General features: G+C 64.6%; 51 protein-coding genes, 1 tRNA gene and 1 pseudogene (1 of these 53 cut by a window edge). 28 read left to right on the plus strand and 25 right to left on the minus strand.

What is annotated here, in order from left to right; translation table 11 throughout:
- Window positions 1-1,861: the 3' portion of a PAS domain S-box protein gene (locus tag LB515_RS15955; RefSeq protein WP_224708292.1), read on the plus strand. It extends 38 nt beyond the left edge of the window; the window shows 1,861 of its 1,899 coding nt (coding positions 39-1,899); its start codon lies off the left edge, out of view; the stop codon is at window positions 1,859-1,861.
- Window positions 1,862-1,891: 30 nt separating this feature from the next.
- Here the strand turns inward: LB515_RS15955 and LB515_RS15960 are convergent, their stop codons facing one another.
- The 7 genes from LB515_RS15960 to LB515_RS15990 form a co-directional block, all read right to left on the minus strand.
- Window positions 1,892-2,770 (minus strand): 3-hydroxybutyryl-CoA dehydrogenase, encoded by an 879-nt coding sequence (locus LB515_RS15960; RefSeq protein WP_140632869.1) that lies wholly within the window; start codon window positions 2,768-2,770, stop codon window positions 1,892-1,894.
- A gap of 200 nt (window positions 2,771-2,970) precedes the next feature.
- A complete protein-coding gene (locus LB515_RS15965) occupies window positions 2,971-3,900 on the minus strand; it encodes an electron transfer flavoprotein subunit alpha/FixB family protein (RefSeq protein WP_224708293.1) in 930 nt (309 codons plus the stop codon).
- Window positions 3,901-3,924: 24 nt separating this feature from the next.
- The gene (locus LB515_RS15970; RefSeq protein ID WP_095767492.1) at window positions 3,925-4,674 is read right to left on the minus strand and encodes an electron transfer flavoprotein subunit beta/FixA family protein; all 750 of its coding nucleotides are present in this window, start codon (window positions 4,672-4,674) and stop codon (window positions 3,925-3,927) included.
- Window positions 4,675-4,836: 162 nt separating this feature from the next.
- Entirely contained in the window at window positions 4,837-5,640 is an 804-nt protein-coding gene (locus tag LB515_RS15975) for a rhomboid family intramembrane serine protease (protein WP_224708294.1), read from the minus strand.
- A 21-nt stretch (window positions 5,641-5,661) separates the two neighbouring features.
- Window positions 5,662-6,243, minus strand: coding sequence for a cob(I)yrinic acid a,c-diamide adenosyltransferase (locus LB515_RS15980; protein ID WP_224708295.1), 582 nt, complete (start codon window positions 6,241-6,243; stop codon window positions 5,662-5,664).
- 20 nt (window positions 6,244-6,263) lie between these two features.
- Entirely contained in the window at window positions 6,264-6,455 is a 192-nt protein-coding gene (locus LB515_RS15985) for a twin transmembrane helix small protein (protein ID WP_095767495.1), read from the minus strand.
- A gap of 25 nt (window positions 6,456-6,480) precedes the next feature.
- The gene (locus LB515_RS15990; RefSeq protein WP_224708296.1) at window positions 6,481-7,347 is read right to left on the minus strand and encodes an SDR family oxidoreductase; all 867 of its coding nucleotides are present in this window, start codon (window positions 7,345-7,347) and stop codon (window positions 6,481-6,483) included.
- Between the two features lie 58 nt (window positions 7,348-7,405).
- Between LB515_RS15990 and LB515_RS15995 the strand changes: the two genes are divergently transcribed.
- Window positions 7,406-8,257: a YihY/virulence factor BrkB family protein gene (locus tag LB515_RS15995; RefSeq protein ID WP_095767497.1), complete on the plus strand. Its 852-nt coding sequence runs from the start codon at window positions 7,406-7,408 to the stop codon at window positions 8,255-8,257.
- Between the two features lie 87 nt (window positions 8,258-8,344).
- Here the strand turns inward: LB515_RS15995 and LB515_RS16000 are convergent, their stop codons facing one another.
- A complete protein-coding gene (locus LB515_RS16000) occupies window positions 8,345-9,235 on the minus strand; it encodes a DMT family transporter (protein WP_224708297.1) in 891 nt (296 codons plus the stop codon).
- Window positions 9,236-9,388: 153 nt separating this feature from the next.
- Between LB515_RS16000 and LB515_RS16005 the strand changes: the two genes are divergently transcribed.
- Window positions 9,389-9,676, plus strand: coding sequence for a hypothetical protein (locus LB515_RS16005; RefSeq protein ID WP_140845915.1), 288 nt, complete (start codon window positions 9,389-9,391; stop codon window positions 9,674-9,676).
- A 4-nt stretch (window positions 9,677-9,680) separates the two neighbouring features.
- Here LB515_RS16005 and gluQRS read toward each other — a convergent pair whose 3' ends face one another.
- Window positions 9,681-10,550, minus strand: coding sequence for a tRNA glutamyl-Q(34) synthetase GluQRS (gene gluQRS, locus LB515_RS16010; RefSeq protein WP_224708298.1), 870 nt, complete (start codon window positions 10,548-10,550; stop codon window positions 9,681-9,683).
- A 91-nt stretch (window positions 10,551-10,641) separates the two neighbouring features.
- Between gluQRS and LB515_RS16015 the strand changes: the two genes are divergently transcribed.
- Window positions 10,642-11,301: a DNA-3-methyladenine glycosylase family protein gene (locus LB515_RS16015; protein WP_224708299.1), complete on the plus strand. Its 660-nt coding sequence runs from the start codon at window positions 10,642-10,644 to the stop codon at window positions 11,299-11,301.
- A gap of 111 nt (window positions 11,302-11,412) precedes the next feature.
- Window positions 11,413-11,970 (plus strand): HNH endonuclease, encoded by a 558-nt coding sequence (locus tag LB515_RS16020; RefSeq protein ID WP_027167440.1) that lies wholly within the window; start codon window positions 11,413-11,415, stop codon window positions 11,968-11,970.
- A 162-nt stretch (window positions 11,971-12,132) separates the two neighbouring features.
- Here the strand turns inward: LB515_RS16020 and LB515_RS16025 are convergent, their stop codons facing one another.
- Both LB515_RS16025 and LB515_RS16030 read right to left on the minus strand, forming a co-directional pair.
- Window positions 12,133-12,651, minus strand: coding sequence for a disulfide bond formation protein B (locus LB515_RS16025; protein WP_095767503.1), 519 nt, complete (start codon window positions 12,649-12,651; stop codon window positions 12,133-12,135).
- 23 nt (window positions 12,652-12,674) lie between these two features.
- A complete protein-coding gene (locus LB515_RS16030; RefSeq protein ID WP_224527497.1) occupies window positions 12,675-13,265 on the minus strand; it encodes a YqaA family protein in 591 nt (196 codons plus the stop codon).
- A 333-nt stretch (window positions 13,266-13,598) separates the two neighbouring features.
- On the opposite strand from LB515_RS16030, the gene LB515_RS16035 reads away from it, so the two are divergent.
- Window positions 13,599-13,683, plus strand: a tRNA-Leu gene (locus tag LB515_RS16035).
- Between the two features lie 46 nt (window positions 13,684-13,729).
- Here LB515_RS16035 and LB515_RS16040 read toward each other — a convergent pair.
- From LB515_RS16040 to LB515_RS16065, 6 genes are all read right to left on the minus strand, one after another.
- Window positions 13,730-14,890 (minus strand): YncE family protein, encoded by a 1,161-nt coding sequence (locus LB515_RS16040; protein ID WP_224708300.1) that lies wholly within the window; start codon window positions 14,888-14,890, stop codon window positions 13,730-13,732.
- Between the two features lie 71 nt (window positions 14,891-14,961).
- Window positions 14,962-16,242 (minus strand): GNAT family N-acetyltransferase, encoded by a 1,281-nt coding sequence (locus LB515_RS16045; RefSeq protein ID WP_224546059.1) that lies wholly within the window; start codon window positions 16,240-16,242, stop codon window positions 14,962-14,964.
- Entirely contained in the window at window positions 16,242-17,645 is a 1,404-nt protein-coding gene (locus LB515_RS16050; RefSeq protein WP_224708301.1) for a lipopolysaccharide biosynthesis protein, read from the minus strand. Before LB515_RS16050 ends, LB515_RS16045 begins: the two co-directional genes overlap by 1 nt.
- Window positions 17,646-17,889: 244 nt before the next feature.
- Window positions 17,890-18,342 carry a hypothetical protein gene (locus LB515_RS16055; RefSeq protein ID WP_224708316.1) on the minus strand — a complete coding sequence of 151 codons (453 nt, stop codon included), beginning with the start codon at window positions 18,340-18,342 and terminating at the stop codon, window positions 17,890-17,892.
- A 254-nt stretch (window positions 18,343-18,596) separates the two neighbouring features.
- Window positions 18,597-18,806 (minus strand): hypothetical protein, encoded by a 210-nt coding sequence (locus LB515_RS16060; RefSeq protein ID WP_140847420.1) that lies wholly within the window; start codon window positions 18,804-18,806, stop codon window positions 18,597-18,599.
- Between the two features lie 52 nt (window positions 18,807-18,858).
- Window positions 18,859-19,131, minus strand: coding sequence for a DUF4242 domain-containing protein (locus LB515_RS16065; protein WP_095767571.1), 273 nt, complete (start codon window positions 19,129-19,131; stop codon window positions 18,859-18,861).
- A 260-nt stretch (window positions 19,132-19,391) separates the two neighbouring features.
- Here LB515_RS16065 and LB515_RS16070 point away from each other — a divergent pair, with 260 nt between their 5' ends.
- The gene (locus tag LB515_RS16070) at window positions 19,392-21,959 is read left to right on the plus strand and encodes a helix-turn-helix transcriptional regulator (RefSeq protein ID WP_224708302.1); all 2,568 of its coding nucleotides are present in this window, start codon (window positions 19,392-19,394) and stop codon (window positions 21,957-21,959) included.
- 102 nt (window positions 21,960-22,061) lie between these two features.
- On the opposite strand, the gene secA is transcribed toward LB515_RS16070, so the two are convergent.
- Window positions 22,062-24,794, minus strand: coding sequence for a preprotein translocase subunit SecA (gene secA, locus LB515_RS16075; protein ID WP_224608089.1), 2,733 nt, complete (start codon window positions 24,792-24,794; stop codon window positions 22,062-22,064).
- A 263-nt stretch (window positions 24,795-25,057) separates the two neighbouring features.
- Here secA and LB515_RS16080 point away from each other — a divergent pair, with 263 nt between their 5' ends.
- Window positions 25,058-25,975 carry a peptidylprolyl isomerase gene (locus LB515_RS16080; RefSeq protein WP_095767510.1) on the plus strand — a complete coding sequence of 306 codons (918 nt, stop codon included), beginning with the start codon at window positions 25,058-25,060 and terminating at the stop codon, window positions 25,973-25,975.
- A gap of 60 nt (window positions 25,976-26,035) precedes the next feature.
- Here LB515_RS16080 and LB515_RS16085 read toward each other — a convergent pair whose 3' ends face one another.
- Complete coding sequence (locus LB515_RS16085; RefSeq protein ID WP_095767511.1) at window positions 26,036-26,629, minus strand: TetR/AcrR family transcriptional regulator; 594 nt, start codon at window positions 26,627-26,629, stop codon at window positions 26,036-26,038.
- 191 nt (window positions 26,630-26,820) lie between these two features.
- On the opposite strand from LB515_RS16085, the gene argJ reads away from it, so the two are divergent.
- From argJ to LB515_RS16110, 5 genes are all read left to right on the plus strand, one after another.
- The gene (gene argJ / locus LB515_RS16090) at window positions 26,821-28,062 is read left to right on the plus strand and encodes a bifunctional glutamate N-acetyltransferase/amino-acid acetyltransferase ArgJ (RefSeq protein ID WP_224608092.1); all 1,242 of its coding nucleotides are present in this window, start codon (window positions 26,821-26,823) and stop codon (window positions 28,060-28,062) included.
- Entirely contained in the window at window positions 28,062-28,841 is a 780-nt protein-coding gene (locus tag LB515_RS16095; RefSeq protein WP_181170685.1) for a GNAT family N-acetyltransferase, read from the plus strand. The genes argJ and LB515_RS16095 overlap by 1 nt, the downstream gene beginning before the upstream one ends.
- The gene (locus tag LB515_RS16100) at window positions 28,838-29,260 is read left to right on the plus strand and encodes a (deoxy)nucleoside triphosphate pyrophosphohydrolase (protein ID WP_140847406.1); all 423 of its coding nucleotides are present in this window, start codon (window positions 28,838-28,840) and stop codon (window positions 29,258-29,260) included. Before LB515_RS16095 ends, LB515_RS16100 begins: the two co-directional genes overlap by 4 nt.
- A gap of 165 nt (window positions 29,261-29,425) precedes the next feature.
- Window positions 29,426-29,746 (plus strand): hypothetical protein, encoded by a 321-nt coding sequence (locus LB515_RS16105; protein ID WP_224609545.1) that lies wholly within the window; start codon window positions 29,426-29,428, stop codon window positions 29,744-29,746.
- Between the two features lie 111 nt (window positions 29,747-29,857).
- On the plus strand, window positions 29,858-30,037 hold the full coding sequence (locus LB515_RS16110; RefSeq protein WP_140847402.1) for a Flp family type IVb pilin: 180 nt from the start codon (window positions 29,858-29,860) through the stop codon (window positions 30,035-30,037).
- Window positions 30,038-30,055: 18 nt separating this feature from the next.
- On the opposite strand, the gene LB515_RS16115 is transcribed toward LB515_RS16110, so the two are convergent.
- Window positions 30,056-30,928 carry a methyltransferase domain-containing protein gene (locus LB515_RS16115; RefSeq protein WP_224708303.1) on the minus strand — a complete coding sequence of 291 codons (873 nt, stop codon included), beginning with the start codon at window positions 30,926-30,928 and terminating at the stop codon, window positions 30,056-30,058.
- Window positions 30,929-30,993: 65 nt separating this feature from the next.
- Here LB515_RS16115 and LB515_RS16120 point away from each other — a divergent pair, with 65 nt between their 5' ends.
- The 4 genes from LB515_RS16120 to LB515_RS16135 all read left to right on the plus strand — a co-directional run bounded on the left by LB515_RS16120 (window position 30,994) and on the right by LB515_RS16135 (window position 33,429).
- Complete coding sequence (locus tag LB515_RS16120; RefSeq protein WP_224708304.1) at window positions 30,994-31,794, plus strand: ComF family protein; 801 nt, start codon at window positions 30,994-30,996, stop codon at window positions 31,792-31,794.
- Window positions 31,795-31,868: 74 nt separating this feature from the next.
- Window positions 31,869-32,138, plus strand: a complete 270-nt coding sequence (grxC, locus tag LB515_RS16125; protein ID WP_095767517.1) for a glutaredoxin 3 — start codon at window positions 31,869-31,871, stop codon at window positions 32,136-32,138.
- Window positions 32,139-32,140: 2 nt separating this feature from the next.
- A complete protein-coding gene (locus tag LB515_RS16130; protein WP_224634476.1) occupies window positions 32,141-33,007 on the plus strand; it encodes a carbon-nitrogen hydrolase family protein in 867 nt (288 codons plus the stop codon).
- Window positions 33,004-33,429, plus strand: coding sequence for a DUF1178 family protein (locus LB515_RS16135; RefSeq protein ID WP_224708305.1), 426 nt, complete (start codon window positions 33,004-33,006; stop codon window positions 33,427-33,429). Before LB515_RS16130 ends, LB515_RS16135 begins: the two co-directional genes overlap by 4 nt.
- 180 nt (window positions 33,430-33,609) lie before the next feature.
- Here the strand turns inward: LB515_RS16135 and LB515_RS16140 are convergent, their stop codons facing one another.
- A complete protein-coding gene (locus LB515_RS16140) occupies window positions 33,610-34,107 on the minus strand; it encodes a MarR family winged helix-turn-helix transcriptional regulator (RefSeq protein ID WP_224708306.1) in 498 nt (165 codons plus the stop codon).
- 99 nt (window positions 34,108-34,206) lie between these two features.
- On the opposite strand from LB515_RS16140, the gene LB515_RS16145 reads away from it, so the two are divergent.
- Window positions 34,207-35,139 carry a DMT family transporter gene (locus LB515_RS16145; protein WP_224708307.1) on the plus strand — a complete coding sequence of 311 codons (933 nt, stop codon included), beginning with the start codon at window positions 34,207-34,209 and terminating at the stop codon, window positions 35,137-35,139.
- Between the two features lie 157 nt (window positions 35,140-35,296).
- On the opposite strand, the gene ubiG is transcribed toward LB515_RS16145, so the two are convergent.
- Window positions 35,297-36,046 (minus strand): bifunctional 2-polyprenyl-6-hydroxyphenol methylase/3-demethylubiquinol 3-O-methyltransferase UbiG, encoded by a 750-nt coding sequence (gene ubiG / locus LB515_RS16150; RefSeq protein ID WP_095767522.1) that lies wholly within the window; start codon window positions 36,044-36,046, stop codon window positions 35,297-35,299.
- Window positions 36,047-36,291: 245 nt separating this feature from the next.
- Here ubiG and LB515_RS16155 point away from each other — a divergent pair.
- Window positions 36,292-36,848, plus strand: a pseudogene (locus LB515_RS16155) (putative glycolipid-binding domain-containing protein).
- A 30-nt stretch (window positions 36,849-36,878) separates the two neighbouring features.
- Here the strand turns inward: LB515_RS16155 and LB515_RS16160 are convergent.
- The gene (locus LB515_RS16160; protein ID WP_140847382.1) at window positions 36,879-37,175 is read right to left on the minus strand and encodes an antibiotic biosynthesis monooxygenase family protein; all 297 of its coding nucleotides are present in this window, start codon (window positions 37,173-37,175) and stop codon (window positions 36,879-36,881) included.
- Between the two features lie 212 nt (window positions 37,176-37,387).
- Here LB515_RS16160 and LB515_RS16165 point away from each other — a divergent pair, with 212 nt between their 5' ends.
- The 8 genes from LB515_RS16165 (at window position 37,388) to LB515_RS16200 (ending at window position 49,495) form a co-directional block, all read left to right on the plus strand.
- Window positions 37,388-38,641 carry an aspartate kinase gene (locus tag LB515_RS16165; RefSeq protein WP_140847379.1) on the plus strand — a complete coding sequence of 418 codons (1,254 nt, stop codon included), beginning with the start codon at window positions 37,388-37,390 and terminating at the stop codon, window positions 38,639-38,641.
- A gap of 83 nt (window positions 38,642-38,724) precedes the next feature.
- Window positions 38,725-40,995 (plus strand): phosphoenolpyruvate--protein phosphotransferase, encoded by a 2,271-nt coding sequence (gene ptsP / locus LB515_RS16170; protein ID WP_140632771.1) that lies wholly within the window; start codon window positions 38,725-38,727, stop codon window positions 40,993-40,995.
- 139 nt (window positions 40,996-41,134) lie between these two features.
- On the plus strand, window positions 41,135-42,214 hold the full coding sequence (prfA, locus tag LB515_RS16175) for a peptide chain release factor 1 (RefSeq protein ID WP_224640197.1): 1,080 nt from the start codon (window positions 41,135-41,137) through the stop codon (window positions 42,212-42,214).
- Window positions 42,207-43,076 carry a peptide chain release factor N(5)-glutamine methyltransferase gene (gene prmC, locus LB515_RS16180; RefSeq protein ID WP_224532528.1) on the plus strand — a complete coding sequence of 290 codons (870 nt, stop codon included), beginning with the start codon at window positions 42,207-42,209 and terminating at the stop codon, window positions 43,074-43,076. The genes prfA and prmC overlap by 8 nt, the downstream gene beginning before the upstream one ends.
- A 313-nt stretch (window positions 43,077-43,389) precedes the next feature.
- Window positions 43,390-44,418 carry a DUF4167 domain-containing protein gene (locus LB515_RS16185; protein ID WP_224708308.1) on the plus strand — a complete coding sequence of 343 codons (1,029 nt, stop codon included), beginning with the start codon at window positions 43,390-43,392 and terminating at the stop codon, window positions 44,416-44,418.
- Window positions 44,419-44,641: 223 nt separating this feature from the next.
- Window positions 44,642-47,248, plus strand: coding sequence for an ATP-dependent chaperone ClpB (gene clpB / locus LB515_RS16190; RefSeq protein WP_224708309.1), 2,607 nt, complete (start codon window positions 44,642-44,644; stop codon window positions 47,246-47,248).
- A gap of 116 nt (window positions 47,249-47,364) precedes the next feature.
- Window positions 47,365-47,730 carry an MmcQ/YjbR family DNA-binding protein gene (locus LB515_RS16195; protein WP_224708310.1) on the plus strand — a complete coding sequence of 122 codons (366 nt, stop codon included), beginning with the start codon at window positions 47,365-47,367 and terminating at the stop codon, window positions 47,728-47,730.
- Window positions 47,731-47,962: 232 nt separating this feature from the next.
- Complete coding sequence (locus LB515_RS16200; protein ID WP_224532524.1) at window positions 47,963-49,495, plus strand: L,D-transpeptidase family protein; 1,533 nt, start codon at window positions 47,963-47,965, stop codon at window positions 49,493-49,495.
- Here LB515_RS16200 and LB515_RS16205 read toward each other — a convergent pair.
- On the minus strand, window positions 49,469-50,101 hold the full coding sequence (locus LB515_RS16205) for a TMEM175 family protein (protein ID WP_224708311.1): 633 nt from the start codon (window positions 50,099-50,101) through the stop codon (window positions 49,469-49,471). The genes LB515_RS16200 and LB515_RS16205 overlap by 27 nt on opposite strands.
- 224 nt (window positions 50,102-50,325) lie before the next feature.
- Between LB515_RS16205 and LB515_RS16210 the strand changes: the two genes are divergently transcribed.
- Window positions 50,326-51,879, plus strand: a complete 1,554-nt coding sequence (locus LB515_RS16210) for an MFS transporter (RefSeq protein ID WP_224708312.1) — start codon at window positions 50,326-50,328, stop codon at window positions 51,877-51,879.
- Here LB515_RS16210 and LB515_RS16215 read toward each other — a convergent pair.
- Entirely contained in the window at window positions 51,876-53,855 is a 1,980-nt protein-coding gene (locus tag LB515_RS16215; RefSeq protein WP_224630111.1) for a M23 family metallopeptidase, read from the minus strand. The two genes, LB515_RS16210 and LB515_RS16215, sit on opposite strands and share 4 nt — an antisense overlap.
- Window positions 53,856-54,593 lie beyond the last annotated feature (738 nt).

Below are 54,593 nucleotides of genomic sequence, written 5' to 3' on the forward strand. Positions count from 1 at the left end.
CACGGACGCGTTGAAGGTCTGCCTGCAGATATCCGTCGCCGTCACGGCCGTCACGCTGTTTGTCTCGGCGCTGTCCATCCGCAAGATCATCGACGACCGCCGGCAGATTGCCGAGAGCGAGCAACGCTTCCGCCGGGCCATGGAGGATTCGGCGATCGGCGTCGCCATTGTCGGCCTCGACGGCCGCATCCTGCAGGCCAACCCTGCCTTCGCCGACATGCTCGGCTACACACGCTCGGAAATCGAGGCGCTGACCTTCTTCCAGATCACGCATCCCGACGATCTGCAGATCGGCGGCGAGACGATGACGAGCCTGAAGGAAGGCAAGATCCACTCCTTCCATTTCGAGAAGCGGTATCTGCGCAAGGACGGCACCCCGGTCTGGGCGCAGCTCGCCGGCTCGGTCATCCGTGAAGAGGAGACGGGTCGTCCGCTCTATCTGGTGTCGCAGATCGAGGACATCGATGCGCGCAAGCAGGCCGAGGCGCGCATCGCCGAGGCAGAAGGCCAGTGGAATTTCGCGCTAACCAGTGCCGGACAGGGTATCTGGAGCCTCGATATGCGCAGGGGCGGCACCACCTATTCCGAAACCTGGGTGAAGATGCTGGGCTATGCCGATGGCGAGCTCGACGGTGACCCCGATCGCTGGTTGACCATGATCCATCCCGACGACCAGGAACGCGTCGCCGAGGCGGATCGCGCGCATCTTGCCGGCGAGACGCCCTTTTTCGAGGCCGAGTTCCGCATGCGGCACAAGGACGGCCGCTGGGTCTGGATTCTCGACCGCGGCAAGGCGATCGAGCGCGATGGCGAGGGCCGGCTGATCCGGGCAATCGGTAGCCTGACCGATATCACGGAACGCAAGGAGGCCGAGGCGCGGCTGATGGTTTCGGCGGCCATGCTGGCCGACGAGAAAGAGCGTCTCAGGGTGACGTTGCAGTCGATCGGCGACGCGGTGATCTGCACCGATGCCGCCAACCGCATCACCTTCATGAACCCGGTCGCGGAAAAACTCACCGGCGTCGTGGCCGGCGAGGCCCTGGGCAAGCTGCTCGGCCATGTCTACTGGGCGGTCGACGAGGAAAGCGGGCAGAAAATCGGGCTCTCGCGCCCTTCCGCGAGCGAGCAGCCGCACTGCGACCAGAACACGCGCGCTGTGCTTGTCCGGCGCGACGACACGCGCTGCAGCATCCGCCAGGTGGTGTCGCCGATCATGAACGACCGCGACGAGTTCTGCGGCCTCGTCATCGTCTTCCAAGATTTCAGCGACGCGCGAGCCCTGCAGCGCCAGCTGGCCTACGCCGCCGCCCACGACGCGCTGACCGGGCTCGCCAATCGCTCGAGCTTCATCCGCATCATGGAGGACCTGGTCGACCAGTGCCGCCTCAATGGCGGCGAGCATCAGTTCATGTTTGTCGATCTCGATCACTTCAAGGCGGTCAACGACACCGGCGGCCATGCCGCGGGCGATGCGCTGCTCAAGCGCGTGGCCGACGCCCTGCGCAATGTGCTTGGCCCGGAAGACATCGTCGCGCGGCTTGGCGGCGACGAGTTCGCCGTCATCCTCAAATCGGGCGCCGCGGCGTGCGGGCCGATCGCGGCGCGCTCGATCATCGATGCCATCGGCAATCTCGACTTCAGCTGGGACGGGCGCCCGCATTCGATCGGCGCCAGCATCGGGCTTGCGCCGATCCGCGCCGGTTGCGGCGAAGTGGACGAGATCATCGCCCGCGCCGACGCCGCCTGCTATGCCGCCAAGGCGGCCGGGCGCGGCTGCGTTTCCGCCGCGCCCGACGGAGTTTCGACAGGCGAAATTTCGAACGGCGGCGTGCCACTTCCGCCGCTCGCCGCGGCGTCCTGAGCCGTTTCGAAAGGGTTCAGCCGGGGAAGATCAGCGCGTCGGCACCGGATGGTCGCCGCGATAGTCGTAGAAGCCGCGGCCGGTCTTGCGGCCGAGCCAGCCGGCCTCGACATATTTCACCAGCAGCGGGCAGGGGCGGTATTTCGAATCCGACAAGCCCTCATGCAGCACCTGCATGATCGACAGGCAGGTGTCGAGGCCGATGAAGTCGGCAAGCTGCAGCGGTCCCATCGGGTGGTTGGCGCCGAGCCGCATGGCGGTATCAATGGCGTCGACCGTGCCGACGCCCTCATAGAGCGTGTAGATCGCCTCGTTGATCATCGGCAAAAGGATGCGGTTGACGATGAAGGCCGGGAAATCCTCGGAAACGGTGATCGTCTTGTCGAGGTGCTTCACATAGCTCTTGGCGGCCTCGAAGGTCTGGTCCTCGGTGGCGATGCCGCGCACCAGCTCGACCAGCTTCATCACCGGGACCGGGTTCATGAAATGAATGCCGATGAAGCGTTCCGGCCGGTCGGTCTGCGCGGCAAGCCGGGTGATCGAGATCGACGAGGTGTTTGTCGCCAGGATCGCTTCCGGGTTGAGCTGCGGGCAAAGCTGCGCGTAGATCTTGCGCTTGACCGTCTCATCCTCGGTCGCCGCTTCGATCACCAGATCGGCGGCCGCGAGATCGGCCATGGTCGGGGCGGCGGAAATACGCGCCATTGCTTCGTTGCGCGCCTTCTCCTCGAGCTTGCCGGAACCGACCTGGCGCGCCATGTTGCCGCTGATGGTGGCGATGCCCTTCTCGATACGGTCGGGCGACACGTCGTGGATCAGGACCTTGTAGCCGCCCAGCGCCGAGACATGGGCGATACCGCCACCCATCTGACCCGCGCCGACAATGCCGATCGTCTCGATCTTGCTCATGACCCCGATCCCGTCCGGAGCATCTTCCGCGTCTTGAAGCGCGGAAACGCTCCTATTGTTCATTTCCTGCAATCCGGACGCAAAACCGCCGGATTGGCTTCAGGCCTTGATGGCCCGCTTTTTGTGCAGTGCAAACTAAAAGGGCGGGGCGACTTCGTCTACCCCACCCTTCCGATTTTAATATGCCAGAACCGGTGGCGTCAAAGCGCCTTTTGCAGCTCCGGCAGGATGACGAAGAGATCGCCGACCAGGCCGTAATCGGCGACCTGGAAGATCGGGGCTTCCTCGTCCTTGTTGATGGCGACGATCACCTTCGAGTCCTTCATGCCGGCAAGGTGCTGGATGGCGCCGGAGATGCCGACGGCGATGTAGAGATCGGGCGCGACCACCTTGCCGGTCTGGCCGACCTGCCAGTCGTTCGGCGCGTAGCCGGCGTCGACCGCGGCACGCGAGGCGCCGACCGCGGCGCCAAGCTTGTCGGCGACCGGCAGGATGACTTCCTGGAACTTCTCCGAGGAGCCAAGCGCACGGCCGCCCGAGATGATGATCTTGGCCGAGGTCAGCTCCGGACGGTCGTTCTCGGAGAGCTTGTTCTCGATGAAGGAGGAGAGGCCTGGATTGGCGGCGGCGTTGACCATCTCGACCGCGGCCGAGCCGCCTTCGGGCGCCGCCGCGAAGGACGCGGTGCGCACCGTGATGACCTTCTTGGCGTCGGTCGACTGCACGGTCTGGATGGCGTTGCCGGCATAGATCGGCCGTTTGAAGGTGTCGGGCGAGACCACCTCGATGATCTCGGATACCTGGGCGACGTCGAGGAGTGCCGCCACGCGCGGCGCGACGTTCTTGCCCGACGAGGTCGCGGGCGCGACGATCGCGTCATAGGAGCCGGCGAGCGAGACGACCAGCGCCGCCGTCGGCTCGGCGAGACGCTCGGCAAGCTCGTCGGCCTCGGCGAGCAGCACCTTGCGCACACCCTTCAGCTTGGCGGCGGCATCAGCCGCGCCCTTGGCGCCCTTGCCGGCCACCAGCACGTCGACATCGGAGCCGATCTGGAGCGCCGCCGACAGCGCCTTGGCGGTCTGGTCGGAAAGGCTTGCATTGTCATGTTCGGCGATGAGGAGAATTGCCATTTTCTTTGTCCTTTCCCGATCGCTTTAAAGCACGCCGGCTTCGTTCTTGAGCTTTTCGACCAGTTCGGCCACGCTCTTGACCTTGACGCCCGCCTTGCGGCCGCCGGGCTCCTCGGTCTTGATCACCTTGAGGCGCGGCTTGACGTCGGCGCCGTAGTCGGCCGGGCTCTTCTCGTCGAGCGGCTTCTTCTTGGCCTTCATGATGTTGGGCAGCGAGGCATAGCGCGGCTGGTTGAGGCGAAGGTCGGCGGTGACGATCGCCGGCATCTTCAATTCCACCGTCTGCAGGCCGCCGTCGACCTCGCGCGTCACCTTGGCCTGATCGCCTTCGAGCACGATCTTGGACGCGAAGGTGCCCTGCGGCCAACCAAGCAGTGCCGCCAGCATCTGGCCGGTCTGGTTCGAATCGTCGTCGATCGCCTGCTTGCCGAGGATGACGAGGCCGGGCGCCTCGGCTTCGACCACACCCTTCAGCACCTTGGCGACGCCCAGCGGCTCGGTCTGCTCGTCGGTCTTGACCAGGATTGCGCGGTCGGCGCCCATGGCGAGCGCAGTGCGCAGCGTCTCCTGCGCCTGCTGCGGGCCGACCGAGACGACGATGATCTCTTCAGCCTTGCCGGCTTCCTTGATGCGGATCGCTTCCTCGACCGCGATCTCGTCGAACGGGTTCATCGCCATCTTGACGTTGGCAAGCTCGACGCCCAGTCCGTCGGCCTTCACCCGGACCTTGACGTTGGCGTCCACAACCCGCTTCACGGGCACAAGGATCTTCATTTTCCTGTCACCTCTCCTGAGATAGTCGGGGCGCTATAGCAGCGTGCGCCCGGTCAGAGTTGTCGAAAGCCGACATCACGGACGGAATATCCGCCCAACTGTGCCGTTTCCGTAGTGGCGACAAATCGGCGCGTCAATATCCCACGACGCACCCAAATCGGTTCAGTCCCGGGGCGCCGCTGCTCCACGGCCCCATTGCGCCGCCGGCTGCGCCGGATTGCTCGCGGCCGGCTCGACAGGAACAGGCGGCTGCTGGATGTTGGGCGTCGGGTCCGGCTCGCCGTCGGCGCCGGCCAGCAGCGGCACGCCGCGGCTGCGCAGCACCAGCACCAGGATCGATCCGGCGATGATGCCGCCGATATGGCAGGCCCAGGAGATCTGGTCCTCGCCTGCCGCGGCGAACATCACGACCTGGAACAGGATCCACAGGAGCAGCGGAATGAAGGCCGGGATGCGCAGCGGAATGCGGGCAAAGGCCAGCACCCAGACCTTCACCCGGGGGTAGAGGATCAGGTAGGCGGCGACGACCCCGGCGATGGCGCCCGAAGCGCCGATCAACGGCACCTGCGAATCCCAGGCCACCAACCCCTGGAAGAAGGCGCCAGCGATGGCGCAGGCGAGGTAAAAGATCAAATAGCGGATATGGCCGAGCGCATCCTCGACATTGTCGCCAAATACCCAGAGGAACAGCATGTTGCCGCCGAGATGGAAGATGTCGGCATGCAGGAAGGAATAGGTGAGGTAGCTGAGACTCTCGGGGATGACGACGAATTCGGGCGAGAGCTCGACCTTGTCATGAACCACCGACGGGATGAAGCCGAGGCCGAGAACCGCGGCATTGGTGAAGTTCTCACCGCCGAGCGTGGTCGCCAAGTAGACCAGCACGTTCGCCACGATCAGGCCGATCGTCACATATTGCAGCCGGATATGGCGCAGCCTGTTGGTGTCGTAAAGCGGGATGAACATCGGACCCTCCCGCCTGCGGATTCAGCGGTTCTTGCCGGGAACCCATAGCACGTCGGCCTTTCCATTGTCATTGACCGCGCGGGCGGCGACGAACAGGAAATCCGAGACGCGGTTGATATATTTCAGCGCCTCGCGGTTGACATGCTCGGCCGGATCCTGCGCCAGCGCCACCATCAGGCGCTCGGCGCGGCGCGCCACGGTGCGGGCAAGATGGAGCGCGGCCGCGGCGGGCGTGCCGCCGTTCAGCACGAAGGATTTCAGCGGCTGCAGCTCCTTGTTGAGCGCGTCGATGTCCTGCTCGACGCGGTCGGTCTGGGCCGCGACGATGCGCAGCGGCTCGTATTCCAGCGGCTTGCCCTCGTCCGGCACGGCAAGGTCGGCGCCCAGATCGAACAGATCGTTCTGGATACGCGACAGCATGGCGTCGATCGCCGGATGCTCGGCGCCGGTGTGGACGCGGGCCATGCCGATGCAGGCATTGGCCTCGTCGACGGTGCCATAGGCGTCGACGCGCAGGTCGGATTTCAGCCGCCGCTCGCCGGTGCCGAGCCCGGTGGTGCCGTCGTCGCCGGTGCGGGTGTAGATCTTGTTGAGCTTGACCACGCCGTGCCCTCTGAGATCCTCTATTTGCGCGTGAAATAGACAACCAGCAACAGCAGCGCCAGGGCCACGGCCTGCAACATGATGCGCGCCTGCATCAGCTTGTTCGAGGTGAAGCCGGAGCCGCCGCGCATCATGTTGATCAGGCCGCGAACCAGCACGATCACCACGGCGGCCATCGCGACGATGGCGAGGATTTTGAAGATGATGAGCATCTGGCTGGCTCCGGTTCAGGTTCGGTCAGGCGCGCCTGGCGAGCACGCGGTAGAGCAGGGAGGCCGGCAGGATGCGTTTCAGCGCCGCGCCGATCCTGGCCGGCAGCGTTACCACATAATGCGGGCGCGGGCGCTGTGACAGAAGCGCGTGGCGCAACGCCCTGTGCACGATCTCCGGCCCCGGCTTCAGCTTCGACACGCTGCCGCCCGCCTGAAGCCTTGCGAGCTGCGCCTGATAATCGGCGCGGTGGACGGAATTTTCGACGTCGATGTTTTTTAGGAACCAGGGCAGGCCATTGCTGGCGATCTTCGACGTCACAGGTCCCGGTTCGATGAGGGAAAGGTGAATGCCGCTGCCTTCGAGCTCCTGGCGCATGCACAGCATCAGGCCTTCGATGGCGTGCTTGGAGGCCGAATAGGCGCCGCGGAAGCGGACCGGAGCCAGTCCGAGGATAGAGGAGCAGTGGACAAGCCGGCCGTGCCCCTGGCGGCGCATGACCGGCACGACCCGCCGGGTGAGATCGTGCCAGCCGAAGAAATTGGCCTCGAACTGCTCGCGAAGTGCTGCGACCGGCAGGTCCTCGACGGCGCCGGGCTGGGCGTAGGCGCCGTTGTTGAAGAGCGCGTCAAGCGTGCCGCCGGTCCGCTCCAGCACCGCATCGACCAAGGCGGCGATGGATTCGGGCTCGCGATAGTCGAGATAGAAGGCCTCCAGGCCGTCGGCCTCGAGGGCTGCAATGTCGGCCGGCTTGCGCGCCGTGGCGAAGACCCGCCAGCCTTCCGCCTTCAACGCCCGCGCGCAATAGGCGCCGATGCCGGAGGAGGCGCCGGTGACGATGACGGTGCGCAACTCTTCTGCCGCGGGGCGCGTTGTGAGACCTGGGGTTGCCATTTACCGCAATCACTTCCCATATTCGCGGCGTTGACACAATCGAGCGGAGCGCGGGCCCTTGCTGCGGAATATCGTCGCCCTCAAGCGCGTGCTCTACGATGCGATAGGCCACTTCAACACTGATGACGGCTGGGCGATGGCCAGCCATCTGGCGATCACCTCGCTGATGGCACTGTTTCCGTTCCTGATCTTCGCCACCACGCTTGCCAGCTTCCTCGGCGCGCGCGCCTTCGCCGACACGGCCGTGCATCTGGTCTTCGACACATGGCCGGAGCAGATCGCCAAGCCGATCGCGCATGAGGTGCTCAACGTGCTCACGGTGCGCCGCACCGACCTTCTGACCTATGGCGTGCTGCTTGCGGCCTATTTCGCTTCCAACGGTATCGAAGCCCTGCGCACTTCGCTCAACCGCGCCTATCGGGTCACCGAGACGCGCGGCATCATCCACCGCCGGGTGCAAAGCATCATCTTCGTCTTGATCGCCACCGCCTGCTTTCTCGCCATCAGCGTGCTTTTGGTGTTCGCGCCGCTGCTGGCGCGGCTGGCGGAAGCGCATCTGGAATGGATCAAGCCCTATATGGGAACGATCACCATCTGGCGTTACGTGATCGCCTCGACGGTCATCGTCATCGGGCTGTTCTCCGTGCATATCTGGCTGCCGGCCGGCAAGCGGCGCTTCGTCTCGATCATACCGGGCATCGTCTTCACGCTGGTCGCCTGGCTGGTCGGGTCGACGATCTTCGCCACCTATCTCGACCATTTCTCGTCCTATGTGACGACCTATGCCGGGCTCGCCTCGATCATGATCGCGGTCGTCTTCCTCTACATCATCTCGGCGATCTTCATCCTCGGCGGCGAACTCAACGCCGCGATCAGCCGTTATCTCGAAGCCCGAGCGCGGGTTGGGTGAGTTGGCGCCGGTCAGAAGAGGAACTGGAGAATTGAAGAATTGAGGAACTGGGGAAAATGCGCCGACGCTTGGCTCCGCCCTTCTTCTTCAATTCCCCAGTTCCCCTTTCCTCGCCTGCCGCGCCGTCGCCAAGGCGACGCCGAGCGTGGCGATCGCCATGCCGGCGATCTGCAGCAGGTTGAGCTGCTCGTTGAAAAGCAGCCAGGCGATGACCGCGGTTACGGCCGGCACCAGGTAGAACAGCGAGGCTACCTTCGACATCTCACCGTCCCTGATCATCACCATCAGCAGGAATATGGCGCCGACCGACAGCACCAGGACCAGCCAGGCCATGGCGAAGATCAATTCGCCATTGACGGTGACGGCGCGCGTCTCGAAGGCGAGCGAGCCCAGGATCATCACGACGGAGCCGCCGACATATTGCCACATCGTCGCCGACACCAGATCGCCGCCTGAGGCATAGCGCTTCTGCCAGATGGTGCCGGCGCTCATGCCGAGCACGGAGACGAGCGAAGCCGTCAGCGTCGCCGGCGTGACGCCGCCGCCCAGCGCCCCCAGCTTCGGCCACAGCACGATGACGACGCCGAGAAGGCCGACGGCAAGACCGGCCCAATGGCGCGGCAGGATCGCTTCGCCGAGGAACTTTCCGGCGAGCACGGCGGTGATCAACGGCTGCAGGCCGACAATCAGCGCCGAAAACCCGGCCGGCATGCCCTTGTGAATCGCCCAGAAGACGGCGCCGAGATAGACACCATGCATGAGGACGCCGGCCACCGTTGCGTGCAGCGCCTCTTCGCGCGTCGCCTTGCGCGAGCCAAGCAGAACGGTCAGCCCCGCGAACAGGGCCGCCGCGATCACGAAGCGGATGGCAAGGAAGGTGAAGGGTTCCGCCCAGGGCATGGCATAGCGCGCGCCAATGAAGCCGGTCGCCCACAGAACGACGAAGGAGGCGGGAATGAACCGCTTGATGCTCTGCATGGGGGAGGCTGCCGGGATGAACGGTTGATGACGGCAATTGCTCTAATGCCGTTCAATCCCGCAAGCAAAACGAAACGGTTGATCCATAAGCTAAGTTGAATTCATCAAACCGTGCCAAGAGGGGCATGGCGCATCGCCGCGCCGTGGTGGGGCATGTTTTTGCATCTGGACACGACCTGGCTGTTGTTCGCCTTCGCGATCATCGCCGGCTTCGGCTTCTTCTTCGGCACGGCGCTCGACGCGATCATGGGGGAGAGCGGCTTCGGCCCGACCGGCAACACACTGCTGTTCATCTTCGGCTTTTTCGTCGCGGTGGGGGTCGCAAACAAGCATGGCATCAGCCTGAGCGATCTCAAGCTGGCGGTGGCCTGCGGGCTGGGCGGCGCCTTTGTCTTCATCAGCGTGCTGGCGCTGATCAAGGCCGGGATGGCGCGCCTCTAGCCAGCTAAAAACCGACCAATCGTCTGACGTCCTGCGGCGACATGCCCGCCTCCCGGAGGGAGGCCAGGCCGGTGTCCTTGAGGCTCTTTGACAGTTTCCTGCCGTCCGCACCGAGGATCAGGCGGTGGTGGAAATAACGCGGCTGCGGCAGGCCGAGCAGTTGCTGCAGCAGGCGCTGCACCCCGGTCGCCGAATAGAGGTCCTGGCCGCGCACGACATGGCTGACAGCCTGCAGCGCGTCGTCGACGACGACGGCGAGATGATAGCTGGTCGGGATGTCGCGGCGGGCGACGATGACGTCGCCCCAGGCCCGCGGTTGCGCTTCGATTGCTCGCGTCGCCGACATCGTCTCGTCGGTGAACTCCAGCCATGACAGGCCGGCCGTGACGCGCGCCGTCGCCGCCTCGACATCGAGGCGCCAGGCGAAGGGCATGTTGTCCGCGATCCGCCGCTTGCGTTCCTTCATCGGCAAGTGCTTGTCGAGCGGCGGATAGAGCGGCACGCCGTCCGGATCGCGCGGCCAGTCGCGGCCGCCGGTCTCGGCGATAAAGGCGCGGATCTCGCCGCGACTCATGAAGGCCGGATAGACGAGTTCCTCGGCGATCAACCGGTCCAGCACCTCCCGGTATTCGGCGAAATGCTCGGACTGGCGGCGCACCGGTTCTTCCCAGCGCAATCCCAGCCATTCGAGGTCGCGGAAAATGCCGGCTTCGAATTCGGGCGTGCAGCGCAGGACATCGATATCCTCGATGCGCAGCAATAGGCGCCCGCCGGCCTGCGCCGCCATGCGCTGGTTGAGCAGAGCCGAGTAGGCATGGCCGAGATGCAATTGGCCATTGGGGCTCGGCGCGAAGCGGAATGTCAGGAGCGTCATATCTCGGGCGGTATTCGGGTTGAAAGGCGCTTCCGCCGGTTGCTAGTTAGTCATCAATTGCCATTTCGCGGGCGCCCTGGGAACAAGCAACGTGCAACGCATCGCCTCGCTGGATGACATTGCGACAGGGCTCGACGCGCTCTGCCGGATCGATCCGCGGCTGGCGGCCGTGCGCGGCCGGGCGGGCGAAGTGCCGCTGCGGCTGTCGGAACCTGGCTTTCAGAGCCTCGCTTCCATTATCGTTTCACAGCAAGTTTCCCGCGCCAGCGCCGACGCCATTTTCGGGCGGCTGGTGAAGCTTGTCGATCCGCTGACGCCGCAGGCGATCCTTGCCGCCGGCGAGGGCGTGTTTCGCGAGGCCGGGCTGTCGCGGCCAAAACAGCGCGGGCTGCTCGCCGTCGCCGAAGCGGTGGCCGGCGGGCTCGATCTCGAGCACCTGTGCACGCTGGACGCCGGCGAGGCGATCGCAGCGATGACGGCCGTGCCCGGCATCGGCCCATGGACGGCCGAATGCTACCTTTTGTTTGCCGCCGGGCACCCGGATGTGTTTCCCTCGCGCGACGTCGCCTTGCAGACGGCGGTCGGCCATGCGCTCGGCATCGACCCGCGTCCGCCGGAGAAAATGCTTATCCGGCTGGCCGAATCATGGAGCCCATGGCGGGGTGTCGCGTCGCGGCTTTTTTGGGCTTATTACCGGGAATTGAAGGGCAGGGATGCGGCGCCGACTGTCGAAATGGCAAAAAAAGCCTGAAAATCATGCGGTTTTGGCGATTTCGACGCACGACAATCCGCTTCACATCCCTGTCATGTCGGGCTTACAGTATCCGCGCCGTTCGGTTCTAGAAGCAAGGAGGCGAAGGACGTGACGGTTGCCGTATCTCCGGATGGGCTTCCCGCGCTGGTGCTGAACGCGGACTACCGTCCGCTCAGCTACTATCCCCTGTCGCTCTGGTCGTGGCAGGACGCCATCAAGGCCGTCTTCCTCGACCGGGTCAACATTGTCGCCGAATATGAGCACGCCGTCTCTTCGCCGACCTTCTCGATGAAGCTGCCGAGCGTGGTCAGCCTCAAAGCCTATGTGAAGCCGTCCAGGCATCCCGCCTTCACGCGCTTCAACGTGTTCCTGCGCGACCGCTTCCAGTGCCAGTATTGCGGAACGCCCGAGGATCTGACGTTCGACCATGTCATCCCGCGCCATCGCGGCGGAGCGACGACCTGGGAGAATGTCGTCGCCGCCTGCTCGCCTTGCAACCTCCGCAAGGGCGGCATGATGCCGGCCCAGGCCAAGATGTGGCCGCTGCAAAAGCCTTATCAGCCGACCGTGCACGACCTGCACAACAACGGCCGCCTGTTCCCACCCAACCATCTGCATGAAAGCTGGATGGATTATCTCTACTGGGATGTCGAACTCGAACCTTGAGATCGTTCGAGAATTCGGGAGGCTGGCCGTCTGAAGCAAGCGTCTGCGCTTCCGGTGCTCACGCACTGTAAGTACGCTCCGCTCCGGTTCTCGACGCTCACTTCATACGACTCATCCTGCCGAATTCTGTGAACGATCTCGCGCCGCCGCTTTGGTGCCGGCTCAATCCCGCGCGAGCGCGCTGCGGAAGGCGACGGCGGCGAGGACGAGGCTGGCTATGGCGTTCCAGCCGGCGAGCGACAGGCCGAGGATGCGCAGTGCTGCCTTGTCGCAGGAGGGCGGCACGAACTTGTCGAGCGCGTCGAGCACGCCCTTGCCGCCAGTGTCGACCGGACCAGCGCCGGCGGTGCAGTCGGCCGGACCTTGCCACCATGCCCATTCGACACCCGAATGATAGACGCCGAGATAGAGGCCGTAGAGCATCAGCAAGCCGCCGATCGCGAGCAGCCCGCGCGTCACCCAGGCCGGCGCGCGCAGCATCGAGGCGATCGCCGCCAGCACCATCAGCGGCACGCCGATATAGTAGGGCGTGCGCTGCTCCAGGCAGAGATGGCAGGGGATGTAGCCGCCGATATATTGGAAGGCGAGCGCCGAGCCGACCGTCGCGGCCATGGCGACGGCGAGAAAGAGCGCCGCGCGCATGCGCTGGCGTCCGGTATCGGCATTCATGGTCGCGGTCATCTATCGGGTCCGTTGTTGCGTCGCTATCCGTGGGCGTATCTGACGAGGATATAGAGCAAAATCAGGGCAGCGGCGCCGGCGCCGACAATCAATCCCAAGCGCTTTTCGATGAACTCCCTGATCTCCTCGCCATAGCGGCGAAGCAGCCAGGCAAGCAGCAGGAAACGCGCGCCGCGCGCCACGATCGCGAGCCCGATGAAGAGCAACAGATTGACGCCGATGACGCCCGACAGGATCGTCACCACCTTGATCGGCGGCAGATGGGCCGCGCCCGAGGTGACCAGCATCAGGATGATGAAGCCGACGCCGGACGAGGTGCGCAACTGCTCGAACTCATCATATTTGCCGTAGAATTCAAGCACCGGCTTGGCGACTGCCTCATAGGCATAGTGGCCGATGAACCAGCCGGCGACGCCGCCCAGGACCGAAGCGACCGTGGCGATCAGCGCGTAGCGATAGGCGCGCTGGGGTTTGGACAGCGCCATCGGCAGGAAGAGCACGTCGGCCGGTACCAGGAAGACCGAGCTTTCGACGAAGGCGATGAAGGCCAGCCACCATTCGGCCGATTTGCGCGCCGCCAGCGACAGGGTCCAGTCGTAAAGTCCGCGAAGCATCGGCTCTCCTAATGCGATTGACACAATTCCGGACGGAAAACCGCTGCGCTTTTCCTGGAATCGCCTAATGCATGTCACCCCAAACGGCGCAGCGGTTTTCGGCCACCGGCATGCACGAAACAAGGACCCAAAGCGCCGCAGCCGCCATTATCGACCGGGCACCTTAAACAATCGCCTCTCTAGAAAGATTTCCTGCGGCGCACAATGTCTGCATCGCCACGAGGCCGAAGGGTGGGCAAATGCCACCGGTTGCGCGGGCAAATCCGCAACAGGCCAGTTGACGAACACCCATCCGCCCGTATAGTCCGCGCCCATCCAGGCCGCCCGGCCTGAGCCCCTATGGCGGAATTGGTAGACGCGCTCGACTCAAAATCGAGTTCCGCAAGGAGTGCTGGTTCGATCCCGGCTAGGGGCACCATCCTTCGCTCTGCGAGCTTCGGATGGCAGGCCTTCACAAAAGTGCCCTACCGCATATTCCCCGTATGCCCCTGCGAGTAGCGCCCCGGCTGCGGCCATACCGTCAGGCCATGCGGCTCGGCGCCGACGCGGATTTTCGTCACGGCGCCGCTGCTGGTGTCGATCATATAAGCCTCGCTGTCGAAGCGGCCCGACAGCCATAGCTGCCTGCCGTCGGCGCTGACATTGCCCATGTCGGGGCTGCCGCCGCCGGGGATCGGCCATTGCGCGATCACGGCGCGGGTGGCGAAGTCGATCACCGTGACGCTGCCCGGGCCCCTGGCCTTGCCCTGCTCCATCTTGTGCGAGCCGCGGTTCGAGACGTAGAGGCGCTTGCCGTCGCGGCTGACGACGAAGCCGTGCGCGCCGATGCCGGTTGGGATGAAGCCGATTTCCCGAAAACTGTCGCCGTCGACCAGGAACACGCCGTCATTCATCATGTCGGCCACGTAGAAGACCTTGCCGTCGGGCGACAGGCGGATGTCCTGCGGCATGCCCATCCTGGAGAAGTCGAGATGGCCGAGCAGCTTCTGGTTCTTCAGGTCGATCTTGGCCAGGCCGCCGTCGCCATATTCGCAGGTGAAGATCGCGTAGGAACCGTCGGCAGAAAAGTCGGCATGGTTGATGCCCGGGCAAGTCGGCGTCGGCAGGCTCGATTTCAACGCCATGGTCGTCGGATCGCGGAAATCGAGCTGCTCCATAGCCTCGTCGACGACGACTGCCGCGCTGCCGTCCGGCATGAAATAGAGATTATAGGGGTCGTCGACCGGGATCTGCTGGCCGGACTTGGCCGTCATCGGGTCGATCGGCGTCAGGCTGCCGTTCTTGCCGGTGCCGTTGTTAGCGACCCACAGCGTCTTCAAATCCCAGGACGGCACGACATGCTGCGGCTTGCTGCCGACCGGGAAGCGGCCGACCTCTTTCAAGGTGACGGTGTCGATCACCGAGACGCTGTTGGAGGAGCGGTTCGGCACATAGACGCGCGGCAGCGCGCCGGCGGTGGCGGGGCTCAGATGGCCGGCCGTGGTCTGGCTGTAAATGTTGACCGGGGGAGGGGGCGGATCGCTGCAATCCTCCGGGCAGGTGTCGGCCACGGCTCGAGCCGGAAGCATGGCGAGCAGGACAAGCGGCGCACAAAGGCGGGCGAAGCGCAGGACGGTATCGATCATTTGAAGTGCTTTGTGGTGAAGGCAGGCCGGGTCCGGCCGCCGCAAGCCATAGCCGGTGTCTCGCCGCCCATCTAGCGTCTTTTCAGCAGGCTCCGCATGCGGTTGCGCAGGATGCGCGCCATGTTGCGGGTCTCGCGGTAGAGATGCAGTTGCGAGGCGGCCTGACGGGCCAGCCGGTCGGCGTCCGGCGTCAGCCCGATGACCAGCGTGCCCATCGGCTTGCGCTCGCTCCACAGGCGGCTCATCACCGGATGGTCCGGAACCGCGCAGGAATCGGTCATGACGATGTTGGGATCGTCGAGATGCTGCCTGGTCACCTCGATCATCAAAAGCGTGCCCGGCGAATAGGCAGAGAGCGTCTCGTCATAGGCCGTCTTCCAGGTATAGGCGACGCCGGCCTCGACGAAGACGACCAGGCAGGCGATGGTGCGGCCGTCGAGCGTCAAGAGGTGGATGCGGCACATGTCCTGCTCGGCCAGCCTGTGCACGGCCTCGCGGGCGAAGGCGGCGCGGTAGCGGTCGATCGCCATCGCGGTGCGCTCGCGGCCTTTCCAGCCGGCCGCTTCCAGCGTCAGGAAGCTTTCGATGGCGTGGCGGATCTCGTCCGGCCCGCGCGCCACGGTGTGCTCCAGCTTGCCGAGGTCGGCGAGACGCCGCTTCAGGCGGCGGAATTCGCGATAGTGATGCGCGCGCAGCGATGCCTTGAGGTATTCCTCGCCGTCGGCGTCGCTATCGAGCACCGGACGCTCGACCTTGCCGGTGGTCACCATGGTCAAGCCGCGGCTGTCGGCAAAGGAGGTGAGCAGGCTCGCCACCGGACCGTCGAGGCGCATATCGGGCAGCACGAAGACCTTGGGCAGCTTGAGATGCGGCCGCGACAGCATCGAGAAGAAATCCTCGATGACGCCGACCGGATCGTCGCGATCGACCAGCGGCGTTCCGAGCGGGCCGAACGGGCTCGACCATGTGCGCATCACCGGGACGCCGAGCGGGATCGCCGGCCGCTCGACCGAGAACGGCGCCAGAAGCCGAAGCCGGTTGCGGTATTCGTCGCCGTCGCGGATGACGGCCAGCCGCACCTCGCGGTCTTCCAGCCGCGGCATCGCCGGCGCCAGGAAGCGCGGGTTGAAGAAGACGTTCGGCTCGATCGTGCGGGCGCTGAGATAGTCAAGCTCCTCGACGAGGTCGAAGCCGGCCGAGGCCGGATAGATGGCGAGCTTGCGCTCCGGCCTGTTGCTGGCGAAGAGCTCGATATGGGCGGGGTCGACCTCGCGCGCCAGGCCGGCAAGGTTGGAAACCATGGCGCCGGCGGTGCCGCCGCTGGTCTCTTCGAGCAACGGGACGGCGGCCATCAGGCGACTTCCTTGTTTGCGGGCACAAAGATCGCCATCACGATGCCGAGCTTGCGCCAGACGGTGAAGGAGAGCGCGCTGGCCTCGAAGACCATGGCCAGGCTGGTGGCGATTGCCGCGCCCCAGAGGCCGAACAGCGGAATGAGGATCACGTTGAGGCCGATGTTGAGCGCAAGCGTCATGGCATAGACGGCGGCGCAGATGTTCTGGTTGCCGCTCATGGTGAGCAGGCTTTCGCAGGGGCCGACGGCGGCGCGCGCCACGACGCCCAGCACCAGCAGGAAGAGCAGCGGGTAGCCGGCGGTGAATTCGGGACCGAACAGCACCAGCATCGGCTCGCCCAGCGCCAGCACCAAGAGCGCCATCAGCAGCGAGGGCCAGAAGGTCCAGGAGACGGTCTCGCGGGCGAAGGCGGCGAGCCGATGCGGCTCGCCATGCGTGAACTGTGCGTAGCGCTGTGCAACGCCGGCCTTGACCGCGAAATAGACGAAATGCACGAGCGCCAGCGTCTTCACCGTGGCGAAATAGACAGCGACGTCATTGGGGTCGAGATAGGCGCCCACCATCAGCACGTCGGCATTGGTGAGCAGGAAGAAGAAGCCCTCGACCAGGAAGATCGGCAGCGAGACGAGGATCCACTGGCCGAAATGCACCGCCATCGGCCCAGCCGGTATCTTTCTCTCCATGCGCGAGGTGACGGCCATCAGCTGGCCGAGCGTGGTGACATAGGTTGCGGCGATGGAGGCGAAGATCGCGGTCTTGGCGTCGGGCACATAGTGCAGGCCAAGCATCAGCGCCATGAAAGCCAGGATCAGCACCGGCCGCACCAGATAGGTGGGCGACAGCGCCAGCAGCGCCCAGGAATTGGCGCGCGCCAGCCCTTGCAGAAGGTCGCCGAGCGCGATCATCGGCAGACAGATGACACCGAGGATGAAGGGGATGACGTAGTAGTTCTCGATCCAATCCGAGGCGAGCCAGACGCCAAGGGCGCCGAGGCCTGCCACCAGCGTCGAGGCGACGAGCACGAACAGGCGGCTCGCCTGCACGATGCCGCGCAACTCGGCCAGCATGCCGCGCTCGCGATATTCGGGGATGAAGCGGATGACCGAGGTGTGAAAGCCGAGGCAGGCGAGGTTGCCGACGATGACCATCGTCACCCAGACCAGCACCGAGATACCGTATTCGAACGAGCCCATCCAGCGTGCCATCAGCACCTGGCTGACAAAGGCGATGAAGGCGCTGACGATGCGGATGGAGAAGGCGATCAGCGACATGCGCCCGGCTTCGCCGCGCTCGTCGGCGGTGGACAGCACGGCGTCGATGCGGCCAAGCAACGGCCGCATGCGCAGCGCCCAGCGCTGCGGCAGGAACCGCCCGGCAGTCGTTGCCGCGGAAAAGCGCACCCCGAATCCTCTCCGTTTTCCGCCTCTTTCCAAGGTTTCGGTCTATCCGAAACACCTTAAGAAAGGGTGGGTGGGGTGCGGGCTTTTCCTTCTCCCCTTGTGGGAGAAGGTGTCGCCGAAGGCGACGGATGAGGGGTGTTCCAGGGAACGCAGACCTCTCACTCCGCTGGAACACCCCTCATCCGTCTCGGCGCTATCGCGCCGATCCACCTTCTCCCACAAGGGGAGAAGGCTAGAGCGCTGCTCACATCCCCTGCATGGCGTCGCAGGACACGTTCGGGTTCATGTCGGCGAAGGCGCCGGTGGGGTTTTGCTTCCAGGCCCAGACATGCAGCTCGTAAAAGGGGCCGAGGCCGTAGCGGTTGGGCGCCGTGTTGAAGTTGAACAGATGGCCTTCGAGCGAGGCCGGGCCCTTCGCGGTGATGTATTCGACGGCGATCAGCTTCAGCGTGCCGTCGGCCATCGGCTCGTACATCACGGCTTCCGGCTTGGCGAAGTCGACGGCGTCGTCCTTCAGATAGGCGGCGTTGACGTAGTGGATGCCCATGGCGCCGCCGGTGAGGCCGCTGGCGCAGGGGATCGGCGCGTAGCCTTCGGCTTTCGCCACGGCGACGTCCTCGAAGCGGCTGTCCAGCGCCCGCACCTTTTCGGCAAGCGGATTGACGGTTTCGGCCGTGGCCGCGCCCGCCATCAGCATGATGATCGAGGCAGAAGCGCCGACAACGCATTTGATTAAGGTCTGAATGTTCATTTGTCTCTCCAATTGAGGCGCGCAAGCGGCGGCAGTCGGCCGGTAGGCCAACTCCGAACGCCGGCGGCGCCTGTTTGTTAAAGGGATGGTCGCTGATCCCGACCAGAGCGGTTCACCGAACGAACCGCTCCAAGTCTTTGTTTTGCGCAATTCCGGACGGAAAACCGCTGCGCAGTCTTCTTGGAATGCCCGGTGCGGGATCAGCTGTGATGCCACCAATATTCCCAGTATTCGCGCGGGTTTTCCCGCTCGTGCAGGCCGATGTCGCGTCTCAGGTAGTCGTCCTGCGGTGGCAGAAAGCGTCGCCGGTGTCGCAGGGGCGAAAGCAACGCCGACACAGCCCGTCGCATGAAGCCGCGCCGTGACGGGACGATGTCCGCCGCGGCGGATGCAGCCTCGTCTTCTGGCACGGCGTCAGGTCCGCCGGCGACGGGTATGGTCTGCCCAACATGGTCTGCCCGATCAGCGATAAAAGTAGGGGTCGAGGACCCGGACCTCCGTGATCTTGTCGACGGGAAGCGAATTCTTCTGCGCGGTGCTGCGGATCGCCTCCGGCGAGGGCGCATCGTAGATGCAGAAGCTCTTGCTCTTGTCGGGCGAGACGAAGGATTGCACCCAGGTTACGCCTTTCTCGGCATTGCGGGCGATGACGCCGCCCATCGCGGTTGCGCCGGCGTCGTTCATCGGCACGTGCAGCCCATCGGGGAAGGTACGTTCAATCAGGTAACGAGGCACGATCGGTTTCCTTTCATTGTGAATTGCGCTCGGTTCAAGCGCGACCCAGCAGAAATCACCTTCGCGGCAGGCGCGCATCGGAGCCATTCCCCATATTGGCCGGGACGAATCCCTATCTTTGCGACGTTTTTTGTGGAAGATGGCACCTCAGTGTGTGGAAAGTCACATTGTCGCGCCGTTTCCTAGGCTATCGCGGCGGCGGCCCGCCACGATGGAAATTCTGATTTGGCGAGAGAGTGACAATGCTTCTGGAACGGCAGATGCAGCTGCAGCAAATGGATGCTTTGCTGGCGGATGCAACAGGCGGCCGCGGCCGCGTCGTGGTCCTGTCGGGAGAAGCCGGCGCCGGCAAGACGGCGCTGGCCGAAGCGTTCGCAAGCCGCTTGGGCAAGGGTCTGATCGTGCTTCGCAGCGCCTGCGAGGATCTCTCCATTCCCGATCCCCTGGGGCCGCTTTACGATCTGGCGCGCGAGGCGCAGTGGGAGCCGCCGCGAGCGATCGACGACCGCCAGGTGCAGCGGCTGCCATTGTTTTCCGAGGCGCTCGACGTCTTCGAAGCGAAAGGTCCTTGCCTGCTCGTCATCGAGGACCTGCACTGGGCCGATGACGCGACGCTCGATTTCGTGCGTTTCCTCGGCCGGCGCATCGCAAACACGCACATCCTGCTTCTGATCACGGCGCGCACCGACCGCAGCGAAGGACAGATGCGCGTGCGCCGGGCGCTCGGCGAGATACCGGCCGGCAATATCCAACGCATAGAAGTGCCGCTGCTCAGCGAAAGCGCGGTGCTCTCGCTCGCCGCGGCGGCCGAGCGCGACGGCGACGCGATCTACCGCGCAACGGCGGGCAACGCCTTCTTCGTCACCGAGCTGCTCGCCGCCGCGGTCGATGGCGCGTTGCCGGCGAGCGTCCGCGACGCCGTGCTGGCGCGCGCCGAAAGATTGTCGCCCGGCGCCCGCTCGATGCTCGACGCGGTCTCGGTGTTTCCGCGCCGCGCCGATGCCTGGGCGCTGAGCGGCCTTTGCGGGATCGCCGCCGCCGGCCAGCTCGCCGAATGCGTGGCCAACGGCCTGCTCGAGGATTTCGGCGATGGTTATGCTTTCCGGCACGAGATCGCCCGCACGGCCATCGAGATGGCGCTGACGCCCAGCAAACGACGCGAGTACAATGAGCGCGCGCTGGCGGCATTACGGGAAAATCCGCAAGTCGCCACCGCAAGGCTGGTGCATCATGCCGTGGAAGCGCAAAGCCTCGACGTGGTGCGCGAGCTCGCGCCGCTTGCCGCGCGGGAGGCATCCCGCGTCGGCGCGCATCGCGATGCGGCGGGCTATTACGAGGTCGCCCTGCGCTACGCCGATACTCTGCCGATCGAGAAGCGGGCGGAGCTCTACGAGGGGCATGCCTTCGAGTGCCACCTGATCGGCCGCGTCGAGGCGGCGATGGAGGCGCAGGGCCGGGCGCGCCAGCTGCGCCAGGCGCTGGGCGACCGGCTCAAGGAAGGCGACAGCCTCAGATGCCTGTCGCGCTTTGCCTATCTGCTCGGCGATCGCGAGTCGGCGGATCGGTTCGGAGAGCAGGCCGTGGGGCTTCTGGAGACCGCGCCCGACAGCGCCGAGCTGGCGATGGCTTATTCGAACCTCTCGCAACTGGCGATGCTGGCCGAGCGGCTCGAGGACGCCCTTTCGCTCGGCGGCAAGGCGGTCGAGCTGGCGGAGCGGCTCAACCGGGCGGACATTCTATGTCATGCGCTGAACAATGTCGGCGCCGCCGGACAATGGCTGGATTTTGCCAAGGGCAGGCGCGATCTCGCCCGCAGCCTTGGGATTGCGCTGTCGGGCAACTACCAGGAGCATGCGGCGCGCGCCTTCACGAATTGCGCCTGCGTCGAGATGAACAGGCTCAACTTCAAGGAGGCGGCGTCGTTCCTGGATCGCGGCATCGGCTATTGCGTCGAGAACGATCTCGCGACATGGCGCGACTACATGCGCGGCGTGCAGGCGCAGCTTTTGCTTCGCCGCGGCTTGTGGAACGACGCCGCGACAATGGCGCATGAGGTTGTCGACGACGACGCAACGACGCCGCTGGTGCGCTATCCGTCGCTGGTGGCGCTGGCACGATTGCGCATCCGCCGCGGCGACCCGTCGGCCGAGCCGATCGTCGAAGAGATGAGGCGGTTCCTGGACAAGGGCATGGAGCTGCAGCGCCTGGTGGCGTTTGCCCAGGTGCTGGCCGAATCGGCCTGGCTTGGACAAGCCGACAGGCAGGAAGCCTTGCGCCTGATCGCGGTTGCCGAAAATCTCGCGCCGACGCCGGCCGTGTTCGGCGAACTTGCCACCTGGCGGGAACTGTTGTCGCCGGGATCCGAACCCGGCGACACGGACGGCATGGCGGAGCCGCACCGCCTGCAACTGACGGGCGACTGGCGCGCCGCCGCCAGGCTATGGGCCGAAATGGGGGCGCCTTTCGAACAGGCAATGGCCTTGCTGCTCGGCGACGAAGCGGCGCAGCGCGAGGCGCTCGCCATTTTCGAGGACCTTGGCGCGAGGGCGGTCGCGCAGCAGGCGCGCAGCCTCATGCGGGAAAGCGGCATCAGTCACATCGCGAGAGGGCCGCGACAGGCGACGCGCGCCAATCAGGCCGGCCTCACGCAGCGCCAGATGGAAGTCCTGGAACTTCTCGAGCGAGGCTTTTCCAACAAGAAGATCGCCGCGCATCTGACCATTTCGCCCAAGACGGTCGATCACCACGTTTCGGCCGTGCTGGAGAAGCTGGAGGTCATCTCGCGCGGCGAAGCGGCTGCCGCGGCGCGCGCGTCGGGTCTGGTGTGAGGCTTGTTTTCTGCGCCTGAAGGAAACCGCCGGCCCCGGCGCTGCCCCTCATCCGCCCTTCGGGCACCTTCTCCCCGTTGAACGGGGAGAAGGAAATAGGCGTCAGGCGAACGTGCCGTGGCAGTGCTTGTACTTCTTGCCGGAGCCGCAGGGGCAGAGCTCGTTGCGGCCGACCTTGCCCCAGCTCGCGGGGTTCTTCGGATCGCGGTTTTCCGGCGCGACGACGGCGTTGGTATCCTGACGTATCAGAAGCGCGGTCTCGCCGCCTTGGAAATCATCCTCGCCGGTGGAGCCGTCGATATGGCTGCCGAACATCTCGGGCGCTTCAGGCGGCGGCGCATCGGCCGCCTGGCGCACCAGCTCGACGCGCATCAGCTGTGCGGTGACGGCCTGCTCCAGATTGCCGAGCATGGCCTGGAACAGCTCGAAGGCCTCGCTCTTGTATTCCTGCAGCGGGTCGCGCTGGGCGTAGCCGCGGAAGCCGACGACCGAGCGCAGATGGTCGAGATTGACGATGTGCTCGCGCCACAGATGGTCGAGCGTCTGCAGCACCACCGAGCGTTCGACATAGTTCATCACATCGGGGCCGAAGCGGTCGGCGCGCTCCTTGGCGGCGGCGTTGGCGGCGGCCGTGATGCGCTCGCGAATGTCGTCCTCGGCGATGCCTTCTTCCTTGACCCATTCCTCGACCGGCAGGTCGAGGTTGAGGTACTGCGCCACTTCCTCCTTGAGACCGGCGACGTTCCACTGCTCGGCATAGGCGTTTTCGGGGATGTTCTTGGCGACGATCTCCTCGATGACGCCTTCGCGCATCTCGGCAATGGTTTCGGCGAGACCTTCTCCGTCCATCAGCTCGATGCGCCGCTGGAACACCGCCTTGCGTTGGTCGTTGGCAACGTCGTCATATTTCAGGAGGTTCTTGCGGATGTCGAAGTTGCGCGCCTCGACCTTCTTTTGCGCTTTTTCCAGTGCCTTGTTGATCCAGGGATGGATGATCGCCTCGTCTTCCTTGAGGCCGAGCTTCTGCAGCATGCCGTCCATGCGCTCGGAGCCGAAGATGCGCATCAGATCGTCCTGCAGCGACAGGAAGAATTTCGAGCGGCCGGGATCGCCTTGTCTTCCCGAACGACCTCTAAGCTGGTTGTCGATGCGGCGCGATTCGTGGCGTTCGGTGGCCAGAACATAGAGGCCGCCGGCGGCCAGCGCCTTTTCCCTCAGGCGCTCGACGTCGGCGTGGATTTCCCTTTCCCTGGCCTCGCGCTCGGGGCCCTCGGGCATGTCTCCAAGTTCCTCCGCGATGCGCATCTCGGCATTGCCGCCGAGCTTGATGTCGGTGCCGCGGCCGGCCATGTTGGTGGCGATGGTGATGGCGCCGGGCTTGCCGGCCTGGGCGACGATGGCCGCCTCGCGCTCGTGGTGACGGGCGTTCAGCACTTCGAAGTCCTTGAAGCCGTCCTTGCGCAGGCGCTCGGCCAGCTGCTCGGATTTCTCGATCGAGGTGGTGCCGACCAGCGTCGGCTGGCCTTTGGCGCTGGCTTCGCGGATTTCCCTGACGATCGCCTTGTACTTCTCCTCGACCGTCCGGTAGACCTCATCGTCCTCATCCTTGCGGATGACAGGCAGGTTGGTCGGGATTTCGGTGACCTCGAGGCCGTAGATGTTGCCGAATTCCTCCGCCTCGGTCAGTGCCGTGCCGGTCATGCCGGCGAGCTTCTTGTAGAGGCGGAAATAGTTCTGGAAGGTGACGGAGGCCAGCGTCTGGTTCTCGGGCTGGATCTGAACGTGCTCCTTGGCCTCGAGCGCCTGGTGCAGGCCTTCTGAATAGCGGCGGCCCGGCATCATGCGGCCGGTGAACTCGTCGATAATGACGATCTCGCCGTTGCGCACGATGTAGTCCCTGTCCTTCTGGAACAACAGGTGCGCCTTTAGCGCGTTGTTGACATGATGGACGATGGCGACATTCTCTACGTCGTAGAGCGACTCGCCTTTCAACAGGCCGGCGTCGCGCAGCATGTTTTCCAGCTTCTCGGTGCCGTCCTCGGTGAAGATCGTCGTCTTCTGCTTCTCGTCAACCTCATAGTCGGCGGGGCCGAGCTTCAGCATGAAGGCGTCGATGGTGTTGTACATTTCCGAGCGGTCCTCGAGCGGACCGGAAATGATCAGCGGCGTGCGCGCTTCGTCGACCAGGATGGAATCGACCTCGTCGACGATGGCGTACGAGTGTCCACGCTGCACCATCTGCGAGCGCTCATACTTCATGTTGTCGCGCAGATAGTCGAAGCCGAGCTCGTTGTTGGTGGCATAGGTGACGTCGCAGGCATAGGCCTCACGGCGTTCCTCGTCGGAAAGGCCGTGGACGATGACGCCGACGTTGAGGCCAAGGAACTTGTAGACGCGGCCCATCCATTCGGCGTCGCGCTTGGCGAGATAGTCGTTGACGGTGACAACATGCACGCCCTTGCCGGCGAGCGCATTGAGGTAAACCGGCAAGGTGGCGACCAGCGTCTTGCCCTCGCCGGTGCGCATCTCGGCGATGCCGCCATTGTGCAGCACCATGCCACCGATCAATTGCACGTCAAAGGGACGCATGCCAAGCACGCGGCGGGCGGCCTCGCGCACCGTGGCGAAGGCCGGAACCAAGAGATCGTCGAGCGCAGCGCCGTTGGCCAGATCCTGGCGGAACTTTTCCGTGCGCCCCGCAAGCTCGGCATCGGAAAGCGCCCGCATCTCGTTTTCCATGGCGTTGATGGCTTCGACCCTTGGCCGGGTCGACTTGACGCGGCGGTCGTTGGAAGAACCGAAAACCTTACGGGCGAGACCGCCGAGACTGACCATCCAATGGCCCTTTCGATAGCAATTTAGCCGTTTGCGACAGGCACCTGGCGGGCCCATCAAATCCGCGTGAGTGCGGACAAACGCAAAAAGCGCCCGGAAAACGGTTCTGGACGCCAAGTCGTTGGACAGATAAGAGGGGGCTCAATCGATGTCAACGCCGCGTTAGCCCTATCGGCAGCGCCAAATTCCGCCACAATTCGACTGATCTGGAACCCTTCCGCTCACGCGATCCTTATTGGCAATCCCCATTGGAGTTTATCTTGATGTCCCTGTCGATCCGCCGCGCCTCGCTCGCCAGCCTCGGTCTGGCCTTCGGGCTCTCGGCTCTTTGCCTGTCGCCGCTGATGGCGCAAGAGACCAAGCCCGCCCAGCCGGACGCCACGGCGCCCGCGGCTGCTCCGGTCGATCCCAATGCCGTGATCGCCACCGTCAACGGCGAGAAGCTGACCGAGGCCGATCTTCGGCTCGCCGAAGGCGAACTGTCGCAGCAGTTTGCGCAACTGCCGCCTGAACAGCGCCGCGCGGCGGCCCTCTCGGCGGCGATCGAAATCCGCGTCATGGCCAAGAAGGCCGTCGACAGCGGCCTCGACAAGGACGCCGACTTCCAGCGCCGCATGGCTTTCCTGCAGGCGCGAGCCCTGCATGGCGAGGTCGTCGAGAAGGAAGTGGTCGACAAGGTGACGGACGCCGAAGTGCGCGCTCGCTATGACCAGGAGATCGCCAACACGCCGCCGGTCAACGAAATCCATGCCCGTCACATCCTCGTGAAGACGAAGGAAGAGGCCGAGGCGATCATCAAGCAGCTCGACGGCGGCGCCGATTTCCAGAAGCTCGCCAACGAACACACCAGCGACCCGAGCGGCAAGACCAGCGGCGGCGATCTCGGCTGGTTCGGCCCGGGGCAGATGGTGCCGGAATTCGACAAGGCGGCGTTCGCGCTCGACGTCGGCAAATATTCGAAGGAGCCGGTGCAGTCGCAGTTCGGCTGGCACGTCATCAAGGTCGAGGACAAGCGCGCCAAGCAGCCGCCGGCCTTCGACGACGTCAAGGACCAGGCTAAGCAGGCGGTGATCCGCGACAAGTATTTCGCCATGGTCAAGGAGCTGCGTGCGGCCGCCAAGGTCGAGATCCCGGACGAGAAGCTCAAGAAGGACATCGACACGCTGGAAGCCGGCAAGTAATCCGCTTGCGGCTGGATAATTCTGAAAGGGCGCCTTCGGGCGCCCTTTCGCTTTCGGGGGTCAAGCGTTCATTATGCCCCGCGTGATGTAGCGAATGGCGGCGCGGATCGCCGCCTTGTCCTCGTCGAGCCGTTCGGTCAGCAGATGCCTCCAGGCGAAAGAAGCGACCAGGTCGGCCACGATCCCGGCATCGACATCGGCCGCCACCTCGCCGCGCGCCTTGGCGCGCTCGATCATCCGGCCGGTATGGCTGCGGCGTCCTTTTGAATATTCGGCAAGCGCGGCCGCGGCCGTCTCGTCCGACTGCGCCTCTGCGATCAGCGAGCGGAAGATGTTGCCCGACGGGGTGTCGCGCCAATGCGCGAACAGGTTCTCGAGGAAGCCGGCCAGATCGTCCTCGACGTTCCCGGTGTCGGGCGTCTCGACGCGCTTCTGCCGCTGGTAAACCTCGATCAGCAGGGCCGCCTTGCTCGGCCACCAGCGATAGATGGTCGGCTTTCCCGCCCGCGCCCGCCGGGCGACGGCCTCGATCGAGAAGCCGGCATAGCCCGCCTCGCGCAACACCGCCTCGGCGGCGTTGAGGATGGCATCGGCGCTCTCGGGACTGCGTTTTGCGCCGATCGACTTGCGCCCGCGAGCGGCGGCTTCGCCCATCGAGGTCTTCCTTGGTCGGTGAATCTGCGGCCGATCATATTGGCTTCGGTGACGAAACGAAACGACGTGTTTCCAATTGCAAGGCCGCCGGCCAAGCCGGCAAGGCGCGGCCAGAACGCCTCTTGCGCCGGCGCGCGCTATCGGGCAAACCGGCTTCCTTCCTTTCGTGTTCTTGCCGCTCCGGGATACCGATGTCTGCTACGATTTCGCCGCTCGCACCGAAGAAATATCCGAAGATGCCGGTCATCGAGGGTGTGCGCATCGCGACCGCCGAAGCCGGTATCAAGTACCGCAACAGAACCGACCTGCTGGCCATGGCCTTCGATCCGGGCACGGCTGTCGCCGGCGTGTTCACCAGGTCGAAATGTCCGTCGGCGCCCGTCGACTTCTGCCGTCAGAACCTGCCCGCCGGCAAGGCGCGTGTCCTGGTGGTCAATTCCGGCAATGCCAACGCCTTCACGGGCAAGAAGGGCCAGGCTTCGACCGCGCTGACCGGCGAGGCGGCGGCGAAGGCCGCCGGATGTTCGCAGAGCGAGGTGTTCCTGGCCTCGACCGGCGTCATCGGCGAGCCGCTCGACACGACCAGATTCAGCCATCTGCTCGCCGGCCTGATCAAGGACGGCAGGCCGGATCAGTGGACCGAGGCGGCCAAGGCGATCATGACCACGGACACCTATCCGAAGGTGGCGACGGCGACGGTCAAACTCGGCGACACCGACGTCACCATCAACGGCATCGCCAAGGGCGCCGGCATGATAGCGCCCGACATGGCGACGATGCTCTCCTTCATTGCCACCGACGCGCCGATCGCAGCTCCCGTGCTACAGGACCTGCTGTCGCGCGGCACGGCCAAGACCTTCAATGCGGTGACCGTCGACAGCGACACCTCGACCAGCGACACGCTGCTCTTCTTCGCCACCGGCAAGGCCGCGGCGCGCGGCGCGCCGGCGATCGGCGATCCCAAGGATGCGCGGCTCGGCGCCTTCCGCCGGGCGCTCGGCAAGGTGCTGAAGTCGCTGGCGCTGCAGGTGGTGCGCGACGGCGAGGGCGCGCGCAAGCAGGTCGAGGTCACCGTCACCGGCGCGAAGTCCGCCCGCTCGGCCAAGCGCATCGCGCTCTCGATCGCCAATTCGCCTCTGGTCAAGACGGCCGTCGCCGGCGAGGACGCCAATTGGGGCCGCGTGGTCATGGCCGTCGGCAAGGCCGGCGAGCCGGCCGACCGCGACCGGCTGTCGATCTGGTTCGGCGACAACCGCCTGGCGCATGAGGGCGAGCGCGATCCGGCCTATTCGGAGGAAGCGACCTCGGCCTATATGAAGCGCGACGATATCCGCATCCGCGCCGATCTCGGCATCGGCCGCGGCAAGGCGACGGTGTGGACCTGCGACCTCACCAAGGAATATGTCGCCATCAATGGCGATTACCGGAGCTGATGGCGCCGGTGTCGAGGCATCCGGCAAGCGTGCTCGCGGTTGTGCGTCGCTACGAGGCGGCGGGTTTTCGCGCCTGGCCGGCGGCCGCCGTCCATTATGACGGGACCTGGGTCGTGCGGCTGACCGCAGGTCTCCCCGCCAAGCGCCTCAACTCCGTCAATCCGCTCGATCCGGGCGACACTCACGCCATCGAAGAGCGCATCGGCCGCGCCGCAAGACGCTTCGACGCCTATGGCAGGCCGCTCACCTTTCGCATGTCGCCGCTGTCGGGACAGGTCTTGTCCACGCATCTCGACAAGGCCGGCTGGAACATGTTCGACGAATCCCTGGTGATGCGGTTGCCGCTGAAGGAGGTCGAGCTTGGCGCGGCCATGGACCAGATTCCGCTCAAGGACATCAGCCGTTTCATCGGCGCTTCGCTGAGGACGAGCGGCTCGGACGCCTCGCTGCGGCCCGGCCTGTCAGAGGTGATCGGCGCCATCCAGCCGGAAGCGGGGCTGTTCGCGCTCGAGGACGGCAACGAGCCGCTGGCGACGCTGATCTGCGTTCATGACGGCGATCTCGCGGGTCTGTTCGAGGTCGCCACCGAAAAGTCGGCGCGCAAGAAGGGCCATGGCCGCAATCTCATCCTGTCGGCGCTGAAATGGGCACGGCTGCGCGGCGCGCGCGAGGCCTGGCTACAGGTCGAGGCCGGCAATGCGCCGGCGCTCTCGCTCTACCGGTCGCTCGGCTTCGAGGAAGTCTATCGCTACCACTATCGTCGGCCGCCGGGCGCATGAGCGAGGTCAAGCCGGCCGGAAAGCGACTGCTGCTGGTCGCCGCCTGCGCGCTGGTCGATACCGACCGGCGCGTGCTTCTGGCGCAGCGCCCGGAAGGCAAGCAGCTTGCCGGCCTGTGGGAGTTTCCAGGCGGCAAGGTCGAGCCCGGCGAGACGCCGGAGGAGTGCCTGGTGCGCGAACTGCATGAGGAACTCGGCATCGAAACCGAGATTCCGTGCCTGGCGCCGCTCACCTTCGCCAGCTACTCCTATGACGATTTCCATCTCTTGATGCCGCTCTATGTCTGCCGCCGCTTTCGTGGTATCGCGCAGCCCAGGGAAGGCCAGGGGCTCAAATGGGTCAGGCCGCGGCAGATGCGCGACTATCCGATGCCGCCGGCCGACGCGCCGCTGATCCAGTTCCTCATCGATCTTTTGTAGTTTCGCGCCGACTTGGCGGCAGGTCGGCGTTTCCCGGGCGGCCGAGTGTTTCCGCACGTTTCCGGGAGCTGGTTTAGTCAGCATTAATGGAAGATTTATCCCGACGTGAAAAATTGCGCGAGGCCGCTTCGCGCGGCGATGTCGTCGATGACTGGGAAACACGGCATGAGCCTTGAAAGAGACTGGGATTCGATCCGACCCGACCGGGGATTTCGCGCGGTGGACGCCGGCATGGGCATCCTGCGGATCACGCTTCTCTTCGGCTCGGCAGCGGTGGCGCTGGCGCTGATCGCAACGCCTTTCCTGGACAACCAGGCCCGGCCGCAGAGCGTTCGCGACGGCTTCGCGGGCGGGCTCGACATGACCGCGACCGGATCGATCGGCCATCGCCCCAATACATATACGGTGCGCCGCAGCGTGCTGCAGCCCTTGCCCAGTTCAATCTGCGTCATCCGCAACGACGGCAGCCGCAGCGGCGAGTGCTGACTTGGTTAATGATTTTCCGGCGCGGCGGCGTTTCACTCGCTGTTAAGCTTTTGCCGTTAACCTTTCTTAACGGGTAGGACATTAGAGTTTCTGCATGAGGGATCGATGATCATGAAAAACCTGCTGCAGCAATTCATCCAAGACGAAACGGGCGCTACGGCCGTCGAATATGGTCTGATCGTCGCGGTGTTGTCGCTGGCCATCGTTGCCGGGGTCAAACAGGCGGCAGACGGGCTGGTGTGGCTGTTCACCGACAACAACAGCAAGCTTGCCAACGCCTTCGCTCACTGACGGCATCACGGGGGGCGCTCAGGTCCTGGACGGGTTCTCCAGGACCGCCTTGAGCGAGACCTTGCCGGATCCCGGCTTGAGCGGCTTTTGCTGCGAGGCGTCGGGCGCCCAGCCGGACATCCAGACAATCGAAAAACTCGCGCGGATACGGCCATCCGGATCCGCGAACCGTTCGGCGTAGAGCTCCGCGGCGCGGGCAAAAAGCCGTCTGCCGGCCGGCCTGCGGCTGCGATCGACGAGCGCGTTTGTTTCGCCCATGGCGCGCAGGTCGGCGGCGAGGTCGAACAGCGTGTCGTAGCGCACCGCGACCGTTTCGACATCGGCGACCGGCAAGGCCAGGCCGGCGCGCTGCAACAGCGCGCCGGCGTCGCGCACGTCGGTGAAGGGAAGGATGCGCGGGCTTGCGCCGCCGTAAAGCTCCGTCTCGGCCGCCAGCATGCTCTCGCGCAATTCCGCCAATGTGCCCGCGCCGGCGAAAGCGCCGAGGAAAAGCCCGTCCGGTCGCAACGCCCGGCGGATTTGCGCAAGCACGCCGGGAATGTCGTTCATCGCATGCATCGAGAGCAGGGAGACGACGAGATCGAGGCTAGCCTCCTCGAACGGCACGGTCTCAGGCGGCGCTACCAGGCCGGTGCCGCCGGCCAGAAGCGCTTCGTCCATCTCGACGCGCACGATCTCGCTGACCTTGCCGCTGCCGGCAAGCACGTCCACCGCCGCTGAAGTCTGACAGAACAGCGCGGCCGCCTTGCCGAAGCGGCGTTCGACGGCGCCCAGCCGGTCGACAAGGTCCTCCGCGGCGCGGCGCATCAGGAAATCGGCGCCTTCGACGGGGCGCGCGAGTGCCCGGCGCTTGCGAGCGAGCCAGAGCTCGGTGTCGATCAAGGGCTGCAATGAAAAGCTTCCTGTTGTCCGCGCGTGCTGGAGTGGTGTTAAGGTGGCGCGGGGTTTCCTTTCACGTGGCCGATCCGGTGCACAAGATCAAGACCACAGCGGTCCAGGATATGACGCGGCAGGCACTGGCCTGGCCGGCGCGGCTGTTGTTTCCGCCGGTTTGCGCCGGCTGCCGTCGTCATGTGTCGCAACCCGGCGTGCTGTGCGGCGCCTGCTGGCCGAAGCTTAGGCTGCTGGAAAAACCCTGGTGCCCGGTGATGGGCACGCCCTTCACGCATGACATGGGCGAGGGGTTTCTTTCCGCCGAGGCGATCGCCGATCCGCCGCCCTTCGAGCGGGCGCGGGCCGCCGTCCTCTATTCGGGTGTCGCGCGGCAGATGGTGCAGGGGCTGAAATATCAGGACCGAACCGACCTAGCGCCCTGGATGGCGAACTGGATGATGCGGGCCGGCGCCGAGCTGATTGCGGAGGCCGACCTGGTCGTGCCGGTGCCGTTGCACTGGCGGCGCTTCTTCCGGCGCCAGTTCAACCAGTCCGCGGAACTCGGTCGGGCCGTTGCAAAGCTCGGCGGGCTGCCCTTCTCGCCATCCGCGGTCAGGCGCGTGAAGTTGACGCGCCAGCAGGTCGGGCTCGAACGGCACGAGCGCGAGGAGAATGTGCGCGCCGCTTTTCGCGTGCCGCCGGACGCTGAAATCGAGATAGCGGGGCGCCGGGTGCTCGTGGTCGACGATGTCTATACCACCGGCGCAACGGTGCGGGCCGTCGCCAAGGCGCTGAAGAAAGGCGGCGCCGGAGCGGTCGACGTTCTGACCTTCGCGCGCGTTCTGCCGGGGGACTTCCGAGCCGATGAGTCTGCAACTATATAGTGCTTAAGTTGTTGTTTCGGTGCAGGTCGTTTACGCACAAGCGTTGGGCGACGTGCACAGGCAGGATTTTGCTGATGGTCGATGTGACGATCTATACGCGCATGATGTGCGGCTATTGCACGGCCGCCAAGCGGTTGCTCGAGCGCAAGGGTGTGACCTATACCGAGCACGACGCTTCATTCTCGCCGGCATTGCGTCAGGAAATGATTTCACGGGCACATGGGCGTACCACTTTTCCGCAGATATTCATCGGCGACACGCATGTCGGCGGCTGCGATGACCTCCATGAACTGGAGTCGCAGGGCCGGCTGGATGTGCTGCTTGCCAACGAAGCGAGGGCTTGATCATGGGCGTTTTCAAGGCGGCGGCGGTGCAGATGCGTTCGGGGACCAGCCCGGATCGCAATGCGGCCGACATGGAAAGGCTGGTCCGCGATGCCGCTCATCGGGGCGCCACCTACGTCCTGACGCCGGAAATGACCGGTGCGCTGATCCGCGACAAGCAGGCGGGGGCGGCCGCCTTCACCACCGAGGACAAGGACGTGGTCGTCGCGACCGCGCGCAGGCTGGCGAAGGAGCTCGGCATTCATCTGCATGTCGGCTCGACGGCGATTCTGCGCGCCGACGGCAAGCTCGCCAACCGCGCGTTCCTGTTCTCGCCCGACGGCGCCCTTATCGCCGGTTACGACAAGATCCATATGTTCGATGTCGACCTCGACAATGGCGAAAGCTGGCGTGAATCCGCCTCCTACGAGCCGGGAACGGAAGCGGTCGTGACCGATATCGAGGGGACGAGGCTGGGCTTTGCCGTGTGCTACGACCTGCGCTTTCCGCAGCTGTTTCGCGCCGAGGCGATGGCCGGGGCCGAGGTGCTGACGGTGCCGGCCGCTTTCACGCGCCAGACCGGCGAGGCGCATTGGCATGTGCTGTTGCGCGCCCGCGCCATCGAGAACGGCGCCTATGTCATCGCCGCCGCGCAGGGCGGCCTGCATGAGGACGGGCGCGAAACTTATGGCCATTCGCTGATCGTCGATCCGTGGGGGCGCATCGTCGCCGAGGCCGCGCATGACGAACCCGGGGTGATCGTCGCCGAGATCGATCCGGCGCAGTCGCTTGCCGCGCGCCGCAAGATCCCCAATCTGAAGAACGCGCGGGATTTCACCGTCAATGCCGGGACAAGCGAAGCGCCGCGTTTCAGGGGTGCCGCTTCTTGATCCGTTTTTCCCTGATCTGCGAACACGAGCACGAATTCGAAGCCTGGTTCCGCAGCAATGACGACTTCGACACCCAGAAGAAGCGCGGTTTCGTCGATTGCCCGCGCTGCGGCTCGCACAGGATAGAGAAGGCGCTGATGGCGCCCGCCGTCTCAACGTCCCGCAGCCGAGAGAAGGTCGCTTTGGCCATCGGCGAGGCGCAGAAGCAGGCGCTGGCGCAGCTCAAGGCACTGGCCGAGAAGGTACGCGAAAATGCCGACTATGTCGGCGACAAGTTCGCCGAGGAAGCGCGCAAGATCCATTTCGGCGAGACCGATCCGCGTGGCATCTATGGCGAAGCGACGCCGGCAGAGGTGCAAAGCCTCGTCGAGGACGGCGTCGAGTTCATGCCGATTCCGAGCTTTCCGGACGACCGGAACTGAGGTGTGTCGATATTCAGGTGATGCCGGCCTGCGAATGGCGGCTTCCTGCGCTTCCGGTGCTCACGTACTTTAAGTACGCTGCGCTCCGGTTCTCGTAAGCCACCATTCTCGGCTCGGCCTGACCTGAATCTCAATACACCTTGGCGCAAGTTCACGAAGGTGGAAAGCAGGAGGCATACGCTAGGCAGAGGTTTGGCCCAAGCTTCCGATCAGTTTTTCCAGCAGTTTCGCCAGCATGTCCCGGTCCTCGCGTGTCAGGTCGGCGAGGATTTCATGCTCGTTGGCGATGTGGGCGGCAAGCGCTTCGTTGATGAGCTCGAGCCCTTTCCCGGTCAATTGCACCACCACACCGCGCCGATCGTTGGGATGCGGCGCGCGCTGGATTAGACCGGCCTTCTCCAGCCGGTCGAGGCGCGCGGTCATGGCGCCCGACGTCACCATCATCGCCTCGTAAAGCTCGGTCGGCGTCAGCGCATAGGGCGCGCCGGAACGGCGCAATGTCGCCAGCACATCGAATTCGCCGGACTGCAGCCCGAAGCGGGCGAAGACCGGCGCCAGGCGGTCGCGCGCGATGAGCGCCGAGACCTCGTTCAGCCGCCCGATGACGCCCATCGGCGACACATCGAGGTCCGGTCGCTCCCGTCGCCACTGTTCCATGGCTTTGCCTGCTCGATCCATGTTGCTCACCATAAAGTATCTTGACATAAAGAATCTTGGTATTATCTTACTGCAACAAGAACTGGCCGCCAAGCGGTCTCGCAGCGACAGGACGAACCAATGAGATTTCTCTGGGATTCAGCGATTTGGCTTTTGGTCGTGACGGGCGGCCTGCTCGGCATGACGCTGCCGTTCGGCAAGCTCGCCACCGCGGCCGGAGTGCCGGCCATGGTCTGGGCCTTCGTCATCTCGCTGGGCGCAGGCGGCGTGCTGTTTCTGGCGCTTCTGCTGGGCGGCGAGCGCATCCGGCTGACCCCGCACAAGCTGCGCTATTTCTTCGTCACCGCAGCGATTTCCTACGCCATTCCCAATCTTCTGATGTTCTCGGCCATCCCGCATCTCGGCGCCGGCTACACCGGCATCATGTTCACCCTGTCGCCGGTGATCACGCTGGTGTTCTCGATCGTGCTCGGTGTCAGGCGCCCCAATCTGCTCGGGGTCATCGGCATCGCCGTCGGCTTTGTCGGCGCGGCGATGGTCGCGCTGACGCGCGGCGAGGCAGGGCAGCCGGCCGATTATTTCTGGGTGGCGATCGGGCTGCTCATCCCGGTCAGCCTGGCCGCCGGCAACATCTACCGCACCGTCGACTGGCCGCAAGGCACGGGCCCGATCGAGCTGGCGGTCGGCAGCCATCTGGCGTCGGCCACGCTGCTCCTCATCGGCATTTTGACGCTTTTGGGCGGGCAAGCCTTCATTCCGCTCGGCGGCGTGCCGCTCGTGGTCGTCGGCCAGGTAGCGTCGGCCTCGGCGATGTTCGCCTTCTTCTTCCGCCTGCAGGCGGTCGGCGGGCCGGTCTATCTCAGCCAGATCGGCTATGTGGCGGCGGCCGTCGGCCTGTTCGCCGGCACGATCTTCCTCGGCGAGCACTACCAGCTTCTGACCTGGCTGGGCGCCGCCATCATCACCGCCGGCGTCTTCATCACGACCAAGGCGCAAAGCCAGACCGGCGCGCCGGCGCCGGTCCGGGTCGAGCCGGCGGCGTCCCGCAGCTAGAGCAATTCCAGGAAAAGTGTGAGCGGTTTTCCGTCCGGAATTGCGTCAAAACAAAGAGATAGAGCGGTTCGCCGTTTCCGTGAAACGGTGAAACGCTCTAGTTCTCGTTGCCGCCGGCCACTGGAGGCGTGAGGCGGGCGGTCCGGCTTGCTGCCGATCAGACCGAAGCTTTCTCCGCCAACACCATGTAATTGACGTCCATGTCCCTGGACTTCTGCCAGCGGTCGGCCAGCGGATGATAGATGACGCCGGTGCGGTCGATCACCGTGAGCCCGGCGGCGCCCAGCGCCTTCGCAAGCTCCTCCGGGCGGACCAGCTTGCCGAACTGATGCGTGCCGCGCGGCAGCCAGCGCAGCAGATATTCGGCGCCGATGATGGCAAGGCCGAGCGCTTTCAGCGTGCGGTTGATGGTGGCGACGAACATGATGCCGCCGGGGCGGACCATCTGGCCGCATTTGGCGACGAACAGGTCGACATCGGCGACATGCTCGACCACTTCCATGTTCAGGATGACATCGAAGGTCTCGCCGGCATCGGCCAGCGCCTCGGCCGTGGTGGCGCGGTAGTCGACGCTGACGCCGGCCTCCGCCGCGTGCAGCTTCGCCACTTCGATGTTGGTTGCGGAAGCGTCGGCGCCGACCACTTCGGCGCCAAGCCTGGCCATCGGCTCGCACAGCAAACCGCCGCCGCAGCCGATATCGAGGAAGCGTAGGCCATCGAAGGGCCGCGCCGCGCGCGGATCGCGGCCGAAACGGGCCGCAACCTGATCGCGGATATAGGCAAGCCGCACCGGATTGAACTTGTGCAGCGGACGGAACTTGCCATTCGGGTTCCACCATTCGGCGGCAAGGGCGGAGAAGCGTTCCACTTCTCCGGCATCGATGGTCGATCGGCGGGGCTCTGGCATAGGCGGGTCTCCTCGAACGCCAAGAAGTCGGGGAACGCTAGGAAGTCGGGCGCGGGGGAGGGAATGTCAAGGCGGGTTTTTTGCTGCTGACGTCAGACCGCCGGCAGGTCCAACCATGTCGATGGATCAGGCCGCGTTCTGTCAGCACCTGACAGCTTGGTTGCCGCGCTGCCGAAACAAATCGGATGGGCGAACGAAAAGCTGTCATGAACAGGGAGCGAGACCGAGACGGGAGCTGTGCGAAAATGCGAATTCTGGCTTCGATCCTTTGGCAACGGCTCGACCTGGAGGGGCACGACGCTTGCCTGCTTGGCGAGACGGATGACAGCCGGACTCTCAAGGGCCATGCGCTTTTCGCCCACGACGCCGGTCCGTGCGGCCTTGCCTATGAGGTGGATTGCGACCTGAGCTGGCGTACCCGCAGGGCGCGGGTCGACGGCTTTTGCGGGATGCGGGAGATGCATTATCAGATTGAACGTCTTGCCGACGGCCAGTGGCTGCTGAACGGCGCAAGCCAGGCGGAGGTTGCCGGCCTCGTCGACGTCGATCTCGGCTTCACGCCCGCCACCAATCTTCTGGCGATCCGTCGGCTCGAGCTTGGCGACGGATGGCGGCGCCGGCGCCGGCCGCTTATCTGGCCTTTCCTGAACTCAGGCTCTCGCGTCTCGAACAGACCTACCGGCGGCTCGACGACAGCTGCTATGCTTATGCCGCACCCGTGTACGGCTACGATGCTGTCCTGACGGTCTCGCCGGCCGGTTTCGTTCTCGACTATCCCGGTCTGTGGCGAAGCGCTACCTGAGCCGCGAGCGCGCGACCGGCAATGTCGTGATCAACGCGACAGCGCGATCGTTGCGTGGTTCATGGCGACGCTGGTCGGCTCGATCGCCTGCACGGCTTCGCTGCCGCCGATCTCGGCCATGATGCGGTCGGCCGCCGCCTGGGCCTGTTCCATGCTCTGCCAGCGCACCACATCCACCCAGCTTCCGTCCTCGCGCCGGCCGAGATGCCGGCTGAGGAAGCCTGGCTGCCGGGCGAGCCAGTCAGTGATGACGCCGTTGCTGGCGACAAAGCCGGCTTCGGCGCCGGGCTTGAGGCGGAAGGTGACGATTTCCAGGGTTTCGGTCATGAGACTCTCCAGCGCGCCGTTTCGCCAGTCTTATGGCATGATCGGCGACAAGATTCTGTCAGGATAGACGGTGCCGGGCCGCTCTTGGCCGCGCTCGCTTGCGAAGCGTTGCTGTTTTGGCTAAGGAGGCCGCGCATTCCGGCGCCGGGCTTACCCGGCGTTTCCTCTCGTTCCGGGCTCGAGCCGGCTTCAGTCAAAGGCATTTCGCTTCCATGGCGCGTATCGTGATGAAATTCGGCGGAACCTCGGTCGCCGACATCGCCCGCATCCGCAACGTGGCGCGCCATGTCAAACGCGAGGTCGATGCCGGCCACGAGGTTGCCGTGGTGGTCTCGGCGATGGCCGGCAAGACCAACGAGCTGGTCGGCTGGACCCGCGAAGCCTCGCCCATGCACGACGCGCGCGAATATGACGCCGTTGTCGCGTCGGGCGAGCAGGTCACGGCCGGTCTCCTGGCGATCACGCTGCAGAACATGGGCATCCATGCACGGTCCTGGCAGGGCTGGCAGATCCCGATCAAGACCGACAACGCGCATGGCGCAGCACGCATCCTTGATATCGACGGCGCCTTCCTGATCAAGCGCTTCGGCGAGGGCCAGGTGGCGGTCATCGCTGGTTTCCAGGGCATCGGCCCGGACAACCGCATATCGACGCTCGGCCGCGGCGGCTCCGACACCAGCGCCGTGGCGATCGCGGCGGCGGTCAAGGCCGACCGTTGCGACATCTATACCGATGTCGACGGCGTCTACACGACCGACCCTCGTATCGAGCCGAAAGCCCGTCGGCTGGCCAAGATTTCGTTCGAGGAAATGCTCGAAATGGCTTCGCTCGGCGCCAAGGTGCTGCAAGTGCGCTCGGTCGAGCTTGCCATGGTACACAGGGTGCGTACCTTCGTGCGGTCGTCCTTCGACGATCCCGACGCGCCCGGAATGGGGGATTTGCTCAATCCGCCCGGAACGCTTATTTGCGACGAGGAAGAGATCGTGGAACAGCAGGTCGTCACCGGAATTGCCTACGCCAAGGACGAAGCGCAGATCTCGCTGCGCCGCGTCGGCGACCGTCCAGGCGTTGCCGCCGGCATCTTCGGCCCGCTGGCCGAGGCCAACATCAATGTCGACATGATCGTCCAGAACATCTCCGAGGACGGCAAGTTCACCGATATGACCTTCACCGTGCCGTCCGGCGACGTCGACAAGGCGCTTGCCGTGCTGGAGAGGCTGAAACCCGATGTCGGCTACGATGTCGTCCAGTCGGAAGCCGGCATGTCGAAGGTCTCGGTCATCGGCATCGGCATGCGCAGCCACGCCGGCGTCGCCGCCACCGCCTTCAAGGCGCTGGCCGACAAGGCGATCAACATCCGCGCCATCACCACTTCCGAGATCAAAATCTCGATACTGATCGACGGTCCCTATACGGAACTTGCAGTTCGTACTTTGCATTCCGTCTACGGGCTCGATAAGCAATAGCAAGAACTGAGTCAGTTGTTGCGTGAACGCCGGCCGCGGGAGAAACTGCGGCGGGCGAAATGCCCATTGGAGAACAAGCCGCGATGCGTGATACGGCCAGTGGCCCGCGCGTTCTGCTCAAACGGCTTCGCGAGCTCATGCAGGAGCCGCTGGAGCCGCAGGAGCGGCTCGACCGCATCGTGCGCGACATCGCCTCCAACATGGTCGCCGAAGTCTGCTCGCTCTATGTGCTGCGCGCGGATTCGGTGCTCGAGCTCTACGCCACCGAAGGTTTGAACCCCAACGCCGTCCACCTGGCGCAGCTGCGGCTCGGGCAGGGCCTAGTCGGCACGATCGCCGCCAGCGCGCGACCGCTCAATCTATCCAATGCGCAGGAGCATCCGGCTTTCGCCTACCTGCCGGAGACGGGCGAAGAGATATACAACTCCTTCCTCGGCGTGCCGGTGCTGCGGGCAGGGCGCACGCTGGGCGTGCTGGTGGTGCAGAACAAGACCATGCGCCATTACCGCGACGACGAGGTCGAGGCGCTGGAAACGACGGCGATGGTGATCGCCGAGATGATCGCCACCGGCGATCTCGCCCGCCTGACCAAGCCGGGGCTGGAGCTCGACCTGCGCCGCCCGGTGAGCTTCACCGGCCTTTCCTTCAATGAGGGCGTCGGGCTCGGCCATGTCGTGCTGCACGAGCCGCGTATCGTCGTCACCAACCTCTTCAACGAGGACAGCGAGGAGGAGGTGCGCCGGCTGCAGTCCTCACTCGGCTCGCTCCGGCTCTCCATCGACGACATGCTGGAGCGGCGCGAGGTCGCGTTCGAGGGCGAGCACCGCGAGGTGCTCGAGGCCTATCGCATGTTCGCCAACGACAGCGGTTGGGTGCGGCGGCTGGAAGAGGCGATCCGCAACGGCCTGACGGCGGAAGCCGCCGTCGAAAAGGTGCAGAGCGACATGCGCGCGCGCATGCTGCACATGACCGACCCTTATCTGCGCGAACGGATGAGCGATTTCGACGACCTCGCCAACCGGCTGCTGCGCCAGTTGATGGGACGCGGTCCGGAAGATGTCGCGGCCTCGCTGCCCAAGGACGCCATCATCGTCGCCCGCTCGATGGGCGCGGCCGAGCTGCTCGACTATCCGCGCGACAAGCTGCGCGGCCTGGTGCTGGAGGATGGGGCCGCCACCAGCCATGTCGTGATCGTCGCGCGCGCCATGGGCATTCCCGTCGCCGGACAAATGAAGGGCGCCGTTTCCATGGCGGAAAACGGCGACGCCATCATCGTCGACGGCGAGGAAGGCACAATCCATCTCAGGCCGCAATCCGATCTGGAAGCCGCCTATGCCGAAAAAGTCCGCTTCAGGGCGCGGCGGCAGGAGGTCTATCGCGAGCTGCGCAAGAAGCCGTCGCTGACCAAGGACGGGGTTCCGGTCGATCTCCTGATGAATGCGGGCCTGGCGGTCGACCTGCCGCAGCTGACCGAATCGGGCGCCGCCGGCATCGGCCTGTTCCGCACCGAATTGCAGTTCATGGTTGCCTCGACCTTCCCCCGCGCCGAGGCGCAGGAACGGCTTTACCGCGACGTGCTCGAGGCGGCGCGCGGCAAGCCGGTCACCTTCCGCACCATCGACATCGGCGGCGACAAGGTGCTGCCCTATTTCAAGGGCGCGGTGCAGGAAGAGAACCCGGCGCTGGGCTGGCGGGCGATCCGGCTCACCCTCGACCGTCCCGGCCTGCTCAGGACGCAGATACGGGCGCTGCTGAAGGCCAGCGGCGGCCGCGAGCTGAAGCTGATGCTGCCGATGGTGACCGAGCTGTCGGAAATCGCGCAGGCGCGCGAGATCATCGACCGCGAGGTCCGGCATTTGTCACGCTTTGCGCATCACCTGCCCACCAGCCTCAAGCTCGGCGCGATGCTGGAAGTGCCGTCGCTGCTGTTCCAGCTCGACGAATTGATGAAGGCGGTGGATTTCGTTTCGGTCGGCTCCAACGACCTCTTCCAGTTCGTCATGGCCGTCGATCGCGGCAACACCCAGCTCGCCGACCGCTTCGACAACCTGTCGACGCCGTTTCTGCGGGTGCTGAAGACGATTGCCGATGCCGGCGTGCGCAACGACACCCCGGTGACGCTCTGCGGCGAGCTGGCCGGCAAGCCGATCTCGGCCATGGCGCTGATCGGTCTCGGCTTCCGCTCGATCTCCATGTCGCCGGCATCCATCGGCCCGGTCAAGGCGATGCTCACCGAGCTGCCGCTGCAGGAACTGAAGGCCTTTTTCGATGACAATCTAATGGCGCCCAGCCAGAAATTGCCGATGCGAGCCTTGCTACAGGCCTTTGCAGACGATCGCTCGATTCCGCTCTAGATTCATGTGAGGGCGGTCTGCAAATGGCGATTTTCTGCGCTTCCGGTGCTCATGTACCTAAATGTACATTCCGCTCCGGTTCTCGAAATTCTCCATTTTCGGCTCGCCCTGACGTGAATTCCATCGAAGTTCGAAGATCATGATCAACCTGCCCCGCGACCGTATGGATCAAGTCGTCAAGCGTTTCGACATGCTCGAGGCGCAGATGTCGGCCGGACCCGCCGCCGACGCCTATGTGAAGATGGCTTCGGAATATGCCGACATCCAGGACATGGTGGGCAAGATCCGGGCGCTGCGCGCCGCCGAGCAGGAGCGGGCGGACCTCGAGGCGATGCTTGCCGACAAAGCGACCGATGCCGAGATGCGCGCGCTGGCCGAGGCCGACCTGCCGGAGGTCGAGAGCCGCATCGAGGCGCTGCAGAAGGACATCCAGATCCTGCTGCTGCCCAAGGATGCGGCCGACGAAAGGAACGCCATCCTCGAAATCCGCGCCGGCACAGGCGGCGACGAGGCGGCGTTGTTCGCCGGCGATCTCTTTCGCATGTATGAGCGCTATGCCGCCTCGCGCGGCTGGCGCTTCGAGGTGGTATCGGCGAGCGAGGGCGAGGTCGGCGGCTACAAGGAAATCATCGCCGCGGTATCGGGCAAGGGCGTGTTCGCGCATCTGAAGTTCGAATCCGGCGTGCACCGCGTACAGCGCGTGCCGGAAACCGAGGCCGGCGGGCGCATCCACACCTCGGCCGCGACCGTCGCCGTGCTGCCCGAGGCCGAGGAGGTCGATATCGAAATCCGGGCGGAGGACATCCGCATCGACACGATGCGGGCCTCCGGCTCGGGCGGCCAGCACGTCAACACCACCGATTCGGCGGTTCGCATCACCCATTTGCCGACCGGCATCATGGTGGTGCAGGCGGAAAAGTCGCAGCACCAGAACCGGGCGCGCGCCATGCAGATCCTGAGGGCCAGACTCTACGATCTCGAGCGCAGCCGCGCGGATGAGGAGCGCTCGTCGTCGCGAAAATCGCAGGTCGGCTCGGGCGACCGCTCGGAGCGCATCCGCACCTACAATTTCCCGCAAGGCCGTGTCACCGACCACCGTATCAACCTCACGCTCTACAAGCTCGACCGGGTGATGATGGGCGAGTTGGACGAGATCGTCGGCGCGCTGATCGCCGATCATCAGTCGAAGCTGCTTGCCGATATGAGCCTCGATGGCTGATCGACTGCCCGCCGCGCTCGGACCGCTGCTCAGGGCAGCGCGCGAGCGTCTGGCTATAGCCGGCATCGACGATCCGGCGCTCGATTCGCGGCTGATCGTCGAGCATTTCTCGGGCACGACCCGTACCCAGGCCATCGCCGAACCGGGACAAGAGGTTGGTTCGGCGGCGCTTTCGGCCATCGAAGCGGCCCTGAGGCGTCGCGTCGCAGGCGAGCCGGTGCACCGCATCCTCGGCTACCGCGAATTCTACGGTTTGCGCCTGTCGCTTTCGCCGGAGACGCTGGAGCCCCGGCCGGATACCGAGACGCTGGTCGACGCCGTCCTGCCCTTTGCGCGGGCAACGGCCGAAAGGCTTGGCAAATGCCGCATTCTCGATCTCGGCACGGGCACCGGCGCCATCGCGCTGGCGCTGCTCAGCGCCGTTCCGGCCGCCACCGCGACGGGCGTCGACATTTCGCTCGACGCATTGGCAGTTGCGGCTGGAAACGCCCGGGACCTGGGGCTCGGCGAACGCTTCAAAGCCTTGCATTCCAACTGGTTCGAAAAAGTTTCGGGCCACTACCATGTAATTGCCTCGAACCCTCCCTATATACCCAGTCGAGACATCGGAAATCTGCAGGACGAGGTCCGCGATTTCGACCCGCACCGGGCCTTGGACGGCGGTGCGGACGGTTTGGACCCCTATCGGGTCATTGCCGCTGAAGCGGCAGAATTTCTGCAAGCGCAAGGCAAGGTAGCGGTCGAGATCGGCCATACGCAGAAAAACGAGGTCACCGGGATATTCGCGGCAGCCGGCTATGTGTTAACCGGGTCACATCGCGATCTCGGCGGCAATGACAGAGTTCTGGTGTTCGAGCGTTGAAAGCCCTGATGCAGTGCGAAAAAACCGCTTGGCAATACCCGGGAATGCAGTTAGGGTCCGGCTCAACCGGATGAGACGAAGCAGGCAGTGCTCCCAGCGATTCGGTTTTCCTTGGAAATAGCTGCCTTCTTGCGCAAACGACGCCCAAGCTTCGTGCGGGAATCATCCGGCAAATGATGTAACCGGGACAGGATGGCACGTGGCGCCAACGCAATTGATGCGGGCGAACGCCGGTGAAGAGACGAAACGGCTGGCTGCATGAGCGCCACCGTTCGTGAAGAGTTTTTCGAAAATTCACTATGAAGAGAGTCTAATGAGGCCACAACAGCAGAACAGGCGCATGCGCGGTCGCAACAACAATGGCGGCGGTGGCAACAACAACAACCGCAAGGGGCCCAATCCCCTGACCCGCAACTATGAGAGCAACGGCCCGGACGTGAAGATCCGCGGATCGGCTCAGCAGATCGCCGAAAAATACGCCACACTCGCCCGTGACGCGCAAAGCTCCGGCGACCGGGTTATGGCGGAGAACTACCTCCAGCACGCCGAGCATTACAATCGCATCATTGCCGCCGCGCAGGCGCAGATGCCGATCCAGAACACTCAGCAGAACCGCGACGATTTCGACGACGATATGGACGAAGATCGCGAGGAGTTCGACAATATCGGCAACAACAGCGGCAACGGCGCCGATGCGCCGGGCACGGCGAGCGGCTCCGGCCCGCAGCCAGTGATCGAAGGCACGCCGGCGGAACTCGCCTACAACCAGGAAAACGGCCGCGACAACAACAGCCGTCGCGACAACAATCAGCGCGACAACAATGGCCGCGACCGGCATCGTGACCGCCGCAATGGCGGCTACGGCCAGAACGGTCAGCGTGGCGAAAACGCCCAGCGCGGCGAGCAGGGCGGCCAGCAGTTCGACCAGAACCGCCGCAATGAGGGACAGGCGCAGGCCGAGGCGACCGGCGAGGCTGGTTCACAGGCCGTGCAGGCGCCGCAGTTCGACAGTTTCTCGCCGGCCGCCCTTGCCGCACAGGCCGAGCTCAACGAAGCCGCCCAGGACAATGGCGGCCGCCGTCCGCGGCGTCCGCGGCGTCCCCGCGGCAGCTATGCCGACCAAGCCGGTGGCGGGCAGGGCGACCAGCCGGAGGGCTCGAGCCCCGAAGGTTCCGGTCCCGAAAGTTCAGGCGAAAAGCGCAACGCTGCGAACAATAGCGACGAGGTCGGCGCCAAGCCGGCCGAAGAGGCGAACCAGGCGAGGGAGCCTGCCGCCAGCGAGCCGGCACCTGTTGTCAACGAAGCCCCCGGCGAGCCTGTAGCTGCAGACGCAAACAACTGATCCAGACGCCATTTCAAGCATCGCTGACGGCGGAGAGAAATCTCCGCCGTTTTTGCATATGCGCGCCTGCGATATTCTGCATTGATCGACATCAAGGCGTCTTGAGGGACCGTGGCCCATACACCATATCTGCGCTGAACAGGACTCGGCTCTTTTGAGCGGGTCCGTCACCGCAATCTGATCCGGTGCCGCAAAGTGGGCCGGTGATGGAAGGAGACAGCGAATGAATCTTGAAAAATACTCGGAGCGCGTGCGCGGCTTCATCCAGTCCGCGCAGACCATGGCGCTCTCGCGGAACCACCAGCAATTTACGCCCGAACATATACTGAAGGTGCTCGTCGACGATGACGAGGGCCTCGCCGCATCCTTGATCGAGCGCGCCGGCGGCAATGTCCGCGACGTCAAGCTCGGCGTCGAGACGGCGCTCGAGGCGATGCCCAAGGTCGAAGGTGGCAACGGCCAGCTTTACCTCGCCCAGCCGCTCGCCAAGGTGTTCTCAACCGCCGAGGACCTGGCCAAGAAGGCCGGCGACAGCTTCGTCACCGTCGAGCGGCTGCTGCAGGCGCTTGTCATGGAGAAGTCGGCCAAGACCGCCGACATCCTGTCCAAGGCGGGCGTCACCGCGCAGGCGCTCAACCAGGCGATCAACGACATCCGCAAGGGCCGCACCGCGGATTCGGCCAGCGCCGAGCAAGGCTACGACGCGCTGAAGAAATACGCGCGCGACCTCACCGCCGACGCCCGCGCCGGCAAGCTCGATCCGGTCATCGGCCGCGACGACGAGATCCGCCGCACCATCCAGGTGCTGTCGCGGCGCACCAAGAACAATCCCGTGCTGATCGGCGAGCCGGGCGTCGGCAAGACAGCGATTGCCGAGGGCCTGGCGCTGCGCATCGTCAATGGCGACGTGCCGGAATCGCTGAAGGACAAGCAATTGATGGCGCTCGACATGGGCGCGCTGATTGCCGGCGCCAAATATCGCGGCGAGTTCGAGGAGCGGCTGAAGGCCGTGCTCAACGAGGTAACCTCGGCCAGCGGCAACATCATCCTGTTCATCGACGAGATGCACACGCTGGTCGGCGCCGGCAAGGCGGACGGCGCGATGGACGCCTCGAACCTGTTGAAGCCCGCGCTGGCGCGCGGCGAATTGCACTGCGTCGGCGCGACCACGCTCGACGAATACCGCAAGCATGTCGAAAAGGATGCCGCGCTTGCCCGCCGTTTCCAGCCCGTCTTCGTCGACGAGCCGACGGTGGAAGACACGGTTTCGATCCTGCGCGGCCTGAAGGAGAAATACGAACAGCACCACAAGGTGCGCATCTCCGATTCCGCGCTTGTGTCGGCGGCCGCACTTTCCAACCGCTACATCGCCGACCGGTTTCTGCCGGACAAGGCAATCGACCTGGTCGACGAGGCGGCGTCCAGGCTGCGCATGCAGGTCGATTCCAAGCCTGAGGCGCTGGACGAGATCGACCGCCGCATCATGCAGCTCAAGATCGAGCGCGAGGCGCTGAAGGTCGAGAAGGACGAGGCCTCGAAGGACCGGCTTGCCAGGCTGGAGAAGGAGCTCGCCGATCTCGAGGAGGAATCGAGCGAGCTGACCACCAAGTGGCAGGCCGAAAAGCAGAAGCTTGGCCTTGCCGCCGACCTGAAGAAACAGCTCGACGAGACGCGCAACGAACTGGCGATCGCGCAGCGCAAGGGCGAGTTCCAGCGCGCCGGCGAGCTTGCCTATGGCAAGATCCCAGAGCTCGAGAAGAAGCTCAAGGAAGCCGAGGCGCAGGACGGCAAGACCGGCATGGTGGAAGAGGTGGTCACGCCCGACCATGTTGCGCATGTCGTGTCGCGCTGGACCGGCATTCCGGTCGACAAGATGCTGGAGGGGCAACGCGAGAAACTCTTGCGCATGGAAGACGAGATCGGCAAGCGCGTCGTCGGCCAGGGCGAAGCCGTGCAGGCGGTATCCAAGGCCGTGCGCCGCGCCCGCGCCGGGCTGCAGGATCCGAACCGGCCGATCGGCTCGTTCATGTTCCTCGGACCGACCGGCGTCGGCAAGACCGAGCTCACCAAGGCGCTGGCCAGCTTCCTGTTCGACGACGAGACGGCGCTGGTGCGCATCGACATGTCGGAGTTCATGGAGAAGCACTCCGTCGCCCGGCTGATCGGCGCGCCTCCCGGCTATGTCGGTTATGAGGAGGGCGGCGCGCTGACCGAAGCGGTGCGGCGCCGGCCCTATCAGGTCGTGCTGTTCGACGAGATCGAGAAGGCGCATCCGGACGTGTTCAACGTGCTCCTGCAGGTGCTCGACGACGGAAGGCTGACCGATGGCCAGGGCCGCACGGTCGACTTCCGCAACACGCTGATCATCATGACGTCCAATCTTGGCGCCGAGTATCTGGTCAATCTCGGCGACGACCAGGATGTCGACGCCGTGCGCGACGAGGTGATGAGCGTGGTGAAGGCCTCGTTCCGGCCGGAGTTCCTCAACCGCGTCGACGAGGTGATCCTGTTCCACCGGCTGCGCCGGCTGGACATGGACCGCATCGTCGAGATCCAGCTCAAGCGGCTGGAGAACCTGCTTATCGACCGCAAGATCGCGCTGTCGCTGGATCACGACGCTATCGAGTGGCTGGCGTCGAAGGGCTACGATCCGGCCTATGGCGCCAGACCGCTGAAGCGGGTGATGCAGAAGGAGCTGCAGGATCCGCTGGCAGAGAAGATCCTGCTCGGCGAGATTCTCGACGGTTCGACTGTCAAGGTCACCGCCGGCTCCGACCGGTTGAACTTCCGCTCGAAGCCGACCGTGGTGGCGACGGAAGCCGCCGCCTGATTTCGGGCGAGCTTGAATGAACGCGAAGCGCGTCGCATCGTATGGTGCGGCGCGCTTTGTTATTCGCAGTGATTGCGCATAATCAGCTGCCGATTCGGATGACCGCGAAGGACTTGATGAAGCTCGACGATTACAACGGCTTCTGCGCTTCATTGCCCGCCACGACGCATGTCGTTCAGTGGGGCGGCGCCCATGTCTGGAAGGTCGGCGGCAAGGTGTTCGCCATCGGCGGCTGGAACGAGGGCGGCGAGCTCTTCGTCACCTTCAAATGTTCCGAGATGGCCTATGACGTGCTGAAGGATCAGCCGGGCTGCCGGCCGGCGCCCTATCTCGCCTCGCGCGGCATGAAATGGATCCAGCGTCAGACAAGCCAAAGCATGGATGATGCGGCGCTCGAGGACTATCTGCGCGAGAGCCATCGCCTGGTCGTCCTCAAGCTGACCAAGCAGGCACGTAAGGAATTGGGGCTTGCCGCAGGCTAAGGCGCGTCGCGCCGAAACGGATGTGGTCGATGCGCTTTAGGTGTTGTTTCGCATGTCGGCCCCCAGAACCGCTGCTTTTTTTGGGGCGACATGCATGAGCTCATATTCCTCAAGGTACCGGAAACCCGCCATCTTCATGCCCGGTTCATGTTGGAATCTTAATTTGGCTAGCTGGTTTGCTGATGAAGGTTCGCCCGCCAGAAGCCCGAGTCGACCGGAGAGCTTGACCCCCATGCTGCGCTTGATCTTTTCCCTTTCGGCACTCGCGGCCGGGCTGGTGTCTTCCAGTGCGTTCGCAATGCCGAGCGCGGATGGTGCGCGGCCTGCGCGCCCGGCTGAGCGCGGCGCGCTGATGCTGGCCCAGGACGGCAATATCGATATCTACTACGACGCCAGGGGCAACCGGGTGCTGGTCGATGCCGACACCGGCAAGGTCATCGCCATCCAGCCGCCGGGCAGCAGGCTCGATCGCCGCGCGCTTCGCCGGCAGATGCGCATGCAGGAACTCGGCCGCGCGCCGGCCGAAGACGACGACCGCTACTATCTGGACAATCCCGATGACATGGCTCGCTTCCGCCGTCGGCAATTGGAAGAGAACGGCCGTGTCATCCCGCCGCCGGTCGATGAGTACGACGACAATTCCGTCGATGCCTATCCGCCGGCGCCAAACAATGATGAAGGCTATGCCACCACTTATCCGGAGGCGCCGAAATCCGACACCATCAAGCGCCAGCCGCTGAACGAGGCGTCGATCGACCCGGAGCAGCCGGGCCAGGGCGAAGTGCTGCAGGTCAATCCGGATGCCCAGGCGGCACAGCCGCCGAACACTGGTGGCAAGGCCACGGTCGATCCGTCGCTGTCGCTCGGTGTGCGCCAGGACGTTGCCGCTTTGCAGGTGCTGCTCGATCGCGGAGGCGCTTCGCCGGGCGTGATCGACGGGCGCTTCGGCTCGAACGTCGACAAGGCGCTGGCCGCCTACAACGAAATAAACGGTACCAATCTGAAGTCGACCGATGCGGTCGGCATCCAGGCAGCGCTTGCACAGTCGGGCGGCGACGCCTTCGCCTCCTACACGATCACGCCGGAAGACGCGGCCGGCCCTTACGTCGCCTCGATCCCGGAGGACTACAGCCAGAAGGCCAAGCTCGACTGCATGTGCTACACTTCGGTCACCGAGGCGCTGGCCGAACGCTTCCATATGGACGAGACCTATCTGAAGTCGATCAACAAGGGCGTGGACTTCAATCGCCCGGGCACGATGATCAAGGTCGCCAATTTCGGCAAGCTGGTCTCGACGCCGGTAACGCGTATCATCGCCGACAAGACCAAGAAGGAAGTCTACGCCTATGATGGGAGCGGCAAGCTGGTCGCGGCCTATCCCGCGACCATCGGCTCGGCCGACACGCCGTCGCCGACCGGCATTCATGCCGTCTCGCGCATCGCTCTCGACCCGAACTACACCTACAATCCGAACATCAATTTCAAGCAGGGCCAGAACGACAAGATCTTGACCGTCCCCCCGGGACCGAACGGTCCGGTCGGTTCGGTCTGGATCGCACTCGACAAGCCGACCTACGGTATTCACGGCACGCCCGATCCCTCTAAGATTGGCAAAACCGAGAGCCATGGCTGCGTGCGCCTGACCAACTGGGATGCACGCGAGCTTGCCAAGCTGGTGTCGCCGGGCGTCACGGTGGAGTTCGTGGGCGGATCGACAATCGCGGATGTCGGCGGGACCTCAACCGATGAGTTTACGCAGCAGTAAGGCGCGCGGCGCCGCGGCATAGATGAGCTGCACCAGCAGGATGAAGCCTATGCTGAGCAGCGGCGTGATCAGGCAAAGCGCCGCGCCGACCGCCCACAGGATCTGCGCCTTGACGATCCGCTTGTAGACGGTGCGGCGCGTCTCCGCGTCGACATCCTCGGCGATCATGCCGCTCCTGTCGGCATACCACCAGCTCGCGAACAGCGTGCCGCCCAGCATCAGCAGGTTCAGCCAGTAGACCAGTACCGCGCCCCTGAATGCCAGGAAATCGGCGAGAAGATCGGTCGAGAAGGGCAGCAGCGCGATAAAGGCAAGGAAGCACAGGTTGAGCGTCGCGAGCCGCCGGTCCGATTTCGCGATCAGGCCATGCTGTGCCTGCTGTCCGAACCAGAAGATGGTGAGCGTGAGGAAGCTCAGCGCATAAGTCAGGAATCGCGGCGCCAGCGCCAGGATCGCGGCGAGCAATTCGCCTTCCGAATGCACCGCCTCATGCGACGGCACTCTGATTTCCAGCACGATCAACGTCAGCGCGATGGCGAAAACGCCGTCGGTCACGCCGACGATGCGTCCGCGTCCTTCCGCCGACGGTTCGAGCGGCCGCTTCATGGCTTCCCCCTCTCACGCATGATCGTGGAACCTAGCACGCCGGTGGCGGTTTGCATCAGGATTGAGCCCACCTCGTCATCCGGCCCTGAATCAAAAAGAGAGAGCATGATGTCGTCCGAAAACCGCTTCACACGTTTCGGCATCATGCTCTGCCATCTGGTTTCAAGAACAGCGATGCTCTGGCTTGTTGTTGCGCCCGCGCGAGGGCGCTAAGCAGGGATCCGATGTCATCAGCGAATGAAACCACTGCTGATTCGCATTCGCACGCGCGGGCGAACGGCACGTTTTGTCCTCAGACCCAGCGAAAATTCGTGCTGGTCGCTGCGATCCTCGCGTCTGCGCTCGGCTTCATCGACGGTTCGATCCTGGCGATCGCCATGCCGGCGCTGCGCGCGGATCTCGGCGCCAGCCTGGCGCAAGCGCAGTGGATTTCCAACGCCTATGCGTTGACGCTGTCGGCGCTCATCCTGGTGGGGGGCGCTGCCGGCGACCGGTTTGGACTGCGGCGCGCCTTCGTGGCCGGGATCGCGCTGTTCGTCGCGGCTTCGCTCGCCTGCGCGCTGGCGCCCGATCCGGCTATATTGATCGCCTTCCGCGCCATCCAGGGCATTGGTGCGGCGATCATGGTGCCGGGCAGCCTGGCCATCATCGCCAAAGCCTATCCGAAGAAGGAGCGCGGCCGGGCGATCGGCATCTGGGCCGCCGCTTCGGCGCTGACCACGGCGCTCGGTCCCGTGCTGGGCGGCTTCGTGCTGTCGACTTTCGGCAATGGCGTCTGGCGCGCGATCTTTGCCATCAACCTGCCGCTTGGGCTGATCTCGATCTATCTGCTTCTGGCCAAGGTGCCGGCCGACAAGCCGACCGAAAAACGCAGCCTCGACCTTGGCGGCGCGGCGCTGGCGACGCTTGCTTTCGGCCTGCTCGCCTACGGGTTGACGGCGATGAATGCCGAAGGCGCAGGGTTGATGTCGGGCCCGGCGATCGTTGCCGGCGTGGTCCTGCTTGTGGTCTTCATCTTTTACGAGCACAGGCGGCGCGACCCGATGATCGATCTCGGTCTGTTCCGGATCAGGGCCTTTGCCGGCGCCAATCTGGCGACGTTTTTCCTTTATTTCGCGCTGTCGGCCAATTTGTTCTACCTGCCGATGCTGTTGATCGCCGGCTGGCGGCTGAGCGAGGCCGAGGTCGGCTTCATCTTCGTGCCGCTGTCGGCGTCGATCGCGCTTTTGTCCGGACCGGTCGGCCAGTGGTCGGATCGCATCGGTCCGCGTTTCCCGATCGCCAGCGGCAGCATGGTCGTCGCCATCGCCTTCGCCGGGCTTGCCTTGCTTACCCATTTCGGCATCCACGATTTCTGGATCGGCACCTTTCCGCTGATGGCGCTGATGGGGCTTGGCATGGCGCAGGTCGTGTCGCCGCTGTCGACCGCGGTCATGACGTCCGTGGAGGACAAGGATACGGGGGCCGCATCCGGCATCAACAACGCGGTCTCGCGCGTCGGCGGCCTGATCGCGGTGGCGGCGATCGGCTCGCTGGCGGCCTGGGTTTACGCGCGGATGACCGGCAATGCCGCCGGGGTGCCCGGTTTCGGCGAGCCGCCGGCCTCCGGGCTGGCCGCCAATATCGAAGCGGCCAGGATTGCGGCAAGCGATTCGGCTTTCGCCGCGGTCGCGGCGGTCACGGCGCTGCTTTGCGTGCTGTCTTCACTCACCGCCTGGTTCACGGTTCCCGGACAGGCATCGCCCTGGCCGCAAAAGACAAACGATGAGCAAGATTAGTTCGGAAGCTGCGAATCAGTCTTGGCGCTGGCAACCTTCAGCGCGCTGCCGTCTTCCTGCTTCAGAAGATCGTCGATGCGCTCGCGCTCTTTCTTGAAGGCGACGAGATCGTCGCCCTTCAGAACCTTGCCGACCGGCAGGCGCACGCGCATCGAATCGACCTTGGTGCCGTTGACGATCAGTTCGTAGTGAAGGTGCGGGCCGGTAGAGAGGCCGGTCTGGCCGAGATAGCCGATGACCTGCCCCTGCCGGACATGAACGCCTTCCTCGATGCCTTTGGCGAAAGCGCTCTGGTGATTATAGGAGGTCTCGTAACCATTGGCGTGGCGGATGATGATCTGCTTGCCGTAGCCGCCGGCCCAGCCGGCCTTCTCCACCACGCCGTTGCCCGCGGCGATGATCGGCGTGCCGATCGGCGCTGCCCAGTCGGTGCCGGTATGCATCCGGACGTAGCCAAGGATCGGATGCCGGCGTGCGCCGAAGCCGGAGGTGAAGCGCCCATTGGGCAGCGGATTGCGCAGCAGGAACTGCTTGGCGCTGCTGCCGTTCTCGTCGAAATAGTCGACGCTGCCGTCCTGCATCTGGAAGCGATAGAAGTTGCGTGTTTGTCCGCCGAAGGTCGACGAGACGTAGAGAAGCTCGGAGCCGTCGGAGGCCTGGTCGTCGCCGTCAGGTTGGGAGAACAGCACTTCGAGGCGGTCGGAAGGCGAGAGCCGCGACTGGAAATCCACGTCGGAAGCGAGCAGTTTGATCAGCTTCTGCGTCATCGCTTTCGACATGCCGTAGGAATAGGCGGTGCGATAGATGCCGTCATAGACATTGGGTAGATTGCCACGCACCACGACGGGCTGCGAATCGTCGAACGCCGTCAAAAGCTCGGGATTGGGCTCCGGCTCCTGCGCCGGCACATACTGGCCACGGTCATCGAGCGCTATGGTGACGATGTGCGTGGTCTTGTCGTAGACGCTGGTGCGCACGACCTTGGCGATGTCGCCGCGCACCTCGAGGCCAACGCGCAGCACCGTTCCGGCCTTTAGCGCCGGGGCGTTCAAAAGCTTGGCGATCGCCTCCGCCATGCCGGTGGCGTCGTCGCCGGTATAGCCCGAATCGGCATAGGCCTCGGCGATATCGGTATCCTTGGTGAAGGGAATGATTTCCTCGGCGAAGGCAGGCGTCTGGTCATCCGGCGTGGCACGCGGCGCCACCGAGACGTTTTCCTGCGTGATCTTCACGTCATAGGAGCCGGCCATCGATTCGGCGAAGGCATCGCCGAACCGCTGCGGATCGATATAGTGCAGCGCCGCCACCTGGACGGCGCCGTCGCTCAAGCCGGTGCCGGCGTCCCGCACCACCTTTTCAACCTCGTCGGCGGAGAGATCGCTTTTTTCGTCGAAGGAGGCCGTCTCGATCGGGAAATCGACCGTCTTCAGGCTCATCTCGCTTTCGACCTTGGCGCCGTAAATCTGTCCGGCGACCGCGGTGGCCGTTGCGGGTTGCGCGTTGTCGTCGCCGTCGTCGCCGAACACCTGCATCGGGTCGAACGGCGGGTAGGGGCGGCTGGTGGTGTGGCCGGCGGCCAGGGCCATTTTGATCTGCACGAAGGGCATGGTGTGGATAACGTCACGGTCGCCGACCTTGGTGACCATCGACACTTCCATGCGCCGCCGGTCCTTCGCCCGGGCGATCTGTCGGGGTGCCACCAGCCTTGTGGTCTTTGCCTGCTCGCCGGAATCATCGCCGCCGCTGGCAAGACCGATGAGCTCGGCGATTTCCGGCGGGGTCGCCAATTGCTGGCGCCCGTCAAGGGCGGCGAACAACGCCACGCCCATCAACACGCTCGATGTCACGCCGGTGAGGAAGGTGCCTGACAGCCAGCGCGCCGAGACCTCGCGGCGGTCGGGCGGACCGCTGCGGCCGTCCGCGATCAGCGGCGGCTCGTTGCCGAGTTCGGCTATGACCTCTTCGGTGTCTTGCATCCAGAAAGGCTGCTTCTTCCCCAGGCGAAACGGCTTGTCGTTGTCGTTGTGGCCATGACAATTGCCTGTCACGGCGGTTGAAGTCAACGAAGCGGCAGGCCGGGGCCGATATCCCCAATCATGCGCCCCCTTGCGCAGGGCGCCCTGTCATCCGTCGTCGGCGCGCCTCACATGTACGCGCGCGCCTTCCTTATATGGGCCGGTTTCACGCCCCAATGCGGCGGCAATAGGGCCTCGTTGGGGATAACCCAGGGGCTGCCGCAAGGGCAGCCGGCTATCGAAAAAGCGGTTCGAAAAATTCGTCGCAAAAAATTCAAAAAAGTTCGAAATCGGTGTTGACGCGTCGAGGGAGGTCCGACTATATACGGCCCACGAACGAGGGCGGTGCGCCGCTGGCGACGAAGAAGTTTGCTTCTAGGTCTGCCCTCTATTGAAATTCAAGAGAGCCGCGTGAGCGACACTCGATTGGCCCCGAAGCCGAAAAGCGAGACGGGCTGCGACATTGCGTGAAGCGATGTCTGTTCTTTGACAATTGAAGATTGAAGAAAGAGAAACGTGGGCGGCAGAGTCCTGCTGAGCCTCTTACTCCGCCAGGGGTAATTGGTTCGAACGAGACTTTGGCGGATCACGTTTCGTGAGAATAAGTCTACCAAGGCATTAGGTTGCCTAGGTGTGAATGTTCTCGTCGATTCATGCGTGACCAATAAAGCCAAATCAAAGTCTTATAAACTTGAGAGT

The organism is Mesorhizobium sp. CA15 (genome assembly GCF_020165215.1).
Taxonomy (GTDB): Bacteria; Pseudomonadota; Alphaproteobacteria; order Rhizobiales; family Rhizobiaceae; genus Mesorhizobium.

Coding starts and splice junctions, on each gene's coding strand:
- LB515_RS15960 (WP_140632869.1), bottom strand. CDS start 2,770: ATGAGCAAGATCGAGACGATCGGCATTGTCGGCGCGGGTCAGATGGGT.
- LB515_RS15965 (WP_224708293.1), bottom strand. CDS start 3,900: ATGGCAATTCTCCTCATCGCCGAACATGACAATGCAAGCCTTTCCGAC.
- LB515_RS15970 (WP_095767492.1), bottom strand. CDS start 4,674: ATGAAGATCCTTGTGCCCGTGAAGCGGGTTGTGGACGCCAACGTCAAG.
- LB515_RS15975 (WP_224708294.1), bottom strand. CDS start 5,640: ATGTTCATCCCGCTTTACGACACCAACAGGCTGCGCCATATCCGGCTG.
- LB515_RS15985 (WP_095767495.1), bottom strand. CDS start 6,455: ATGCTCATCATCTTCAAAATCCTCGCCATCGTCGCGATGGCCGCCGTG.
- LB515_RS15990 (WP_224708296.1), bottom strand. CDS start 7,347: ATGGCAACCCCAGGTCTCACAACGCGCCCCGCGGCAGAAGAGTTGCGC.
- LB515_RS16000 (WP_224708297.1), bottom strand. CDS start 9,235: ATGCAGAGCATCAAGCGGTTCATTCCCGCCTCCTTCGTCGTTCTGTGG.
- LB515_RS16005 (WP_140845915.1), top strand. CDS start 9,389: ATGTTTTTGCATCTGGACACGACCTGGCTGTTGTTCGCCTTCGCGATC.
- gluQRS (WP_224708298.1), bottom strand. CDS start 10,550: ATGACGCTCCTGACATTCCGCTTCGCGCCGAGCCCCAATGGCCAATTG.
- LB515_RS16025 (WP_095767503.1), bottom strand. CDS start 12,651: ATGACCGCGACCATGAATGCCGATACCGGACGCCAGCGCATGCGCGCG.
- LB515_RS16030 (WP_224527497.1), bottom strand. CDS start 13,265: ATGCTTCGCGGACTTTACGACTGGACCCTGTCGCTGGCGGCGCGCAAA.
- LB515_RS16040 (WP_224708300.1), bottom strand. CDS start 14,890: ATGATCGATACCGTCCTGCGCTTCGCCCGCCTTTGTGCGCCGCTTGTC.
- LB515_RS16045 (WP_224546059.1), bottom strand. CDS start 16,242: ATGGCCGCCGTCCCGTTGCTCGAAGAGACCAGCGGCGGCACCGCCGGC.
- LB515_RS16055 (WP_224708316.1), bottom strand. CDS start 18,342: ATGCTGATGGCGGGCGCGGCCACGGCCGAAACCGTCAATCCGCTTGCC.
- LB515_RS16070 (WP_224708302.1), top strand. CDS start 19,392: ATGCAGCTGCAGCAAATGGATGCTTTGCTGGCGGATGCAACAGGCGGC.
- secA (WP_224608089.1), bottom strand. CDS start 24,794: ATGGTCAGTCTCGGCGGTCTCGCCCGTAAGGTTTTCGGTTCTTCCAAC.
- LB515_RS16080 (WP_095767510.1), top strand. CDS start 25,058: ATGTCCCTGTCGATCCGCCGCGCCTCGCTCGCCAGCCTCGGTCTGGCC.
- LB515_RS16085 (WP_095767511.1), bottom strand. CDS start 26,629: ATGGGCGAAGCCGCCGCTCGCGGGCGCAAGTCGATCGGCGCAAAACGC.
- argJ (WP_224608092.1), top strand. CDS start 26,821: ATGTCTGCTACGATTTCGCCGCTCGCACCGAAGAAATATCCGAAGATG.
- LB515_RS16095 (WP_181170685.1), top strand. CDS start 28,062: ATGGCGCCGGTGTCGAGGCATCCGGCAAGCGTGCTCGCGGTTGTGCGT.
- LB515_RS16100 (WP_140847406.1), top strand. CDS start 28,838: ATGAGCGAGGTCAAGCCGGCCGGAAAGCGACTGCTGCTGGTCGCCGCC.
- LB515_RS16105 (WP_224609545.1), top strand. CDS start 29,426: ATGAGCCTTGAAAGAGACTGGGATTCGATCCGACCCGACCGGGGATTT.
- LB515_RS16110 (WP_140847402.1), top strand. CDS start 29,858: ATGAAAAACCTGCTGCAGCAATTCATCCAAGACGAAACGGGCGCTACG.
- grxC (WP_095767517.1), top strand. CDS start 31,869: ATGGTCGATGTGACGATCTATACGCGCATGATGTGCGGCTATTGCACG.
- LB515_RS16130 (WP_224634476.1), top strand. CDS start 32,141: ATGGGCGTTTTCAAGGCGGCGGCGGTGCAGATGCGTTCGGGGACCAGC.
- LB515_RS16140 (WP_224708306.1), bottom strand. CDS start 34,107: ATGGATCGAGCAGGCAAAGCCATGGAACAGTGGCGACGGGAGCGACCG.
- LB515_RS16145 (WP_224708307.1), top strand. CDS start 34,207: ATGAGATTTCTCTGGGATTCAGCGATTTGGCTTTTGGTCGTGACGGGC.
- ubiG (WP_095767522.1), bottom strand. CDS start 36,046: ATGCCAGAGCCCCGCCGATCGACCATCGATGCCGGAGAAGTGGAACGC.
- LB515_RS16160 (WP_140847382.1), bottom strand. CDS start 37,175: ATGACCGAAACCCTGGAAATCGTCACCTTCCGCCTCAAGCCCGGCGCC.
- LB515_RS16165 (WP_140847379.1), top strand. CDS start 37,388: ATGGCGCGTATCGTGATGAAATTCGGCGGAACCTCGGTCGCCGACATC.
- ptsP (WP_140632771.1), top strand. CDS start 38,725: ATGCGTGATACGGCCAGTGGCCCGCGCGTTCTGCTCAAACGGCTTCGC.
- prfA (WP_224640197.1), top strand. CDS start 41,135: ATGATCAACCTGCCCCGCGACCGTATGGATCAAGTCGTCAAGCGTTTC.
- prmC (WP_224532528.1), top strand. CDS start 42,207: ATGGCTGATCGACTGCCCGCCGCGCTCGGACCGCTGCTCAGGGCAGCG.
- LB515_RS16185 (WP_224708308.1), top strand. CDS start 43,390: ATGAGGCCACAACAGCAGAACAGGCGCATGCGCGGTCGCAACAACAAT.
- clpB (WP_224708309.1), top strand. CDS start 44,642: ATGAATCTTGAAAAATACTCGGAGCGCGTGCGCGGCTTCATCCAGTCC.
- LB515_RS16195 (WP_224708310.1), top strand. CDS start 47,365: ATGAAGCTCGACGATTACAACGGCTTCTGCGCTTCATTGCCCGCCACG.
- LB515_RS16200 (WP_224532524.1), top strand. CDS start 47,963: ATGCTGCGCTTGATCTTTTCCCTTTCGGCACTCGCGGCCGGGCTGGTG.
- LB515_RS16205 (WP_224708311.1), bottom strand. CDS start 50,101: ATGAAGCGGCCGCTCGAACCGTCGGCGGAAGGACGCGGACGCATCGTC.
- LB515_RS16210 (WP_224708312.1), top strand. CDS start 50,326: ATGTCATCAGCGAATGAAACCACTGCTGATTCGCATTCGCACGCGCGG.
- LB515_RS16215 (WP_224630111.1), bottom strand. CDS start 53,855: ATGCAAGACACCGAAGAGGTCATAGCCGAACTCGGCAACGAGCCGCCG.